This window comes from Rhodovulum sp. MB263, assembly GCF_002073975.1.
Lineage (GTDB): Bacteria > Pseudomonadota > Alphaproteobacteria > Rhodobacterales > Rhodobacteraceae > Rhodovulum.
The window spans coordinates 3,738,670-3,792,647 of the sequence record NZ_CP020384.1 but is presented as its reverse complement, the minus strand read 5'-3'; the positions used below and the strand labels follow the sequence as shown (position 1 = coordinate 3,792,647).

Sequence of the window (53,978 nt, the reverse complement as noted above, 5' to 3'; positions counted from 1 at the left end):
TGTTCGAGCCGAAGGTGAAGCGGACCTCGGCCGAGGTTTCGGAAATGCCGACCATGGCGATCAGGATGCCGAAGGCGGCGCCGATCAGCCCTTTCAGGAAGTCGCGGGTGCTGAGCGCCGCGATCAGCGACAGGCCGAAGATCGCCAGCCAGAAATACTCGACCGGGCCGAAGGCCAGCGCCGCCTCGGCCAGCGGCGGGGCCAGCAGCAAGAGCGCGGCGGCCCCGACGATGCCGCCCACCAGCGAGGACAGGCAGGCGATGGTCACCGCCAGATCGCCATCGCCGCGCTTGGCCATCGGGTAGCCGTCGAAGGTGGTGCCGATGGCCGAGGGCGTGCCGGGGGTGTTCAGCAGGATGGCGGCATAGGCGCCGCCATAGATCGCGCCCGTGTAGATCGCGCCCAGCAGGATCAGCGCGCTTTCGGGCGGCATGCCGAAGGTCAGCGGCACCAGCACGGCGACGGCCATGGTCGCGGTCAGGCCCGGAACCGAGCCGATGATGGTGCCCGCCGCGACGCCCGCAAGCGCCAGCAGAAGGTTGAGCGGCGTCAGGGCCGCAAGGAAGAAGTCCAGCATGATCGGGGTCCGTGAGCGGAGGGGAGGAGCGCGGGAGCGGGGCCCGCGCAATCAGCGGCAGAGCGGGACGGGATGCCCGCGACGGGCGCCGGCCCCGCTCTGCCGGACGATCAGTCGATCACGCCGGCGGCTCTGGCGGCGGGAATGTATTCCTCGGCCCGCGCCTTCATCCAGGCATCCATCTCGGGGCCGTAGGGCACGTCGATCAGGGCGAACCCGCCATCGATCATCTTCTGCCGGAATTCGGGATCGGCATTGATCGCGGCGATGGCGTCCGAGACCGCCTGCCGGGTTTCCTCGGGCGTGTCCTTCGGCACGGCGACGCCGCGATAGGCGCCCGAGACGATGTCATAGCCAAGCTCGCGGAAGGTCGGCACGTCGGGGAAGGCGGGGTGGCGTTCCTCCATCGCGACCGCCAGCATCCGCACCTTGTCGCCCTGGCCGCCGCCCACGGTGGTATAGCCCCATTCGGCGCTGACCTGCCCGCCCAGCATGGCGGTGACGGCCGCGCCGGTGCCCTTGAACGAGACATAGGTGGTCTCGATCCCGGCCAGCTCGTCGAAACGAACCGAGACCAGATGGTTCGCCGTGCCCTTGCCCGAGCCCGAGAAGGTGATCTTCCGGGGGTTTTCCTTCGCTGCCGCGATCAGGTCGTCGAGGCTCTGATAAGGGCTGTCGGCCCGCACCACGATGGCGTCTGGCGTGTAGTGGAACATGTAGGCATTGACGATGTCGTCGGTCTCGAAGCCGACATTGCCCTGCAGCGGCTTGACGATGGTATGGGGCAGGTTCACCCCCATGATGACCGAGCCGTCCGCCGCCATGCCGTTGAGCTGCGACCAGCCCACCGCGCCGCCGCCGCCGGGCTTGTAGGAGACGATCATCTGTTCGCCGTAGAGCTTCTCGAAATAGGGCTGCTGCATCCGTGCGGTGATGTCGGATTCTCCGCCCGGCCCGAAGGGGATGATGTATTCCACCTGGCCCGGCGGGAAGTCCCCGGCGCTGGCGGGTGCGGCGAACAGCGCGGCGGCGATGGCGGTCGCGACGGCGTGAAGCGTGAATTTGGTCATGTCGTTCTCCTCCCAAAGAAACTCCGCACCCGGCAGGCGGGACGCGGTCGATATGGCCGGCCGGGGTTCTGGCCCCCGTGCTCTGTTGGTCTTGGGTGTCGGGGAAGGCCCGCCGTCAGGACGGCAGGGCCGAAAGCTCCTCCATGATATGGCCCGGGACACGGACGCGCCCGGCGCTGTCGGCGCGGCCCCTCAGCCGTTTTTGCCCCGGCAGCCGCGTGCCCTCCTGCGCCAGCATCGCGCCCAGAAGCCCCTCGAGCCGCTCGCCGAAGCCCGGCACCCGCGCGACGTCGAAGGCCAGGATGGTCTGGCCGACGCCGGGCGGCGCGCCCTCGGCCTCGAAGAACGAGCTGGCCTCGTCCGAGCGGTTGGCCCCGGTCAGGGTCGCGGCCAGGATCTCGACCACCAGCGCCAGCGCGGCGCCCTTGGTATCGCCCGCGGGCACCATCGTGCCGCCCAGCGCGGCCTCGGGATCGGTCGTCGGCCGTCCTTCGGCATCGAGCGCCCAGCCCTCGGGGATCGGCTGGCCGGATTTCGAGGCCGCCATCACCTTGCCACGCGCCACCTTCGACAGCGACAGGTCGATCACCAGCGGCGGGTGGCCCGGGCGCGGGGCGGCGAAGGCGATGGGATTGGTGCCGAACAGCGCCGCGCGGCCGCCCCAGGGCGCCATCGCCTTCGGCGTGTTGGCGACCATCAGCGCCGCGACCCCGGCCTCGGCCAGCCGTTCGACATGGGCGCCGAGCTGCCCGCAATGATGCGAACGGCTGATCGCGGCCATGGCGATGCCGTATTCGGGCGCCATTTCGGTCAGCTCGGCGATGGCGAGGTCGATGGCCGGATAGGCAAAGCCGTTCCGCGCGTCGATATCGACCCGGGCCCCGGCACGCACGGCCACGGGGCAGGCCGCCCCGGTGACCTTGCCCGACCCGGCCTGCGCCGCATAGGAGGCGACACGGGAAAAGCCGTGCCCGGCCTGGCCGTCGATCTCGGCGGCGACAAGGGCGCGCGCCACGCTGCGGGCATTGCGCGCCGAGGTGCCGCTGGCCTCGAGGATGCGGGCGATCAGCGCCTCGGCCTCGGCGCGGGGCATCTCTGCATCAGGCCGGGGCATGGGCAAGCGCCTCTTTCACGTTGCGGACGGTGACGGTGCTGACCCGCACATTGCCCTCACCGGTGACGCCCGCGATATGCGGGGTCAGTATAAGGTTCTGAACTCCCTGGAAAACCCGTCCGGCCTCTGCCGTCAAGGGTTCTGTCGCGAAGACATCGAGCGCGGCGCCCCCAAGCCGGCCTTCGCTCAGCGCCCGGGCCAGCGCCGCCTCGTCGATCACGCCGCCGCGGGCGGTGTTGATGACAATCGCGCCCGGTTTCATCGCCGAGATCGCCTCGGGGCCGATCAGGTTGCGGGTGCCCTCGGTCAGCGGAACATGCAGCGACAGCACATCGGCCCGGGCCAGAAGCTCGGGCAGGCTGCAGCGCTCGACCCCCTGCCAGGCCGGGTCCGCGGCGTCGAGAAAGGGGTCATGGGCCGCGATCCGCATTCCCAGCGCGCGGGCACGTTCGGCCACCGCGCGGGCGATGCCGCCATAGCCCACAAGCCCCATCACCCGGCCCGAGGCCTCGCCGCCGATCAACGCATTGCGCGGCCACTCGCCCGCGATCATCGCCGCATTCGAGGCATAGGCGCCGCGCAAGAGCGACAGCGCGGTCGAGATGACATATTCCGCAACCGACCGGGTATTGGCGCCGGTCGCCGGGCAGACGGTGACGCCGCGCGCCTTGCAGGAAGCGAGGTCGATATTGTCGAGCCCGACGCCAAGCCGGCCGACGACGCGCAGCTCGGGCGCCGCTTCCAGCAAGGCGGCATCGACCTGCGTCCGGTTGCGCACGATCAGGCCATGGGTGCCGGGGAGCGCCGCGATGAGCGCCCCCCGGTCGTCCACAAGGCCCGGGTCATAGACCACCTCGACATCCTCGCCGAACCCGGCGAGCGCCTCGGTGTCCATGAACTCGGAGACGACAACGCGCATCAGGCCGACCGGTACAGCTTGGTCAGCGAGAATTCGCGATGCCCGAGCGCCTCGGCCGCGGTGTTGCGGCCATTGGCGGTGCGAATGATCATCTCGATCAGGGCGTCGCCGGCCTGGTCGATGGTCTGCTCGCGGGTCAGCACGCCGGTCACGTCGACGTCGATATGCTCGGACATGGTGCGCAGGGTGCGCGGGTTGCCCGAGATCTTGATCACCGGCACGATCGGGTTGCCGATGACATTGCCCTGGCCGGTGGGGAAGGTGTGGATCACATAGCCCGCCGCCGCCATCAGCGTGACACATTCCGCCGCCGCCGATGAGGTGTCCATGAAGTAGAGCCCCGGCCCCTTTTCGGGCGCGACCGCAGGCCCCATGGCGTCGATATAGGTCGAGCTCCGGCCGATCTTCTCGAGATTGCCAAGCGCCTTTTCCTCGATCGTGGTCAGCCCGCCGAGGATGTTGCCCTTGGTCGGCTGGCTGTCCGACAGGTCCGAGGTCTTGTGGGCCTCGATCACCTCGTCCTGATAGGCATCGAAGATCTTGCGGAAGGCGGTGGCGGCCTCCGGGGTCGCGGCGCGTTTCTCGCAGATATGCTCGGCCCCGGTGATCTCGGAGGTCTCGCCGAAGCAGCCATAGATCCCTTCGGGCAGCAGCTTGTCATACATGTTGCCGACGGTCGGACAGGAAGACAGGCCGGTGGTGGTGTCGCTTTCGCCGCATTTGGTCGAGATCCAGAGATCCGAGACCGGGCAGGCCTCCTTCTGCAGCTCGGTCGCCCATTGCACGTATTCCTTGGCCTTCCAGCTGGCCGCACGGATGGTCTCGAAATCGCCCTTCTGCTCGATCGAGAAGCCCGCGACCGGTTTGCCGGTTTTGGCGATGCCGTCGACGATGACCTGGGTCCATTCCGGCTCGATGCCGATCACCACCACGGCGGCGACGTTCGGGTTGGCGCCGGTGCCGATGATGGTGCGGAAATGCAGCTCGAGGTCTTCGCCGAATTGCAGACGGCCATAGGCATGCGGGATCGCCAGCGTGCCCTTGACGTTATTGGCGACGGCCTCGCAGGCCGCGTTGGAGATGTCGTCCACCGGCAGGATCAGGACATGGTTGCGCACGCCGACGCGGCCGTTCTCGCGGCGCCAGGCGTTGACGGTCATGGACTTGAAATCAAAGGGCATGGGTCACCACCGTTTGGTCTTGCAGTTATGGACATGGACGTGCTCGCCGACACTGGCGGCCCCGACCATCCGGCCGATGTCCTCGCCGTATTTCATCACCGTGTCGCCTTCCTTCAGATCGCTCAGCGCGACCTTGTGGCCGATCGGGATGTCGGCCTTTGCGATCACGGTGAAATCCGAATTGTCGGCGGTCACGACGCAGAGCATCTCGGTGCCCGCGGTCAGCCCCTCGACGACCACGACGCCGACATTGTCGGAATGATCGTGTTTCAGAAGATGTGGTTTGCCCACTGTCTGGTCCTCCTCACTGCCCAGATTGCAAGTCTTGGGCTGGTTAACATGTACATCTAATCTTATACAAGACTTATTGTAATGGACTTGTCCGCCTTTGCGAAGAAATGCTATCTCACGGGAAGTTCAGGAGGCTGACCCATGGCGACACCGCTCTATCAGACCGTGATCGACACCATCGTCGCGCGAATCGCGTCGGGCGAGCTGCCTTCGGGCGCGCTGTTGCCAAGCGAGACCCAGCTGGGGGCCGAGCTTGGGGTCAGCCAGGGTACGGCGCGCAAGGCGTTGAGCGAGCTGGAAGCGCGCGGGCTGGTGCAGCGCGCGCAGGGGCGCGGCACCTTCGTCACCCTGCGCACGCCCGAGATGTCGCTGTTCAACTTCTTCCGCCTGCGCAGCCCCGACGGCACCCTCACCGCGCCCGAGCTGGTGTCGGAAACCGTGATCCGGCGGAAAGCGACGGCCGGAGAGCGCGCGGCGCTGTTCGGGCGGCCCGAGGAGGTGATCGAGATCACCCGGGTCCGCTCGGTCGGCGGCAAGAAGGCGACCCATGAGAGATCCTGCCTGCCGCCCGCGCTTTATCCGGGCATCACCGACCGGGCGCCGCTGCCGAACGCGCTTTATGTGCTGTATCAGCGGGCCTATTCGATCATCATCGTACGCGCCGATGAAAAGCTGCGTGCGGTGGGCGCCCCGGCCGATGTGGCGGCGGCGCTGGGGCTCGAGACGGGCGCGCCGGTCCTGCTGATGCGGCGCGCGGCGGTCGATGTGCTGGACCGGGTGGTCGAGCTGCGGGTCTGCCATCTGGTGAACGAGGAACTCGACTATTTCGTCACCCTGTCCTGAGCGCGTCCCGGCGCGGGAGAGAGGACGGGCGGAAAACCGGCGCCCCCGTCACACGGGCGCAGGCTCCGTCGGGGCAATCGCAGGCCAAGGCGGCGACACCCCGCGGAGGGGCTTGCACCGGGGGGATCTGATCAGGAGGCCCATGGCCGGTCCGCGTCGTCGCCCTGTGCGACGGTTTTTCCCGACCGTTTCGCGGCCGGTCGCGGCGCCGGGCCGACCGCCCCGAGGTCCGGCGGACCGATGCTCTTCAGGGGGTTGATCGGGCCGGTCCCGGGGATCGGCGCGGTCGTGATCGCGAGTTGGCCGGGGTCCCGGGACGAGGCCCCAGGGGCCCTCGGGCCCATGGCTGGTGCTGAGGGTCATACGCGCGCGCGCAGCGCCCCGGCCTCTTCCTCGCTGAGGGGACGGATCCGGTGCCCCTGCAGCATCAGGAACAGCCGGGCGGTCTCTTCCAGCTCTTCGGTCGCGTATTGCGCCTCTTCGAGGCTGCCGCCCGCCACCACCGGCCCGTGATTGGCCAGCAGCACGGCGTGGTGATCGCCCGCCCGTTCCTCGACCGCGCGGGCCAGTTTCTCGTCGCCCGGCGCGAAATACGGGATCAGGGGCAGGCGGCCCACCCGCATCACGTAATAGGCGGTCAGGGGCGGCAGCACGTCCTGTTCATCGACACCCGCAAGGATGCTGACAGCGACCGAATGGGTCGAATGCAGATGCACGACCGCGTTCGAATGCGGGCGCTTGCAATACATGCACATGTGCAGGAAGGATTCCTTGGTCGGCCGGTCGCCGTCGAGGAACTGTCCGTCGGCGGAGAACCGCGACAGCCGCGCCGGGTCGAGCGCGCCGAGGCAGGCATTGGTGGGCGTCATCAGCATCGAGCCGTCCGACAGCCGGACGCTGATATTGCCGGTCGACCCGAAGGTGAGGCCGCGATCGAAGATCGACTTGCCCGCGGCGCAGATCCGGTCGCGCGCGGTGGTGGCTTCGGACAGGATCGCGGTCATGCCAGCAGCTCCCAGGCTTTGAGAAAGAAGTCTTCGGCTCCGAAATTGCCCGATTTCAGCGCAAGGCAGAGCGGGCGGTTGCCATCCAGCGTCATCACCCAGGGCACGCCCGGGTCGATCTCGGGCCCGATCCGGAGCGCCGAGGCGCCAAGCGCGCCTGCGACCGCGCCCGATGTCTCGCCCCCGGCCGAGATGATCCGGGTAAAGCCGCGCGCGGCGAGGAGGGCGGCGACCTCGCCCAGAAGGGTCTCGACCATCTCGCCCGCCCGCATCCGTCCCAGCGCCTTCTGGGCGCGGGCCACGGTCTCGGGATCGGCGCTGGAATAGACGACGGGCGGCAGCGGGGTTTCCGCCGCGGCCTTCTCGACGAAATCGACCACGCCCGCAGCGGTGATCCGGCCCCCGGCGATGCCCTCGGCATCGATCTTCAGCATCGGCAGCCCGGCCCGCCGGGCCGCAGCGATCTGTTTGCGGGTCATCTCGGAACAGGAGCCGGCAAGGATCACGCCCTTGCCCGGGGGCGCCTCGAACGGGGCCTGGGCGGCGGCCTCGGTCAGCCAGCCCCGGGCGCGGTAGATCTCGGGCAGCCCCATCGCGACGGCTGAGCCGCCGGTGATGAGCGGCAGATCGGCCAGATCTCGGGCGATGGCGCGCAGGTCGCCGTCGTCGATGGCGTCGAGGATGAAGATGCCGGGGGTCTCGGTGACCTGCGCGGCGATGCTGCCGGGCGCGCCGCGCATGGTGGCCAGCGGCACCAGATGCACCGGCCGCTCGGTCTGCCGCGACAGCACCCGGACCAGATCGGGGTCGCGCATCGGCGTCAGCGGGTGGTCCTTCATCGGGCTTTCCGAGATCAGCCTGTCATGGACGAAGAGATGGCCCTGATAGACGGTGCGGCCGTTTTCGGGGAAGGACGGACAGGCGACACTGCATTCCATGTCGAAATGCGCCATCAGCGCCGAGGTCACGGGGCCGATATTGCCCTCATCGGTGGAATCGAATGTCGAGCAATACTTGAAGAAGAAGCGTCGCGCCCCCGCCGCCTGCAGCGCGCGTGCGGCATCGAGCGACATCGCGACCGCCTCGTCGGCCGGGATGGTGCGGGATTTCAGCGCGACCACCACGGCATCGGCCTCGGCCGCGACGGCGCCAAGATCGTCCGGCAGTCCGATGGTCTGGACGACGCGCATGCCGCTGCGCGCAAGGATCAGCGACAGGTCGGTCGCGCCTGTCAGGTCGTCGGCGATGGCACCCAGGATCATGGCAGCCTCCTCGGGAAGCGATGAGAGAAACGCCGGGAACGGGCCTAGTACAGCCAGCGCCCCGGCAGGATGACGATTTGCGGAAACAGCACCAGCACCAGCAGCAGCAGGACCTGGACAAGGATGAAGGGCGCGACCCCCCGGACCACATCGGCATATTGCTGGCGGGCCACGGCGCAGACCACGTTCAGCACAGCGCCGACCGGCGGGGTCAGAAGCCCGATGGCGGCCGACATCATGAAGATCACGCCGAAATAGACAGGATCGATGCCCGCCTGCTTGGCGATGGGCAGCAGGACCGGCGTCAGCACAAGCAGGGTCGGGATGAAGTCGAGCGCGGTGCCGACCAGGATCACGATGACGACGATGGCCAGCATCAACAGGGTCTGGTGCTGGGCCAGCGGCCCGAGCAGCCCGGCCAGTTGCTGCGGCACCCCGGCGATGGTGATGGCATAGGCGGTGATCCCGGCGGCGGCGATCAGCAGCATCACCGCGGCGGTGGTGCGCACCGCGTTCAGCATGCATTCGTAAAGCACCCCGAGAGTGATCTCGCGATAGATGACGGTGCCGGCCAGAAGGGCGTAGATGCAGGCCACCACGCCGGCCTCGGTCGGGGTGAAGATGCCGAATTTGAGCCCGCCGACGATGATCACCGGCAGCATCATCGCCACCACCGCATCGACCAGGGCCGAGCGGATCTCGGGGCCCGAGCGGCGCGGCAGGGTGGCCATGTTCTCGCGGCGGCACATAAGCCACCAGGTCGCGGTCAGCGCCAGCGCCATGGCGACGCCGGGCACGATGCCCGACAGGAACAGCCGGGTGATCGAGACATTGCCCGCGACCCCGAAGACGATATAGCCGATCGAGGGCGGAATGACCGGGGCGATGATCCCGCCCGAGGCGATCAGCCCCGAGGCCCGGCCCATCGGATAACCCGATTGGCGCATGATCGGCACCAGCATGCCCGCCAGCACGGCGGTATCGGCGATGGCCGAGCCCGAGAGGCTGGCCAGCAGAACGGCCGTCACGATGGCCACATAGCCAAGCCCGCCGCGCAGATGTCCGACCAGCGCGAGCCCGAGATTGACCAGCCGCCGTGACAGGCCGCCCGCGTTCATCGCCTCGCCCGCCAGCAGGAAGAACGGAATGGCCAGCAGCGGGAAGCTGTCGGCGCTGTTGGTCATCTGCAGCGCGATCGACTGCCAGTCGAGCATGCCGAGCTGCCACAGCATCGCGATGCCCGCCAGCATCAGCCCGAAGGCGATGGGAATGCCCGCGACGGCGGTGACGAGAAGGACGCCCACGAAGATCAGGATGGTGGTCACGCGCCGGGATCCTCCTTGCCGGAGGCCATGATGCCGGCGGTCAGGCCGAAGGCTGCGCCAAGCGCATTGGCCAGCGCGACACAGCCGATGCCGATGGCCGCGAACCAGGGCGCGGCATAGGTGATCGCGGTCGGCAGACCAGATACGGGCGCGGTATTGGTCCAGTTCAGCTGCATCTGGGTCCAGGCGCCCGTAGCCAGCACGAGGCAGCAGGCCAGAACCGCCAGATTGCCCACCACATGGGCGATCCGGCGCAGCAGCGGCGGCAGGGCCGCGACCAGCACGTCGATGCCCAGCTGCTGCTGGCGCCGCGAGACCGCGATGCCGCCCGCGAAGGCGATCCAGACGAACATCATGCGCGAGACCTCGTCGGTGATGGTGATGCCGGTATCGAAGCCGTAGCGCAGTACGACGTTGAAGAAGACGAGAAGCGTCATCGCAGCCAGCACCAGCACCAAAAGCGCCTCGACGGCCGCCAGCACCCGATCGGCGGCGCGGACCGCCTGTGCCGCGATGCGGGCTGGGCGCATCAGGCCATGTCCTCGATGGCGAAGATCCGCGCCGGGGCGCCATCGGCATTGCGGATCTTCAGGGGGGCCGCACAAAGGAAGGTCCGCGGGCCCTTCAGCGCCGCGGTGTTGACGACATATTCGATCAACGTCACGCCCGCGCGCAGCAGCACGTCATGGGTCACATGCTCGGCATCGGGCACCGTGATGCCGTCAAGCAGAAGCCGGATCGGGTAATCCTGCGGAAAGTCGACGGCGACCGCGCTGGGCTTTTGCGCCAGCAGGTAGTCCGAGGCCTCCCGGTTCAGCCAGGGCGCTTCGGTCCAGAATTCGCGGGTGCCGGCATCGCGTTTGAGGTCCCATTGCACGGCCAGCAGCAGGATCTCGCCCTCTGCGCCGCCGGGATCGGCCGCGGCCAGCGTCTCGGGGCCGATTTCCTCATCGGGCGCGACGGCCGAGAGATCGAAGATGCGGCAGGGCCCCACCACGCGCTCGAGCGGGGTCGCCTCGATGGTGGGGCCGTTCTCGATGAAATGGGCCTGGGCGTCGACATGGGAAAAGCCATGACAGGTGGTCGACAGGCGCGTCACGCGGAACTGGTCGCCCGCGCCCTTGTCTCCCGTCACCGAAATCTCGGGTGCCCAGCGGAAATGCGGGCCCACGGTCATGCTGAGATCGACGATCGTCATGGCTTTCCCTTCTGTTCGGGCGCCTCCGCCCGGTCGTGCGGCGTGCTCAGGCGGCGTTGATCTGCGCGACCAGATCCGGGCCGAACTCCTCGCCGAAAGTGGCCTGCACCGGCTCGGCCACGATGGCGCGGAAGGCCTCGCGATCGGGGGTCTCGACCACCTCCATGCCTTCCTGCCGCAGTGTGGCCAGGCTGGTCACCTCGCGCTCGACATTCATCGCACGCTGGCGTTTGGCGCCTTCCCGCGCGGTCTCGATCAGCAGGGTGCGCATGTCCTCGTCCATGGCCTCGAGCTTCGCGGCATTGGTCACCAGCGGCGCCGCGGTGAAGGCGTGCCGGGTCAGGGAAAGATACTTCTGCGCCTCGTAGAATCGCGAGTTGAGAATCAGCGTGGTCGGGTTTTCCTGTCCGTCGACCGCCCCCATCTCGAGCGCGGTGAACAGCTCGGTGAAGGCCATCGGGGTCGGCACCGCGCCCAGCAGGCGGAAGGCCTCGATATGGGCCGGGTTCGGCGTGGTGCGGATCTTGAGCCCCTTGATGTCGGCGGGGGTCTCGACCGGGCGGCGGCTGTTGGTGACATGGCGCCAGCCGGTTTCCCACAGCGCCAGCGCATAAAGCCCGGTGCCGTCGAAATCCCTTCTCAGCCGGTCGCCGATCTCGCCATCCAGCACCCGGGCGACATGGTCGCGGTCGCGGAACAGATAGGGCAGGTCGAGCACGTTCAGCTCGGGCGCGAGGCTGGTGAAGAACGGGTTGCCGGTGACCATGATGTCGAGCGCGCCGGCCCGGACCGAGTTGATCATCGTCGGGTCGTTGCCCAGGAGCCCGTTGGGGAAGACCTGCAGGCCGATCCTGCCGCCGGATTTCTCGGCCAGGGTCTCGCCCATCCAAAGCGCGGTGTCCTGCCAGCTGTCGGTCTCGGGATGCGGATGCCCCATGCGCAGGGTGATCCTGCCTGCGGCGCCAAGGATCGAGGGCGCGGCCAGAAGGGCGCCGGCGGCGCCGGCGGTGGCGATGAAGCTGCGTCGGTTCAGGGTCATGACGGTTTCCTCCCGTGTCGTGATCTGGGGCCGGTCAGGCGGTCTGGCCGGATGGTGCGAAATGGCTGTCCTGCACGTCACGCAGCGCGGCCAGCGGACTGTTCTCGGGGATCTCGATATCCCGCATCCGGATCGGCTGGCCCGCGGCCACGTCGCGCGAGAGTCGGCAGTCGGAGGCCAGGTAGAATGGCGCGGGGCTGTCCTCGGAGAGCGGTCCGCCGGGCAGGATCCGGGCCGAGACGCCGTCGATCGAATGATGATGGCCGCCCATCTTCAGCACATGGCCCGCAGCGAGGTCGCGGTCGGCATGGGCGACCAGATCGGCATGATGGGCAGGCATGGGCGCGCCGCTCGACACGCCCCGGAGGCCGACCTCGAGGATCGAGGTTGCGGCCTCGAGCCCCAGCAGGTGGCGCGGCAGGAAGACCATCGCGGTGCGGCCGTTGCGGCTGACGACATGGCCCTTCTCGCGCAACATCTCCCAGGTGTCGGCATGATCGCAGCGGATCACCACGAAGACGCCGCCGGCAAAGCTGATCTCGCCCGGCTCGCGCAGGCAGTGGAAGACGTCGAGAACGCCGCCGCGGCTCAGAATGCCGCCATCCGCGACCGGGCAGAGGATCGAGGGCACCTCGTCGATCCGGGCGATCGGGCAATGCAGCTCGGGGCGGTCGACGCCCATGGCGCAGGCATTGGCGACCACGGTCATCTCGCAGAGATCGGGCACCGCGCGCTGCGGCAGGGCCCGGGCGGCCTCGGCGCGGGCGGCGACCAGCGCGGCCGGCTCCATGTCTCCCATCCGGGCATAGGGGGCGAATTCTGCCGCCGGATAGGTGGCGCCGTTGCACAGGATGGTGCCGGTCTCGCGGTCGAAGACGAAATCATATTCGCTCGACTTGCCCGCCGCGACGATCTCGAGCCCCAGCGTCTCGGCCCAGGTGATCAGCCCGATCAGCAGGCTTGGCTGGTCGCCATCGACCGGCGTCACGATCAGCCCCTTCTCGGCCGCCATGGCGGCCAGCCCGGGGCCGACCACGCTGTCGACCTCTTTCGAGACCATCGCGACATGCTTGCCGGCCTCGATCGCCAGTCGGGCATGGCGGGCGCCGTGAACAGGATTGCCGGTGGCCTCGACCGCGACTGCAAAGGGCAGCGCGGCGACATGGGCGAAATCGCCCGCTGCCACATGGGCGCCCGCCTCGAAGGCGGCCAGCGCCTCGGCGGCGCCGGTCACGATGCGGATCCGGTCCTCGGGAATGCCCACATCGCGCATCGCGGCGGCCGCGGCCTCGGCGCTGACATCGACGCCGATCCGGACCGACAGCGCCGGAACCTTGCGGCCCTGGGCCAGGAAGCTGCGCCCGAAGCCGCCGGTGCCGATCACGCAGGCCTCGACCTTGCGGTCCCCGGCGCCGAAATAGGTGTGGTAATTCATTCTCGTCCTCGGATTGGCTGACGGGGCGCGGCGCCCCAGAACGCGCATATCGCACGCAATTCCCTGGGCAGGGCCCTCTTTCACCGCCTGAATCGGCATTTCGAGCATGAGTTGCATGCAAAATACGATACGTCAACAGTCTTGCCTAGGCTGCCGAGGTTTTTTAGGGTGATTGCATGCAATAAGGGGAGGGGGCATGGCCGAGGACAAGTGGCAGGCGATGTCGGAGGAAGTTGCGGCCTGGCCGCGGGGGCAGCGCTCGATTCTGGTGACGCAATTCGTCCGCGATCTCATCGTCAGCGGCGAGATCGCGCCCGGCGAGCGGATCAACGAGCGCGTCCTGACCGAGCGGCTGGGAATTTCGCGCACGCCGCTGCGCGAGGCGTTCAAGATCCTCGATGGCGAGGGCCTGGTCTCGATCCGGCCCAATGCCGGGGCCACCGTGGTGCGGCTGTCGCCCGAGGATGTCGAGGATTCGCTGGAAATCCTGATCGGGCTGGAAAGCATCGGGGCCGAGCGTGCGGTCGAGCATGCAACGCCCGAAATGATCGAGGAAATCGCCGAGCTTGACGCAAGGATGGGCGAGGCCTTCAAACGCCGCGCGCTGATGGATTATTTCCACATCAACCAGGCGATCCACCAGAAGATCATCGATGCCGCGCAGAACGAGGCGCTGTCGCGGGTCTATGCCAGCGAAAGCGCGCGGATCCGCCGGTTCCGCTTTGCGGGCAACCGCGATCACGGCCGCTGGGCGCGGGCGGTTCAGGAACATGCCCAGATCCTCGACGCGCTGCAGCGGCGCGAAGGTCCCCTTCTGAGGGAGTTGCTGCGCGCGCACCATCGCGCCGGTTGGAAAGTCGCGCGCCGCGCCCTCGAAACGGCTGTCGCAAACTGCTGATCTGCATTCAAAAATTAAGAAATATTGCGGTTTTCGTGAAATTTCTTTGACATTATTTCCGTATTGCATGCAAATCTCCTTCCGAGACGTGCCGAGGGAGGAGCCATGACACGCCGCGCCGGAGCCGAGACGGTTCAGATCGTCGATGCCCATTGCCACATGTGGGACCTGTCGCTGGGCAGGCATCCTTGGCTGGCCGAGGGCGTGCTGCACCCGCATCGCTATGGCGATTATTCCGAGGTCAAGCGCGACTACCTGCCCGCCGATTACCGGGCCGCGACCCGGCCGTGGACCATCGCCGCCGCCGTCCACATGGAGGCCGAATGGACCCCCGAGGACCCGCTGGGCGAGGCCCGCTGGATCGCCGATCTGCATGCAAAAACCGGTTTTCCCGCGGCGATGACCGCGCAGGTCTGGCTGGACCGGCCGGGCGCGCATGAACTGATCGCGGCGCAGGCCGCCTTTCCGCTGGTCCGCTCGCTGCGCCACAAGCCGAAGGCCTTCGCCCGCGCCGCCGACTGGCACGAGGCCCATGCGCTTGCGGGCTCGATGCGTTGCCCCGACTTCCGCCGCGGCTATGCCGGGCTGGCCGCCCATGGCCTGCATTTCGAGTTGCAGACGCCGTTCTGGCATCTGCCCGACGCGGCCGAGCTGGCCCGCGATTTTCCCGAGACGATGATCGTGATCAACCATGCCGGCGTGCCCGGCAGCCGCGATCCGGCGGTGCTGGCCGACTGGCGCCGCGCGCTTTCGGTCGCTGCGGCCCGGCCCAATATCCGGATAAAGATCAGCGGGCTTGGCGTGCCGGGCGAGGCCTGGACCACCGAGGCGCAGCGCGAGGTGATCCTGACCTGTATCGAGATCTTCGGCGCCGGCCGGGCGATGTTTGCCAGCAACATGCCGGTCGACGGGATGTTCCGCAGTTTCCCCGACCTGATCGCGGATTTCATGGCCGTCACCTCGGATCTGCCCGAGGCCGACCGCCGGGCCTTCTTTGCCGGAACGGCCGCCCACACCTACGGGCTCGACCTGCCCGGACTGAATTGAAACGAGGGAGGACAACGAAATGACCAGGACAACGGCACTGATCGCGGGGCTTTCGCTGACATTGACGGCGGGGGCGGCCTGGGCCGAGTTTCCCGACCGGCCGGTGCAGCTGATCGTGCCCTATCCGGCGGGGGGCGGCACCGATATCGTGGCGCGGACGCTGGCGGTCGAGCTGGAAAAGGAACTGGGCCAGCCCGTGAATGTGGTCAACCGCGCGGGCGGCGGCGGCATTCCGGGGCAGACCGCCATCGCCCATGCCCGGCCCGACGGCTACACCATCGGGCTGATCGCCTCGGACATCTCGCTGTACAAGCCGCAGGGCCTGACCGAGCTGACCCATGCCGACATGACCGCGCTTGGCCAGACCAACGAGCTGCCGGGCAGCGTCACCGTCGCGGCCGATGCGCCCTACCGGACGATGGACGATCTGGTCGCCGCGATCCGCGAAAATCCCGCCACCATCAAGGGCACCGGCGCTGCTCCGGGGGCCAGCTGGCATGCGGGCTTCCTCGGGCTAATGTTCGCGCTGGACCTGGCGCCCGATCAGGTGATCTGGGTCCCGACCCAGGGCGGCACCAAGGGCCATCTCGACGTGGCTGCGGGCAACAGCGATTTCTCGACCGCCTCGCTGGTCGAGGCCCGCGCGCTGATCGAGGCCGGCAAGTTGCGGCCGCTTGCGACCATGGCCGCCGAGCGGGTGGCGATCTTCCCCGAGGTGCCGACGCTGAAGGAGCAGGGGATCGACTATACCTATGGCCTCTGGCACGGCGTGACCGGGCCGAAGGGCATGGACCCGGCCGCGCTGAAGATGCTGAGCGCCGCCGTCGAGAAGGCCGCCAACAGCGACAGTTTCGTGGCCACCCTCGAAGAGCGCGGCTTCAAGCATGTCTGGCGGCCCGGTCCCGAATTCGAGGCCTTCATGGCCGAGGATCTGGCCAAGATGCAGGCCATCTTCGACCGGCTGAACGACTGAGCCGGGACGGGCAGGGCGATGCGGATCCATGATGCACTGGCCGGGGCGCTGCTGGCGGCGCTGGGCGGCGCGGTGATCTGGTATGTGGCGGGCTTCCCGCAGGTCGCGGGCCAGATCTATGGCCCCGACCTGTTCCCCCGGCTCGTCGGGATCGGGCTGGTGCTGTTCGGTACCGGCCTCGTCCTGCGCGGGGTGCGGGCGGCAGGCGGGCTGCCCGCCCTGCTGGAGCTGCCCAGCCATGGCGAGATCCGCCGCGCGCTGCTGGCGACGGTCTATATAGTAAGCTCGGTGCTGGCCGTGGTGTTTCTGGCCGAGCGGCTGGGCAGCCAGATCCTTGTCTTCGCCATCCTGATCTCGGGGCTGCTGGCGGTCTATCGCCGCCCGGTCCTGTCGCTGACGCTGGCCCTCGGGCTGACCGTCGCCTTCGATCTGATCTTCCGGGTGCTGCTGCGGGTGCCGCTGCCCTCGGGGCTGCTGACGGGGGTGCTGTGATGCTGGGCGATCTGATCGGAGCGATGGCGCTGATCGCCACCCCCGACACGATCCTGTCGATCGTGGTCGCCTCGTTCTTCGGCTTCGTGGTGGGCGCGCTGCCGGGGCTGACCGCGACCATGGCGGTGGCACTGCTGATCCCGATCACCTTCCTGTTGTCGCCGGTCGCGGCCATTGCCTCGATCGTCTCGGCAGCGGCGATGTCGATCTTCGCGGGCGACATTCCGGGCGCACTGCTGCGCATCCCCGGCACGCCGGCCTCGGCCGCCTACATGACCGATGCCAATGCGCTGGTCCGCAAGGGCGAGGCAAGCTTCGTCATCGGCGCCTCGGCGGTTTTCGGCATGATCGGCGGCGTGATCGGCACCGTGATCCTGATTGCCGCGGCCCCGCTCCTCGCCGATTTCGCGCTGAGCTTTTCCAGCTTCGAATTCTTCTGGCTGGGCTGTCTGGGGCTCAGCTGTGCCGTGCTGGTGGCGGGCGACGATCTGCTCAAGGGCATGGGCGCGCTGATGATCGGCCTTCTGATCGCCTGCGTCGGCATGGATTACACCACCGGCTATCCGCGCTTCACCTTCGGCTCCTGGGCCTTGCTGGAAGGGATTTCCTTCATCCCGGCCCTGATCGGCATGTTCGCCCTGCCCGAGATCCTACGGCTGCTGTCCGACCGCAGCCCGCGTCTCCGGCTGCCCGAGGCCGAGCCCGGCTCGGCGCTGAAGAAGATCGGGCGGGCCGGGCGGCGCTACTGGTGGCCCGGGCTGCGCGGGTCGGTCATGGGCACGGCCATCGGCTCGCTGCCGGGGGCGGGGGCCGATATCGCGGCCTGGATCTCGGTTGCCGTCACCCGCCGGGTGACGCGCGAGCCCGAGAAATGGGGCAAGGGCCATATCGAGCCCATCGTGGCCGGTGGCTCGGCCAATAACGCGGCGCTTGCGGGGGCCTGGATCCCGGCGCTGGTCTTCGCCATTCCGGGCGACACCATCACCGCCATCGCCATCGGGGTGCTGTATCTCAAGGGCGTCAATCCCGGACCGATGGTCTTCGTCGAGAACGGCCAGATCGTCTATGCGGTGTTTCTGGTCTTCTTCCTCGCCAACCTGATGCTGCTGCCCTTCGGCTGGATCGCGATCCGGATGGCGGGGCTGGTGCTGAGGGTCCCGACGGCGGTGATCGCGCCCACCCTGCTGGTGTTGGCCTGCCTCGGGGCCTTCGCCATCAACAACGACATGTCGGGGCTTCTGGTCATGCTGGGGCTCGGCGGGCTGGCGGTGGGCATGAACGCGGCCGGTCTGCCGCTGGCGCCCGCGGTCCTCGGAATCGTCATGGGCCGGATCGTCGAGCAGAACCTGATGCAGTCGCTGATCAGCACCCAGGGTGCGCTGGCGGGCTTCTTCGAGCGTCCGGCCTCGGCGGTGCTGGGCGTGCTGACCATCGGCCTCTGGAGCATGGCGATCCTGCGCCAGCTTGTCCGGGCGTTGCGCGGGGCGCGCCGCACCGGGTGATCCCGACGGCCCGGGCGCGTCCCGGGCCCGCCATGCGCGACTTCATGGGCTTCCTTCCCGATCGCGGCCGCCCTCGGCAGGTCAGGGGTTTCTCGACGCGGCCTTGCATGCGAGGCTTGGCGGGAAAGGAGAATTCGCATGACAGGGAATACCATCGCCGACCGGACCGGGCTTTCCGACAGCGACCTGCTGCGCGACAGGTCCTATATCGACGGGGACTGGGTCGGGGCCGACACCCGGTTCGAGGTCCGCGACCCCGCCGACGGCGCGGTGCTGGGCCGTGTCGCCGCCATGAGCGTCGAGCGTTCCCGCGCCGCCATAGACAGCGCGCAGGCCGCCTTTCCCGGCTGGGCCCATACCCTGCCCCAGGATCGCAGCGCGATCCTGCGCCGCTGGTTCGAACTGGTCACCGAGGCGCGCGAGGATCTGGCCCGGATCATGACCGTCGAGCAGGGCAAGCCGCTGTCCGAGGCCCGCGGCGAGATCGACTATGCCGCCTCCTTCATCGAATTCTATGCCGAGGAGGCCAAGCGCCCCAATATCGAGGGCGTCACCTCGCATCTGCCCGATGCCGAGGTCGAGCTCTGGCTGGAACCCGTGGGCGTGGTCGCCCTGATCACGCCTTGGAATTTCCCGGCGGCGATGCTGACCCGCAAGGCCGCGGCGGCGCTGGCGGCGGGCTGTTCGGTACTGGCGCATCCGTCGGCCGAGACGCCGCATTCGGCCCTGGCGCTGGCCGAACTGGCCGCGCGCGCGGGCGTGCCGCCCGGGGTCTTCAATGTCGTGACCGGCGATGCGGCCACCATCGTCGGCCCCTGGACCGAGGATGCGCGCGTGCGGGCGTTGTCCTTCACCGGCTCGACCGAGGTGGGACGTCTGCTGTATCGCCAGTCGGCCGCCACCGTGAAACGGCTGGTGCTCGAGCTGGGCGGCCATGCCCCGGTGATCGTCTTCTCGGGCGCCGAGCTCGACCATGCCGTGTCCGAGACCATCAAGGCCAAGTTCGCGACCTCGGGGCAGGACTGCCTGGGCGCCAACCGGATCTATGTCGAGCGTCCTGTCTATGACGAATTCTGCCGCCGCTTCACCGCCGCCACCGAGGCCCTGACCGTGGGCCGCGGCATGGACGATCCCGATATCGGTCCGCTGATGAACGAAGGCGCGCTCGCCAAGCAGGAGGATCATGTGGCCGACGCCCTTGCAAAGGGGGCGAAACTTGCCTGCGGCGGCCAGCGGTTGCCTTTGGGGCCGCTGTTCTACGCGCCGACGGTTCTGACCGACGTGCCCGACGCTGCGAAGATCATGCGCGAGGAGACCTTCGGCCCGGTCGCCGCGCTGACCCCCTTCGAGACCGAGGAGGAGGTGATCGCCCGCGCCAATGACAGCGAGTTCGGGCTGGTGGCCTATGTCCACAGCCTGAATCCGCGCCGGATCTACCGGGTCTCGCGGGCGCTGCAATACGGCATGGTCGCGGTGAACCGGACCAAGGTCACCGGCGCGCCGATCCCGTTCGGCGGCATGAAGCAATCGGGCATCGGCCGCGAGGGCGCCCGGCGCGGCATGGAGGCCTTCATGGAAATCAAATACGTCTGCCGCGACTGGCATTGAGGCCACTGGCCGCCGGGACGGAACCCGGGGACTTGCGGGAAGGAGATCGGTGCCCGCCGAGAGCGCGAAAAGCCGAGTTCCCGCGGCCCGGGTGATCACGCCTGCTTTCGGATCTGCTCGCCGATCTCTCCGGCCCGAGCGCGGCCCGGAAGACGCGCCCGGTCCGGAAGGGCCCGCTGGCCGGTGAGAGGCGCCCCTCCCGCCCCGTTGCCAGACAACATCTCTCGCCGGCGACGCATGCCGGGGATGTCTGGCATCTGGCCTGGAGACGGCCGGGCCGAGGAATTCGGAACTCCGCCCGGAGGTCAGCTTCCGTTGGTCTTGCCCCCCCCCCTGAAGTGGTCCAGCCCCCGGGATTATTTGTCCCGTATCACGGAGGACTGCGACAATGGCCGGCAATCGAGAGAAGCCCGGGGGCATCCTGATGAATCTGCGGCAGGTCGATGTTTTGCGAGATCGGGGAGCGAAGATAGCGGACGCGGTTCGGCGGATCGGCGTCACCCGGCAGAGCCACGACCGCTGGCGGCGTGAGCATGGCGATCAGCTCAGGCGGTTGAAGGCGCTCGGGCAGGAGAACGCCCGGCTCAGACGAGCTGTCTCGGATCTGACGCTCGACAAGCTCATTCGTTGCCGCGCATCGCCATCGACACCGAAATCGAGCTGACCCCCGACGACCTGAGCCAGATCACCGCCGACGTGACACAGCCGCGCTACGCTCCGGGCGGCCATCGCTTCTGCTAGCAGCCTCGGCAGGGGCTTCTGACGGGGCCACAGCGTGCTGAAGTCGGGCACTGTCCCGTCGAGGCCGACCAGTTGCCACGGGTTTTCGAGACCCCCGGTTCTCTGCCGGAGTGCTATGTCGGCCATGCCCGTAGCTCGCCATGCTGCGGGTTCGCATGGTGTTCGAAGGTCGGGTCCGGATCAAAGCCGTGTGTTCGAAGGCGCTCTGTTGCGCTCTGGCTTGCTGCACCAGACCATCCGCGTGAACGTGATCGAGCCCGAGGAGGGCCGCTTTCTGCGGCTGCCCATCGGCCCGGTGCGGGAACGGCCGACCGTTCGCCTGGACGGCTCCGGCTTCACCGATTTCGGTTTCGTGCCCGGTGTCCGGTCGCTGATCTGCTGGGGCAACGCCTTCCACGCGCGGCGGCCGGATCATGTCGAGATCGAGTATCGCGCGGGCTTCGGCGGCACCATGGCCCACGTCCCCCACGACCTCGCACAAGCTGTCATGGATCAGGCCGGGCTGCTCTATCAGATGCGGTCGGCCTGGACGGAAAAGCCCTGGCGTCACACGTCCCCCCATTTGTCCCGCATCGCGGCCCGGTATCGCGGGGTGGCGGTATGAGGCCGTCGGACGTGGATTTCCTGTTCTATGCCATGACCCGCGTGGTCCGTCTGGGGCGGATCAAGGCGGATCGCGCCTTCGCCAAGACGATGGCGGATGCGGCGCGGGACCGCCGTTTCAAGCCTTCGCGCCAGCAAGTCGAACGCATGCCCGGATCAGCGCGCAACCGAAAGCCAAAGTGAGGGTCCATTTCCTATGAGTGTTCGCCGCGATCACCACCGCTTTTCCAAGAAGGTCACGCGCACCAAGCGCTGGCAGGCGCTGCGGGCCGAGATCCTGGAACGCGACCGCTACCGCTGCCGGTCCTGCGGCTGCGGCGGGCGGCTGGAGGTGGACCACATCAAGCCGGTCAGGACGCATCCCGAACTGTCCTATGGATGCCGTGCAGCTCGGGCCTTGGAACATCAAAGGCGACCGAATCGAATACCGCCGCCAGAAGACCAAGCGTTCCGGCGGCATCCTGATCAGCGTTCCCCTGCATGACGATCTGCGGCGCGTCCTTAAGGAACTGGCCGCAGACAGACCGTTTCTTGCGACCGCGTCGGGTAAGCAACGCTCGGCCGAAGGGCTCGGGAACGCGATGCGGAAATGGTGCGATGAGGCGGGGCTGGACGTCTGCACCTCGCACGGCCTCCGCAAGGCCTGCGCCCGCCGCCTGGCCGAAGCCGGGGCTACGCCCCACGAAATCGCCGCTGTCACTGGCCACAAGACCCTGGCTCTGGTGCAACTCTATACCGAAGCGGCTGGCCGCGAGGGGCTGGCCGATGCCGCGTTCGAGAAACTGATCGCGCGACCGAATGGGGAACAGAACGTGGTGAACCTTTACGAGCGGTTCGCCAAAAGTGTCACCAACCCCTTGAAGGGAAATGATAAATTTTGACAAGTGGTGAGCCGTACAGGATTCGAACCTGTGACCCACTGATTAAAAGTCAGTTGCTCTACCAACTGAGCTAACGGCCCACTTGAGGCCTGCTACCTAGAAAAACCAGCGAGGGCGGTCAAGGGCAAAATCGAGGATTTTTTTCAGAACGCTGGAAAGCGTCCCGGGGCGGGTGTATAGCACCGCCGCATGGCACGGATGGATGACACCGAACGCCTGCCCTTCATGAAGATGCACGGGCTGGGCAACGACTTCGTCGTGATCGACCGGCGGCAGGGCGGCACGCCCCTGTCCGCCAGCCTTGTTGCGGCCATCGCCGACCGGCACCGGGGCGTCGGATTCGACCAGCTGGCGGTGATCGAGCCTGCTGAGGATGCCGATGCGCGGCTGGTCTTCTACAATGCGGATGGGTCGCTGTCGGCCACCTGCGGCAATGCGACCCGCTGTATCGCGCGCCATCTGATCGACCGGACCGGACGGCGCGAGCTGACGCTTGTCACCGAACGCGGGCGGCTTTCGGCGCGCGATGCGGGCGGTGGGCTGACCTCGGTCAATATGGGGCCGCCGATTCTCGACTGGCAGGGCGTGCCGCTGGCGCGCGAGGTCGATCTCGACCGCCTGCCGATCGCGGGCGCGCCGGTGGCGACCGGGATGGGCAATCCGCATTGCACCTTCTTCGTCGAGGATGCCGAGGCGGTCGATCTGGCCGCCTTCGGTCCCGAGCACGAACATCACCCGCTGTTTCCCGAGCGCACCAATGTGCAGGTCGCGCATCTGGCCGGGCCGGACCGGATCCGGATGCGGGTCTGGGAGCGTGGCACAGGGCTGACGCTGGCCTCGGGTTCGTCCTCCTGCGCGGTTGCGGTCGCGGCCGCGCGGCGCGGGCTGACCGGGCGCTCGGTGACCATCCTGCTCGATGGCGGCGAATTGCAGATCGACTGGCGCGAGGACGGGGTCTGGATGACCGGGCCGACCGCGCATGTGTTCGACGGGGTCTTCACCGGCCCGTTCCTGGCGGGGGCCGAGTGATGGACGGCGCGGCCCCCCGCTTCACCACGCTTGGCTGCCGGCTCAACGCCTACGAGACCGAGGCGATGAAGGAGCTTGCCGCCGAGGCGGGGCTGGAAAACGCACTGATCGTGAATACCTGCGCCGTCACCTCCGAGGCGGTGCGCAAGGCCCGGCAGGAGATCCGGCGCCTGCGCCGTGAAAACCCGGAGGCGCGGATCGTCGTCACCGGCTGCGCCGCCCAGACCGAGCCCGAGCGCTTTGCCGGGATGGAAGAGGTCGATCTGGTCATCGGCAATGCCGAGAAGATGCGGCCCGAGACCTGGGCCGGGATCGCCAAGGGCCCTGATTTCATCGGTGAGACCGAGAAGGTCATGGTCGATGACATCATGTCGGTGCGCGAGACCGCCGGTCACCTGATCGACGGCTTCGGTTCGCGAAGCCGCGCCTTCGTGCAGGTCCAGAACGGCTGCGACCACCGCTGCACCTTCTGCATCATTCCCTTCGGGCGGGGCAATTCGCGCTCGGTCCCGGCGGGGGTGCTGGTCGAGCAGATCCGGCGGCTGGTCGTCGCGGGCTATAACGAGGTGGTGCTGACCGGGGTCGACCTGACCAGCTGGGGGGCCGATCTTCCGGCGACGCCGAGGCTGGGCGATCTGGTGGCGCGCATCCTGAAACTGGTGCCCGAACTGCCGCGCCTTCGGATCTCGTCGATCGATTCCATCGAGGCCGACGATGCCCTGATGCGCGCCATCGCCGAGGAAGAGCGGCTGATGCCGCATCTGCATCTCTCGCTGCAGGCGGGCGACGACATGATCCTCAAGCGGATGAAGCGGCGGCATTCGCGTGCCGATGCGATCCGCTTCTGCGAGGAGGCCCGGCGCCTGCGGCCGGACATGACCTTCGGGGCCGACATCATCGCGGGCTTCCCGACCGAGACCGAGGAGATGTTCGCCAATTCGCTCGCGCTGGTTGGGGAATGCGACCTGACCTGGCTGCATGTCTTTCCCTATTCGCCCCGGCCCGGCACGCCCGCGGCGCGGATGCCTCAGGTCGGGGGCAGCGCGATCCGCGACCGGGCCGCGCGCCTCAGGGCCGCGGGCGAGGCGCAGGTTGCGCGGCATCTCGCGGCCCAGACCGGGCGGGCCCACCGCATCCTGATGGAGAGCCCGCGCATGGGCCGGACCGAGCAGTTCACCGAGGTCGATTTCGGGTCGGACCGACAGGAAGGGCAGATCGTGATCGCCACCATCACCGGGCGGAGCGACACGCGCCTCATGGTGGATTAGAGCCTTTCGCGACGTTTTAGTGTCTGCGCCGGCCGGGGCCCTGGCTGCCCTGACAGGCAATGCCCTTCGCACGGCAAGGCCGTCCTCTCACGGACAGCTTCTGTCGAGGAAGTCCCGCAGATGTCGGGCGAATTCCACTGGCGCATCGATATGCACGGAATGACCGGCCCCGAGCTGGATGAAGCTCGTGTTCGCCCGACATTCTGCCATGGCCCGCAGCTCTGCGGCATCGCAGATACGGCTTTCGCTGCCCGACACCACCAGAGCCGGGTAGCGGCTTTGCCGCCAGACATCCCGGTGATCGCCATTTGTCGCCTGTTCCGACAGCAGAAACTCGGCGGGCTCGAACGCGAGCGTCCAGCCATCGGCAATCCGCCGGATCGAGTTCTGCAGATAGGGGGAAAGACGCGGGCCCAGCCGGTCCTCCAGGTCTTCGCGCAAGCGGAATATGCCGCCCCAGTTCTCCACAAGGGCGCTGGAATCGTCGTCGATCGTCACGCCGATATCTTCGATGATGAGGGCCGAAACGCGCTCTGGCCGCGCTGCCGCAAGGTGATAGGCCACGATGCCGCCGAAGGAATGGCCCAGTACCGGCACCGGCCGGTCGATGGACAGATGATCCAGCAGGGCGATCACGTCGGAAATATAAGTCGGGATGTTGTGGGGCGCGTTGTGGTCGGTTTCGCCGAAGCCGCGTTGATCCAGCGCGATCAGGCGCCATTCCGGGCCGAGATCCGCCGCCAGCCCGGTGAAATCCGAGCCGCCCATCCAATGGCCGTGAAGCGCCAGCACCGGCCGCCCGTCACCGCCCGCGTCAAGGAAGGAAAAAACAAGACCATCATGTTCGAAGCTGTGTCGGCGCATGTATTCTCCTTTTGTTCCGTCTTCGGGTAGCATGCCGAATATCGAACGACAACGGTGGGGTCCGGGATTCGCACTATGCGCATGCACACGGGTCCGGGCCCCGCTCCGGGCCAGCCCGACCGGGGTTTTCCAAGGCGATGGACAGGAATCGTCCCGGGCTCTATCATCCATGCCGTCAGACGAGGAGTGCGCCCGAGATGCCCTTGCCCCTTGCCCCGATCGCGACCGTCGCGCTGCGCTATGGCCTTCGCTATGGCGCGGTGGCCCTTGCCGCCTATGCGCTGTCGAAAAGCCGCGACGGGCTGCGCCGCGATCAGCGCAGCGAGGATGCCATGGACGAGCTCGGCGAGGGTCTGGCCTTCCGCCGCGATCGGGAACAACTGAACGGAGGCGCCCGGATGCGGCGCACCTTCCGTCTGGGCGGTAGCGGTCCGGGTGTCGAGATCGACGCCTCGGCGCTGGGCCGGCTGCGTGTCCGCCGGGTCTAGGCCGCAGCGCCCGACAGAGGCCGAAACGACCGCAAATAGGGCTGGAAACAGTGCCTGCGGATGCGGTTGAACTTCTCAGAATGGGTCTAAGAACCCGATTTCCTCTGGCTGGATTGGCCGGTGCGGGGTATATGGCCTCGACCGGAATCCGTCTGTGCCTCCGCCGTCGCTGCGCGGCTATGTCCGCTGGACGCAATTTTCCTGCCGGGGCTAGGTAAGTCTGGTAAACGGCCCAGGATTCCCTTGGCCTGTTTTTCGAATCGACCGGGGCGACCGACCCGGTCCTGGAAAGGAGATATTCTCGTGTCGCACGCAGAAGATCATGACGGCACCCGCCGAGACTTCCTTTACTATGCCACGGCGGGCGCCGGTGCCGTGACCGCGGGGGCCGCGATATGGCCGCTCGTCAATCAGATGAACCCTTCTGCCGACGTGCAGGCGCTGAGCTCGATCCGGGTCGATGTCTCGTCGGTGTCCGAAGGCCAGCAGATTACTGTCAAGTTTCTCGGCAAGCCGGTGTTCATCCGCCTGCGCACTCCCGAAGATATCGAACTGGCGCGCTCGATTCCGCTGTCCGACCTGCGCGACAACAATTCGCGCAACCCGAACAAGCCGGGTGAGGCCACGGACGCGAACCGGACGATGGACGAAGAGGGCAAGTGGCTGGTGATGATCGGCGTCTGCACCCATCTCGGCTGCGTTCCGATCGGCAACCAGTCCGGTGATTTCGGCGGGTGGTTCTGCCCCTGCCACGGCTCGCATTACGATTCCGCGGGCCGGATCCGCAAGGGCCCCGCGCCCGAGAACATGTACATCCCGGTTGCGTCCTTCCTGGACGAGACGACCATCCAACTCGGTTAAGGGAGCCCCCTGAATGTCCCGCATTCCTCACGACCACTACGAGCCGGGGTCGGCCCCCGAGAAATGGCTGGAGCGGCGCCTGCCGGTCATCGGCCTGCTCTACGATACCCTGATGATTCCCACCCCCAAGAACCTCAACTGGATGTGGATCTGGGGCGTGGTGCTGTTCTTCACCCTGGTGCTTCAGATCGTCACCGGGATCGTTCTGGCGATGCATTACGCGCCGCATGTCGACATCGCCTTCGCGTCGGTCGAACATATCATGCGCAACGTGAATGGTGGCCATTTCCTGCGCTACCTGCACTCGAACGGCGCGTCGCTGTTCTTCGTCGCGGTCTATCTGCACATCTTCCGCGGCCTTTATTACGGCTCGTACAAGTCGCCCCGCGAGGTGACCTGGATCATCGGCATCCTGATCTATCTGGCGATGATGGCGACCGCGTTCATGGGCTATGTGCTGCCCTGGGGTCAGATGTCCTTCTGGGGCGCGACCGTGATCACCGGTCTGTTCGGCGCCATCCCGTGGATCGGCCACGACATCCAGCAATGGCTGCTGGGCGGGCCGGCCGTGGGCAATGCCACGCTGAACCGGTTCTTCTCGCTGCACTACCTGATCCCCTTCGTGATCCTCGGGCTGTCGATCGTCCACGTCTGGGCGTTCCACACCACCGGCAACTCGAACCCCACGGGTGTTGAGGTCCGCCGCGGCTCGAAGGAAGAGGCCGACAAGGACACGCTGCCCTTCTGGCCCTATTTCGTGATGAAGGACCTGTTCGCGCTGGGCGTCGTCCTGCTGGTCTTCTTCGCCATCGTCGGCTTCATGCCGAACTACCTGGGTCACCCCGACAACTACATCGAGGCGAACCCGCTGCAGACGCCGACGCATATCGTGCCGGAATGGTACTTCCTGCCCTTCTACGCGATCCTGCGGGCCTTCACCGCCGATGTCTGGGTGGTGATGATCGCCGATTGGCTGACCTTCGGTGTCGTCAATGCCAAGTTCTTCGGCGTGCTGGCGATGTTCGGCTCGATCCTGGTCATGGCGCTGGTGCCCTGGCTTGACACCTCGAATGTGCGTTCGGGCCGCTTCCGTCCGCAGTTCCGCATCGCCTTCTGGCTGTTCGTGGCCGACTTCGTGGTGCTGACCTGGGCGGGCGGCATGCCGGCCGAGGCGGTCTATGCCAATATCTCTCTGCTGGGGGCTGCCTACTGGTTCGCCTATTTCCTGGTGATCCTGCCGGTTCTGGGCGTCATCGAGAAGCCGGAGGCACTGCCGGAAACCATCGAGGAAGACTTCAACGCCCATTATGGCGACGGCGCCGCGGCCGGCAAAGCCACCCCGGCCGAGTGAGAGAAGGGATCGGATAAGATGTTCAAGAAACTGACGATCACTGCCCTGACCGCCCTGACGCTGGGGGCGGGTGGCGCCTGGGCAGCCGAAGGCGGCCACGTGAAGGACTACAAGTTCTCGTTCGAGGGGCCGCTTGGCAAATACGACCAGGCCCAGCTGCAACGCGGCCTGCAGATCTACACCCAGATCTGCTCGGTCTGCCACGGGCTGAAATTCGTGCCCCTGCGCTCGCTCTCCGAGCCGGGCGGGCCGTCTCTCAGCGACGAGGCGATGCGGGCCTATGCCGAGACCTTCGAGGTCTTCGATCCCGAGCTTGACGATTACCGTCCGGCCAAGCCCACGGATCACTTCCCCGAGGGCACCTATCCGGGTGCGCCCGATCTCAGCCTGATGGCGAAGGGCCGGGCCGGCTTCCACGGGCCTCTCGGCACCGGGATCTCGCAGTTCTTCAAGGGCATGGGCGGACCGGAATACATCACCTCCTACCTGCTCGCCTTCACGGACGAGACCAAGGAAGAGGCCGGCACGCTCTACTACCAGAACCCGGTCTTCTCGACCGGCTGGAGCGCGATGCCGCCGCAGCTGTTCGGCGACGATGTCGAGTATGCGGACGGCACCGAGGCGACCATGGAACAGGAAGCCAAGGACATCGCGGCCTTCCTGATGTGGACCGCCGAGCCCAAGCTGATGGCGCGGAAGGAAGCGGGCGTGATCTCTGTCCTGTTCCTGGGCGTGCTGACGGTTCTGCTCTACCTCACCAACAAGCGTCTCTGGGCCCCCTACAAGCCCAAGAAACGCGTCTGATCGCCGGATCTCCGGTTGACGGAAACGCGCCCTTCGGGGCGCGTTTTTCGTTTGCGCCCCGGCCCGGCGGAGCCGCCCGCATCCGGCCGGGGCGGGGGTATTTTCGCCAAGAAGAAGATGAGTGCCGCTCAGCCCAGATAGGCGCGGAGCGCTGGCGGCGGATCGGCCAGAAGCGTTCCTGTCGGCCGGGGCGGATGGGCCCGGCCCTCGGCCACCAGGACTGTCTCGTCGGCGATGGCGCGGGCATCGGCCGGGTCATGCGTCACGAACAGCAGGGTGGCCCCGGTCTCGCGGGCAAGCTCGGCCACCAGATCGAGCATCCCGGCCTTGAGCGCCGGGCCGAGCGCAGCGAAGGGTTCGTCGAGCAGCATCAGGGGCCGGCCGCGCAGCAGCATCCGCGCCAGCGCCACCCGTCCGCGTTGCCCGCCCGAGAGCGCGGCCGGTTTCCGGGCGCCGAGCCCGCCGAGCCCGACCCGGTCGAGCGCGGCCTCGACCGCGCGGTTCTGGGCCGGGCCAAGGCGCAGATCGGGCCGGAGGCCGAGCCCGACATTCTGGGCCGCGGTCAGGTGCGGAAAGAGGTTGTTGTCCTGAAACAGCACCGAAAGCGGTCTGTCGCCGGGGCCGAGCGGGCCGAGATCGCTGCCTTGCCAGAGCACCCGGCCGCGGTCGGGCGCGAGAAAGCCCGCGATGGTGTCGAGCAGTGTCGACTTGCCTGCGCCCGAGGGCCCGAGCAGGGCCACGATCCGGCCCGGCGCTATGGTCAGCTCTGCCGCGAGGGCGAAGCTGCCCTGCCGGATCGAGAGGTCTTCAAGGCTCAGCACGGGCGCGTCCTCCGCGGTCGAAGATCCAGAACAGCCCGAGGCTGAGCGCCAGCAGCAAAAGGGCGGCGGCGGCGGCGCTCTCCATCCGGTAGGCCGTCATCAGCCCGTAAAGCTGCAAGGGCAGGGTGGCATGGCCCGGGTCTGAAAACAGCGCGATCACCCCCAGATCGCCCATCGACAGCGCCGCCGCCAGTCCGAGCGTGAAGCCGATGGGCCGACGGAGGCGCGGCAGCAGCATCAGCCGGAGCCGCGCGCGCCCGGTCATGCCGAGGCTGTCGGCGAGGCGGCCATGGCCGCGTTCGGCCTCGGCCACGGCCGGCACCAGCGCACGCAGCGCGAAGGGCAGGCTCATCGCGGCATTGACGGTCGCGGTGACCGGCAGTGCCAGAAGCCTCGGATCGGCCAGCGGGAAGAGCAGGATGAACAGCCCGGTTCCCATCACCAGAGGCGAGGCGGCGATGGTGAGCGTTCCCGCCGCCTGGATCGTCCGGCCGGTGAGACCGCCGAGCCGGTCGATGGCGATGGCCATCGGCAGCGCCAGCGCCAGTGTCAGCGCGGCCGAGCCGAGCGCCACGGCCAGCGAGCGCAGTGCCGCGGCATAGACAGAGGCGGGCAGGCCGGGCAGGCCCGGCAGGCCGCGCAGCGCCACCATGGCAAGCGGCAGGATCAGGAACAGCGCGGCCAGCGCGAGGCAGGCCATGTCCTGCAGCCGCAGCCAGCGTCCGTCCGGCCCGATCTGCGGCACGGGTCTGTCGAGCCCCGGGCCGAAGGCGCCCGGCACCGCGATGGCGAAGGCAACAAGTGCGGCCGCGACCGAGATCCCGACCTGGATCAGCGCCAGCCAGGCGGCACGGCCCAGGTCGAATTCGAAGCGGAAGGCCTGATAGATCGCCAGCTCGACCGTGGTTGCGCGGGGGCCGCCGCCCAGCGTCAGGGCGACCGCGAAGCTGGTCAGGCAGATCAGGAAGACGACGAGGAATGTGCCGGGCAGGACTTCGCGCAGCATCGGACGCTCGAGATGACGAAAGCGGTCGGCGGGGCCGAAGCCGAGGGCGGCCGCCAGCCGGAACCGTTCGGCCGGGATCGCGAGCCAGCCCTGCAGGACCAGCCGCGTGGCAAGCGGCAGGTTGAAGAAGACATGAGCCAGCACGACGCCCCCGGGTCCGTAGATGTCGACGGGGCCCAGTCCGAGCGGCGCGAGCGCGGTCGACAGAAGGCCGCTGCGGCCGAAGACGGCCAGAAGTCCCATCACCGCGACGATGACCGGCAGGATGAAGGGCGCGCCCAGAAGGGTGATCAGCACGCCCCGGCCCGGAAAGCGGCGCCGGGCCAGCGCCCGGGCCACCGGTACCGCCAGCAGACTGCTGAGCGCGGCCGAGGCGAGCGCCTGGAGAAGCGTGAAGCGCACCGCCGCCAGATCGGCGGCGCCAAGCCCGGCCCCGCCCGGCTCGGCGCGCCAGGCCACGGCCAGGATGGTGCCGAGCGCGAGCGTCAGCGCCAGTGCGGCGGTGCCGATCCCGATCCCGGTTGCAGTGCCTAGCGGCTGAGCGCGTCGCGCCATTCGGCGAGGGCCTCGTTCCGGATCCGCGCGGCCTCGTCCGGGGGGAAGAGCAGCGCGGTATCGGGCTGGATCAGGGTCTCGAAGCCCGCCGGCAGCCCGGCTTCAGGCGTGGCTGCGGGATACATCCAGTTGGTGGTGGGGATCGCTGCCTGGAACGGCTCGCTCAGCATGAAGTCGAGGAATTGCCGCGCCAGCTCGGGTTGGTCGGACGAGGCCAGGATGCCGGCCACCTCGATCTGCAGGTAATGGCCCTCGTCGAAGCGCGCGGCGGCCTTGGTATCGTCATCTTCGGCGATCAGGTGATAGGCGGGCGAGGTGGTGTAGGACAGCGCCATGTCGGCCTCGCCGTCGATGAACAGGCCATAGGATTCTGTCCAGCCCTTGGTGACGGTCAGGATATGCGGCGCAAGCCCTTCCCAGATCCCGGGTGCGCGGTCGCCATAGGCGGCCTTGATCCAGAACAGGAGCCCCAGCCCCGGGGTCGAGCTGCGCGGGTCCTGGATCACGATCTTCAGATCCCCTGGCGCGGCGATCAGCGCCTCGAAGCTCGTCGGCGGCTCGGCCAGCCGGGTCCTGTCATAGACGAAGGCGAAATAGCTCCAGTCATAGGGCAGGAACAGCGGGTCGTCCCAGGCGACCGGCAGGTCGAGCCGGTCGGGGTCCTGGCTATGGGGCGCGAACAGCCCGGTTTCGGCGGCGGCTGCGGTGAGGTTGGTGTCGAGGCCCAGCACCAGATCGGCCCGGCTGCGCGTGCCTTCGAGCCGGAGCCGGGCCAGGAGCGCCGCGCCATCGCCTGCGGCCACGAAATTCAGCTCGCAGCCGCATGTCGCCTCGAAAGCGGCCTCGACGATCGGGCCGGGGCCCCATTCGGCCACGAAGCTTTCATAGGTGTAGATCGTCAGCACGGGCCGGTCTTCCGCGGATGCGGGCAGGGCGGCTGCGGCGAGAGCCGCTGCAATGAATGGGATACGCATGGTCCTCCTCCAAAGATGGGGGCGGACGGGCAAGGGTGGAAATCTGTCCAGGGGCCTTCCCTCCGCCGGTTCTAACCGGGTCAGGTTCAACGGGTTTGCGGGTTGCGCATCTCAGCCCCTGTGGGCACCCCGAGGTGAGCGCAACGCTAGCGCCCCGGTCCCGGCTTCGCAAGCCAAACCCCCAGCCAAACACCAAGCCAAACCCCTTGAGAGGCGGACCTCCGGCGGGTATGCCCATGGGCCAAAGGAGATCGCCCCATGAGCCTGAACACCTTCGGCCATCTGTTCCGCGTCACCACCTGGGGCGAAAGCCACGGACCCGCGCTTGGCGCGACGGTCGACGGCTGTCCGCCCGGCATCGCGGTCGATGTGGCGATGCTGCAGCACTGGCTCGACCGGCGGCGGCCCGGCCAGAGCCGCTTTACCACCCAGCGCCAGGAGCCCGATGCCGTCGAGATCCTGTCGGGCGTGTTCGAGGGACAAAGCACCGGCACGCCGATCCAGCTCATGATCCGCAATACCGACCAGCGCTCGAAGGATTACGGCGAGATTGCCCGGAGCTTCCGGCCCGGCCATGCCGACATCACCTACTGGCAGAAATACGGTATCCGCGACTATCGCGGCGGCGGCCGCTCCTCGGCGCGCGAGACCGCGGCCCGGGTCGCGGCGGGCGGCGTGGCGCGGGCCGCGCTGGCGGCGCTGGTGCCGAACCTGAAGATCACCGGCTACATGGTGCAGATCGGTCCCCATGCCATCGACCGCGCCCGCTTCGACACCGACGAGATCGAGCGCAATCCGTTCTGGGCGCCCGACAGGCTGGCGGCCTCGGAATGGGAAGGCTATATCGACGCGCTGCGCAAGGCCGGCAATTCGGTCGGCGCGGTGGTCGAGGTCGTGGCCTCGGGCGTGCCCGCGGGGCTCGGCGCACCGATCTATGGCAAGCTCGACACCGATCTGGCGGCCGCGATGATGAGCATCAATGCGGTGAAGGGCGTCGAGATCGGCGATGGCATGGCGGTGGCCGCGCTGAGCGGGGTCGAGAATGCCGACGAGATCACCATGGGCCCTGACGGGCCGGTCTATGCCTCGAACCATGCCGGCGGCGTTCTCGGGGGCATCTCGACCGGGCAGGACGTGGTGGTCCGTTTCGCGGTCAAGCCGACCTCGTCGATCCTGACACCCCGGCGGAGCGTCACTGTCGCGGGCGAGTCGACCGAGGTGGTGACCAAGGGGCGCCACGACCCCTGTGTCGGCATTCGGGCGGTGCCGGTGGGCGAGGCGATGATGGCCTGCGTCCTGCTCGATCATCTGCTGCTGCATCGCGGCCAGATCGGCGAAAGCCGGGGCCGGATCGGCTGACCTGATCGCGGCCTCGGGTGGCGGTTTCCTTTGCAACGGGCGCCCTCCGGGGCCGCCCGTTTTCTGTTCTCTCGCGTCGCAGGGCCCGGCCTAGCCGCGGCCGCGCCAGAAGAACTCGCGTCCGAAGGAATACAGCACGCCCGAGCTGAACAGCACGCAGAGCAAGCCGACGATCTCGAGCACGCCGCCGATCCAGGACAGCAGCGGCCATTCGGGCAGGAGGCGGCCGACGGCCACCATCACGAGGCCCGCCAGCCCGAGCAGGGCGAAATCGCGCGCCATCGCGGCAGGGCTTTTCCAGCCCAGCGTCTCCAGCATCGAGAGTTTCGAGGCGCCTTCCGTCTGTTCATCGGCGGGGTCGGGCTCGCGCAGCGCCGGAAGCTGGATCGGCTTGTCCGAAATCTCGGCCCCGGTCGAGGCCGCAGCCGCCATGCCGGGCTGCGGGCCGGGGGTGGGCTGTTCGGCAGGGCGGCCGCGGCGTGGCAGGGCGGGTAGCCAGCGCTTCATCTTCTCGGGATAGCGCATATAAAGGATGCAGGCCGCCGCGACGGCCACCAGAACCAGCGCCAGGATGCTGAACCAGGGGCCGATCAGGACCCCGAGCAGCGCAAGAAGATAAAGCACCAGCAACAGGAGCGCGATACGGCCTCCCTGGCCGAGAAGCTTCCGTAGAGACGGCATGGGGCACCTCACTGGCTGATTGCTGCAGTTTCTGACCGCATATGGGAGGATTCAATGGCAAATGTCAGTGGCAGTTTGCCGCGCAGGCAGGATGGCGGGGCCCTGCGACTGGCGCGGTCCGGTCCTTCGCCCGCCTGTCCGGGACGGTTGCGGCTGGACGTCCGTCCCGCAAGGCGCCGCGCTGACGGAGGCGACGCTAGTCCTGCACCTTCTTCACGAATTGCGATTTGAGGCCCATCTTGCCGAAGCCCGGGATGGTGCAGTCGATATCGTGATCGCCCGCGACCAGACGGATGCCACGCACCTTGGTGCCGACCTTGAGCGGCGCCGAGGCGCCCTTGACCTTGAGGCTCTTGATCACGGTCACGGTATCGCCATCCTGCAGCAGGTTGCCGACGCTATCGCGGATGCCGGACCCGGCCTCCGCGGAGGGTTCATTTGCATCCGGCGCCCATTCATGGCCGCATTCCGGACAGCTCAGCAGCGCATCGAGCTGATAGGTGAAGCTCGAGGCGCATTCGGGGCAGGGGGGCAGGGTATCTGTCATGTCTCGGCTATAGCCACAGGCCCGTCCGAAAGCCAGATCCAGATCCGCGCAGCGGGGCAGGATATGGCCTGCAATGCCGCGACGGGAAAGCGCAGCGCCTCGCGGCCCGCCTACATATGCCCGCCCTCAAAGACCCGTCAGAGGCCCGTTTGCAAAGCCCCGTTCCCATAGGCCTGCAGGATCAATTGCCTAGACATGCCGGGCGCGATACCCTAGCGATGCAATCTTTGGCCCGCCATGCCGGTGCGCCTGCCCCACGGATGGTCCCCACATGATCCCGTCTCTTTCCGAAGCCCTCGCCGAACGCGGGTTCGACACGCTGACCGACGTGCAGAAGGCCGTCACCGCCCCCGAGCTTGCCGGGGCCGATCTCCTGGTCTCGGCCCAGACCGGCTCGGGCAAGACGGTGGGCTTCGGCCTTGCCATCGCGCCGACGCTGATGGGCGAGGAGGACCGGATGGGGCCGCCCGCGGCACCGCTGGCCCTTGTCATCGCGCCGACCCGCGAACTGGCCCTGCAGGTCCAGCGAGAACTGATCTGGCTTTATGCCCGGGCGGGAGGGAAGGTCGTGTCCTGCGTGGGCGGCATGGATGCCCGCGACGAGCGCCGGGCGCTCGACCGGGGCGCGCATATCGTCGTCGGCACGCCCGGGCGGCTGCGCGACCATATCACCCGCGGCGCGCTCGATCTGTCCGACATCCGTGCGGTGGTGCTGGACGAGGCCGACGAGATGCTCGATCTCGGCTTCCGCGAGGATCTCGAATTCATGCTGGGCGCGGCCCCGGCCGGGAGGCGCACGCTGTTGTTCTCGGCGACGGTGCCGCCCGCGATCGCCGAGCTTGCCAAGCTTTACCAGCGCGACGCGGTCCGGGTGACGACGCTGTCGCGGGGCAGCCAGCATGCCGATATCGCCTACAAGGCGGTGCAGGTGACGGCGGCCGATGCCGAACATGCCATCATCAACCTGTTGCGCTTCCACGATGCGCCCACCGCCATCGTCTTTGCCAATACCCGGGCCGCAGTCAGCCGTCTGGCGGCGCGCTTTGCCAACCGGGGCCTGTCGGCGGTGAGCCTCTCGGGCGAGCTCAGCCAGGACGAGCGCAGCCATGCGCTCCAGGCGATGCGCGACGGCCGGGCGCGGGTCTGCGTGGCGACCGATGTGGCCGCGCGCGGCATCGACCTGCCCAATCTCGATCTGGTGATCCATGCCGATCTGCCCAGCAATACCGAGGCGCTGCTGCACCGTTCGGGCCGCACCGGCCGGGCCGGGCGCAAGGGGATCTCGGCGCTGATCGTGCCCGACAAGCTGGCCAAGAAGGCGGGGCGGCTGTTGAAATGGGCCAAGATCGAGGCCGAATGGATCCTGGCGCCGACGCCCGAGGAAATCCTCGCGCTCGACGAGACCCGTCTGCTGGCCGATCCGATCTGGGAGGCCGAACCGACCGAGGCCGAGGCTGCCTTTGCCGTCCGTCTTCTGGCCGAGCGCAGCCCCGAGACGATCGCGGCCGCCTGCCTGAGGCTCTACCGCGCCGGGCTTTCCGCGCCCGAGGAGCTGAACGCCCCCGCCGCGCCCGGTGCGCGCCCCGAGCGTCCGCCTTTCGGGCCCTCGGTCTGGTTCGAGCTGTCGGTCGGGCGCGACCGCCGGGCCGAGCCGCGCTGGCTGTTGCCGCTGGTCTGCCGGGCCGGAAATCTCGAACGGTCGCAGATCGGCCGCATTCAGCTCCAGGCAAGGACCTCGCTGGTCGAGATCGCCGAGGCCGCGGTGCCGGGTTTTGTCGCGCGGATCGGTCCGGACGGGCTGCTCGAGGACGATGTCACCGCCAAACGCTTCGACGGCCCGGTCGAGGATACCCGCGGGTCCCGCCCGAAATCGGATCGTCCGAAATCCGACCGCCCGAAATCTGACCGTCCGCGTTCCGAGCGGCCCCGGCCGGAAGTCCGGTCCGAGCGCGCGCCGCGCCCGCAGCCTGCCGAATCAGCCGTGCCCGAAGCTTCGGCGCCCCGCCCCGAGGCTGCCGGGGCGCCCCGGGTCAAACCCGATTTCGAGGCCCGGCCGACGCCCCGCCCAGAGCGGCGCGAGGACCGTTCCGCCAAAGCGGATGCGCCGAAGCCCAAGGCGCCCCGGCGCGAAGCCGATGCCGCACCGGTCGAGCGGCCGCGCAAGCCGCGCCATGACGCCGAACGTTCCGCCCCACGCAGCGAGGCCAGCGGCCCGCGTGCGAAAGAGGGTCGGAAGGATGGCTGGAAGGATGCCCGCAAGGACGAGCGCAAGGATAATCGCAAGGACAGCCGCAAGGACGGACGGAAAGACGGCTGGAAGGACGGACCCGCGCGCGGCCCGAAAACCGGTCCGAAAACCGGCCCGAAAGGCGCCTCGAGGGACTGGCCGAAGGACAAGCGTCCTGCAGCGGGCGATGCGGCTCCGGCCGAGCGGCGCCGGCCCGATGCCTCCGACCCCTCGAAGCGGGTCGAGCGTCCTGGCGCGCCGAAGGGCAAGGGGGCGAGGCCCGCTGGCGGGGCCAAGCGCGGTGCTCCGAAGCCCGGTCGCGGCGGCAACGTGCCGCCCCGGCGTCCGCGCTGAGCCGATTGCGCTGAAAAACTCCGGCAGCGGCCGAGAGGTCGCCTGGGTTTGGAATGGCGTTCCTCACAGGGGCAAAACGGATCTGCTCATGAGGCAGGGGCGCGAAAAATCGGAACCATGCCCTGTGACCTGGTGCGCGGTGGCCCCGCAGGCGCGTTTTTCAACAGAAACAGCCGGGCCCGGTCTCAGGGCACGATAAGACGGCTGCCAGGTCGGATCCGGGCCGCGATCCAGTGCAGATCGCGGCGGCGGAAGGCGATGCAGCCCGCTGTCGGATAGCGTGGCCGTCGCCATTGATGCAGGAAGATGGCCGAGCCCTTGCCGGGCCGGGCATCGGGCCAGTTCCAGTCGGTCAGCAGCACCAGATCGTAGAGCGGATCGGCCCGGCGCAGCCGCTCATGGCTGAAGCCATGCGGGGCGCGGACGAGCCCGTTATAGGCCGGATCGTCCGGATCGTCCGACCACAGATCGGCGGGCCCGATGGCGCGGGCCCAGGGCGCGGGCGGCAACAGCCGGTCGGGCCGGTAGAGCATGCCCACGATCCGGTGCAGGCCGCGCGGCGTCGCGCCATCGCCCTCGCGCTTGTCGGAGGTGAGCCCGCCCCGGCCGATGCTGCAGGCAAAGCGGCGCCCGGCAAAGCGCAGATGGGTCGGGGTCAGGACAAGATCGTCGGTATGGGGCATCGGCCCAGACTGCCCCGGGCCGGGGCGCGGCAAAAGCCCTCTGACGCGGCGTCGCGCGATTCCGGCCGGAATGTGCTAGTCTGGCGACAGGCGCCCGCGACCCGGACGGCGTCGGTTGTAACGGAGGAGCAACAGATGGAAACGGCCAAGGTGATGGACTATGCCCGTTCGCTGCTTGCGGCACGCGGCGACAAGGCCCAGGCGGAGGCGGCGCAGAAGGCCGCCGCCCTCGAGAAGGATGGCAGGGCCGAGGATGCGCGGACCTGGCGCGCCATCGAATCCGCGCTGCGCGAAATGCGGGCACCGCATCAGGGCTGAGCCCTTCCTGCCTTACAGAAGATGCCCGGATTTCTGCGCCTTGACGGCCAGATAGCGGGCATTCTCGGGCGTGTGCCCCACCTTGAGGGGCACGCGCTCGGTGACCTCGACGCCCCGGGCGCGCATCATCTCGATCTTGGCCGGGTTGTTGGTCATCAGCCGCACCGCCGAGAAGCCCATCTCGCGCAGGATCGCCGCGCCGATGCGGAAATCGCGCTCGTCATCCTCGAAGCCCAGCCGGTGATTGGCCTCGACCGTGTCGAAGCCCTGATCCTGCAGCGAATAGGCCCGCATCTTGTTGGCCAGCCCGATGCCGCGCCCCTCCTGGTTGAGATAGAGCAGCACGCCTGCGCCCTCGGCCCCCATCTGTGCCAGCGCGGCCCGCAGCTGCGCGCCGCAATCGCATTTCAGGCTGCCGATCAGATCGCCGGTGAAACAGGCCGAATGCAGCCGGGCCAGAACCGGTTCGCCACGGGGCGGGCTGCCGATCTCGACGGCGTAATGCTCTTCGTTGCCATCGGCCGGGCGGAAGACATGCAGCCGCCCCGCCTTCGAGACCTCGAGCGGCACCCGTGCCGAGACCACCTCGGCCAGCGTCGTGCCCTCGGCCCGGGCCAGCGCTGCCTCCTCGAGGGTGACGCGGGTCAGCCCCTCGGCCCCGGCCAGCGCCTCGGGCGCGTCCGGCGCGAGGGTCAGGACCGCGGGCAGCAGCCGCGCCGACTTGGCCAGAGCGATGGCCGCGCGATGGGCCTCGGCCGCGCCGCCCCGGGCCGAGGTGAAGGGGCCGAGCAGCGGCTTGTCGAGATCGTCGGCCGGGTCGGCCACAGCGCGCACCCAGTCGGTGCCGACCTCGCCGGGCAGCAGAAGCCGCGCGATATCGCCGTCATAGGGCCGTGCCTTCAGGGTTTCGGCCCGCCTTGCGGTGATCGCCAGCACCGGCGTGCCCCCCAGCGCGCGCAGCGCCGCCAGCCGTTCGGGCGTCAGGGTCTCGGCCGCGACGACGACCAGCGGCCCCACCACCACGGGAACCCCCATCCTGAGATCGCCGCGGGCGCGGGCCAGTCTTTCGGTGCTGCCGGGGCCAAGACGCATGAGCCAATCCTCTTTCTCCGAGGGGGGTTAAGCCACAATTCCCGGATATTTGAAACAATTCCCTGTTCCGGCACACGCTTGCGTGAAGACCATGTCGCAAATCTTGAGTGCACCCTGCGGGGCGACATCTGAGCGGCAGAGATAAAGGAGGACGCCATGAGCACCCTGAAGAAGATCCTTCTGGTGGACGACGATACCGACCTGCGCGAAGCCCTGAGCGAGCAGCTGGTGATGACAGAGGATTTCGACGTGTTCGAGGCCGGAAGCGGCGTCGAGGCGATGGAGAAGGCGCGCTCGGCGATCTACGAGCTGGTGATTCTCGATGTGGGCCTGCCCGATACCGACGGGCGCGAGCTGTGCCGGCTGATGCGCAAGCAGGGGGTCAAATGCCCGATCCTGATGCTGACCGGGCATGACAGCGATGCCGATACCATCCTCGGGCTCGATTCGGGGGCCAATGACTATGTGGTGAAACCGTTCAAGTTTCCGGTGCTTCTGGCCCGGATCCGCGCCCAGCTGCGTCAGCATGAACAATCCGAGGATGCGGTGTTCCAGCTCGGACCCTACACCTTCAAGCCCGCGATGAAGATGCTGATCACCGAAGACGACCGCAAGATCCGGCTGACCGAGAAGGAAACCAACATCCTGAAGTTCCTCTATCGCGCCTCGGAAGGGGTGGTGGCGCGCGACGTGCTGCTGCACGAGGTCTGGGGCTATAATGCCGGGGTGACGACGCATACGCTCGAAACCCATATCTACCGGCTGCGCCAGAAGATCGAGCCCGATCCGTCCAATGCCCGGCTTCTGGTCACCGAATCCGGCGGCTACCGTCTGGTCGCCTGAGAGCGTCGGCGCAGGCGCGGCGTGTTGCATCCATGACGGTTGCTTTTGGCCTTGTAGCCGCGCTCCGGTTGCGCAATTCTTGCGTCATGTCGGGACGATGGACCTGTTTTTTAGGCATTTTATGTGCCCTCTGCCAGATCGGTGCGGCCGCAAGGGCCGCGACCGACATTCCCGGCTATTGGTCGGTTCTTCCCGGCTGGCAGTCTTGGCAGATGACCAGCGCCTATCAGGTCGGGTTCGAGGGCTCTGCCGAACTGGCGGTGGCCTGCGGCCCTGACGGTCAGCCTGTGATGGGGGTTCTGACCGACGGGGCCGAGCCGCCCGATGGCGCTTTCGAACGTCCCGCCAAGATCGGCGCGCGGCATTTCCTGATTGCCTGGACGGGGCGCTCGGGCGTTGCGCTGGCCCGGCCGGATGCCGAGTTCCTGACCGCGATGCGCAGAGAGACGACACTTGTCCTTTACGACTATCTGGGCGCGCCGGTCGATTTCCGGCTGAGCGGCGCGGCCGAGGCGCTCGATACCGCGCTGTCCGGATGCCCGCCGCCGCTGGCAGTGCGGCCCGACCCGGCCGAGATGCGACGCGCCTTCGACGAGACGCTGAAGGCGCGCACCGACCGCGAATGCCGGGCGCTGGGCCGCTCGGGGGCCGAGATCGGCGCGGGAGCGGTACGCGAACGTCTGCTGCCCGGCTCGGCCTATCCCGAGATCACGGTCGATTTCAGCCATGTTTCCTGCCGCACGGGGCCGCGGCTGCATCGCGATTTCTGTACCGGGGCGGGCTGCGCCCATCAGCGCTATCTGCCCGGTGCCTCGGCCTATGTCCTGATCGAGGATGGCGACCCGGAATAGGCGCAGGCTTCGGCTTGAGCCCTGGGGCGTCGCCGTCTAGGGTCGCGCGCAGCCGCCCGCCGGCGGCCCGGACAAGGAGACCCCGATGCCCTTCACCCTTGCCACCTGGAACATCAATTCGGTCCGCCTGCGTGCCCCGCTGGTCGCCCGTCTGATGGAGGAGGAGGCGCCCGACATCCTCTGTTTGCAGGAATGCAAATGCCCGGTCGACAAGCTGCCGCTCGAGGCCTTCGCGCCGCTCGGCTATACCCATGTCGTGGCGCGCGGACAAAAGGGCTATAACGGCGTCGCGATCCTGTCGAAGCTGCCGCTCGAGGATGCCGGTTCGGTCGATTTCGCCGGGCTCGACCAGGCCCGGCATGTGGCCGCTCGGCTGGAAAACGGCGTGCTGCTGCATAATTTCTACGTTCCCGCGGGCGGCGATGTGCCGGACCGCGAGGTGAACGTCAAATTCGGCCAGAAGCTCGATTTTCTCTCAGAGATGCGCGATTTCTTCCGCGACAGCCGCCCCGAGCGCGCGATCCTGGTCGGCGATCTCAACATCGCGCCCGGCGAGGAGGATGTCTGGTCGCACAAGCAGCTTCTCAAGATCGTGAGCCATACGCCCGTCGAGGTCGATCACCTCGGCGCGGCGCAGGAGGCGGGCGGCTGGGTCGACGTGACCCGGGCGCATATTCCCGAAGGCAAGCTCTATTCCTGGTGGTCCTATCGCGCGCGCGACTGGGATGCCGCCGACAAGGGGCGCAGGCTCGACCATCTCTGGGCGACGCCCGACATTGCCGGGGCGGCTGCTGACAGCCGGATCCTGAGGCCGGTGCGCGGCTGGGACAAGCCCTCTGACCATGTGCCGGTTTTCGCGCGCTTCGACCTGTAGGACTCTATGGGCCTTCGCCCTTGGGTTTTGCCGCGAACGCCTCATATATTGCACAACTCCCTGACGGACGGAGATGGAGAACATGCTGGAACTGGGTGGCAAGACCACGGAGACGGGCGGGGCCGGGGAGGCCCTGATCAAGGAGGTCACCGAAGCGAGCTTCATGGCCGATGTGATCGAGGCCTCGCAGGAGGTGCCGGTGATCGTCGATTTCTGGGCGACCTGGTGCGGCCCCTGCAAGACGCTGGGCCCGATGCTGGAACAGGCGGTGACCGCGGCGGGCGGCAAGGTGCGGATGGCCAAGGTCGATGTCGACCGCAACCAGACCATCGCGGCGCAGCTCAGGATCCAGTCGATCCCGACGGTCTATGCCTTCTATCAGGGCCAGCCGGTCGACGGCTTCCAGGGCGCGCTGCCCGCCTCCGAGGTCCAGGCCTTTGTCGAGCGCGTGGCGGCGATGGGCGGCGATGGCGGGCTTGCCGAGGCGGTGGCCGCCGCCGAGGAGCTTCTGGCCGAGGGCGCCGCGGTCGAGGCCGCGCAGACCTTCGCCGCGATCCTCGGCGAGGATCCGAAGAATGCCGCCGCCTATGGCGGGCTCGCGCGCGCGCATCTGGCGCTGGGCGAAGTCGATCAGGCCGAACAGTTCCTGGCGGCGGTGCTGCCCGAGATCGCCGGGGCACCCGAGGTCGAGGCGGCCCGGGCCCAGGTCGCGCTGGCGCGCCAGGCCGCCGAGGCCGGGCCCGTGGCCGAGCTGCGCGCCGCGGTCGATCAAGATCCCGACGATCACGCGGCGCGCTTCGAGCTTGCCAAGGCGCTCCATGCCGGGGGCGAGGTCGAGGCCGCGGTCGACGAATTGCTGGAGCTGTTCCGCCGCGACCGCGAGTGGAATGACGGGGCCGCGAAAGCCCAGCTCTTCACCATTTTCGAGGCGCTCCGGCCGCAGGATCCCATCGTGCTGAAAGGCCGCCGGAAACTGTCCTCGATGATATTTGCCTGACGGATGGTCCGGCCTAGCTTCTCGGGCATGTTCTCAGCGGTCGACCTGCCCGATACCCTCCCCCTGTTCCCGCTGCCCGGGGCACTGTTGCTGCCCCGTGCGCGGTTGCCCCTGCACATCTTCGAGCCGCGCTATCTGGCGATGCTCGACGACACCCTGAAGACCCCGCACCGGCTGATCGGCATGGTGCAGCCGCGCGAAGTGCCCGGCTCGGACGAGCAGAAGCTGCATGCGATCGGCTGTGCCGGCCGCGTGACGGCGTTTTCGGAAACCGAGGACGGGCGCTACATGCTGACGCTCTCGGGGATCTCGCGCTTCCGCATCACCCGCGATCAGGCCGGGTTCATGCCCTATATCCGGGCCGATGTCGTCTGGGACGGCTTCGACCGCGACCTCGGTCCGGGTGAGGACGATCATGGTTTCGACCGCGACGCCTTTCTCAGGCTGCTCGGGCGGTTCTTTGCAAGCCGGGGCCTGTCGACCGACTGGGACAGCCTGCGCGAGGCCGAGGATGAGCTTCTGATCAACTCGCTGTCGATGCTCTGCCCCTTTGCTCCCGAGGACAAACAGGCGCTTCTCGAGGCGCCCTCGCTGTCGACGCGGCGCGAAACGCTTGTGACCCTCATCGAATTTGCCCTACGAAGCGGCGATGATGAGGAGAAGATGCAATGACCGATGCTGTTCAGGCCGACCGCAAGATGCTCGAATCGCTGGTTTGTCCGATGACCCAGGGGCCCCTCGCCTATGATGCCGACCGCCAGGAGCTGGTCTCGAAGGCGGCCGGGCTGGCCTTCCCGATCCGCGGCGGCATTCCGATCATGCTGGTCGACGAGGCGCGGCGGCTCGATTGAGCGGCCGCGCCGGTCGCGGTCCCCGATTTTTCGTCGAAAAATCGTGCCCGGCCCCTAGGTCGGAAATCTCCATCCTGGCTTGCGCGGAACCTTGACCGCCAGCATTGGCTTGATCAGCGGACTGGCGAAGCGGTCAAGGTCGAGCGCTTCATGCACGCCCACGACCTCTTCGCCGAATATCCTGGTGCGGACCGCCGAGCGGCAGTAGAAGGGCGCATCCAGCATGTCATGCACCTGCCGTGGCCTGTAGCCGGGATCGGCCCGCGTTTCGCGCCGGACCAGCCATTTCGACCGGGAGAAACGCGTCCGCGGCGGAGCCTCCACCACCTCGGCCCGGCCGTCCGCGTCGAAATGCACGCCCACTGCCAGCTCCGAGCCGTCCCTCACCGAGGCATCGTAGAAGCACCAGGCGCCGTTCGCCTTGGTCGGGAAGCGCCCCCAGGTCCAGTAGCTGAAATCGTCCTCGAGCGCGGCGGTGCCGAAATTGGCGTCGAAATAGCCGTGGCCCTTCCATTGCCAGCCGGGCTGGTTCAGGTCGACCTCGATCTCCGAGGACGGTGCGAAGGGGCGCCAGACATGGCTGCCATCGGCCTTGAGCGGCAGTTCGACCCCGGTCACGGCCGAGGGAGTGACCGTCACCCGGCCCTTCAACCGGCTCATATGCGGCCAGCTCATCTCGTCGATATCGAAAACCAGCTTGCCACCGGCCCAGGTCAGCTTGGAGGGCCCGACCTCGAACGTGTCCCGGCTCTGGCGCAGCGCGCCGCGGCCGCGATCGGTCATCGTCCAGCGCCCGCCCGGCCCGTAGGTCGCGACATTGATGCAGCAGTGGTTTTCCGGGCTTTTCCGGCCCGACCAGCGATACCAGGGCGAGAACACCGAGCCGATGAAGGAGATGATCGAGATCGACCGCTCGCCGTCATGGCTTATGCCGTCGATATACCACCAGGCATAGCCGTTCGCGGGGACATCGAGAGCGAAGCACGGTCCGTCAAGATCGCCTCGGCCGCGTGCCGTCCGGAGAGGGTTGCCATCGGGATGCCCGCGCCGGGATGCGTCCCGCCCCCCGCCAGATAGAGCCCCGCGACTTTCGTCCGTGCCGTCGGCCGCTTCAGCGCCGCCGTCAGCCCGTGCGGGCTCCGCCCGTAAAGGGATCCGTCCGAGGCCGGAAACAGTTTCGCGAACTGGCGTGGCGTCGTCAGCGCCTGACTCCCTGGCCGCGGATCGAAGGTCAGCCCGAACCGGGCCAGCGTCTGGAAGGTGCGTGTCCGGCACGTCTCTTGCTCCTCGTCCGTCGGGTCTGCCCCGTCATCGACGGGCGGCCCGTTCATGATGATCTCGAACCGTTCCAGCCCTTCGGGGCTGCGGCCCGTGCCGCGGTCCTGAGCGCAGATGTAAAGCGTCGGATCCTCGGGCATCTGCCCGGCCGCGATGGGGTCGAATTCCGTGTGAGCGTCCTCGCAGAAGAAGACATTGTGATGAACCATCTCGGGGCCGTGCGGCACTGCGGCATAGGACCACACATAGGCCGAGAGGCTGCGCGGGCGGATCGCCTCGGGGGCCACCGTCTCGCGCAGGCCCTCGCCCAGCAGCCCGGCCGCCAGAGCAGCCGGGTCGCCGTTGAACACCACCGCATCGGCTGCCAGCCGGGCGCCGCTGTCGAGATGCACCGCTGCCGTCGCACCGCGCTGGATCTCGATCCGGGTGGCGCGGCTCCCGAAGGTGAAGCGCACGCCCTTGTCATGGGCCAGCTGTTCCAGCGCGCGGGCCAGCCGGTGCATGCCGCCCTCGACCCGCCAGACGCCCTGTTCCTCGGCGTGCCAGATCAGCGACAGCAGCGCGGGCGAGCGGAAGGGCGAGCCGCCGACATAGGTCGCGTAGCGCCCGAAGAGCTGGGCCAGCCGCCGGTCGGAAAAGTCCTTGCCCAGGGCCTTTGCCAGGCTCCGGTGCGGCGCCATGTCAAGCGCCAGCCAGGGATGGGTCATAACATGCCGGGTCAGGGCTCCCTGCGAGGGTTCGGCCGCGCGCATCATCGGCGCGTCGAAGGCGCGGTAGAGCCGCTCGGCCCGGCGGCAGAAGGCGCGGAACTCCTTCTCTGCCCGCGCGCCCGCGAAGCGGCCCACCGCATCGGCGCTTTGCTCGCGCGAGGCGAAGAGATCGAGCGTCGAGCCGTCCGGCCACCAGTGTCGTGCCAGGATCTCCTCGCGGTGCAGGGTGACATAGTCGGACAGCCTGGCGCCGACGCTGTCGAACAGCTCCTCGAAGACCGGGCGCAGGGTCATCACCGTGGGGCCTGCATCGACCGGGCCTGCATCGCTGGCAAAGGTGCGCATCTTGCCGCCGGGTACCGGTGCGCGGTCGACGACCTCGACCTCGAACCCGCCATGGGCCAGCCGGATCGCGGCTGAAAGCCCGCCCATCCCGGCCCCGATCACGACGACTTTTCCCGCCGATCCGGCCATTTTTGATCCACCTCAAGGAATGTTGACTCGGGACCATAGACTGTCCACCCTGATTTACAATCTTGAATGTCTCGCCGTCCTGACAGCTGCGTGGAGGGGCGGCGGGCCGAGCATTGGGGAGCCGTTCATGGACATTTCGGCGCGAATCGAGGCCGCGATGCGGCAGGCGATTGCCGAGGGGCAGGCAGGGGCCGCGCCCGGCAAACTGGCATCGGCCTTCGAATATGCCCTGACGCCCGGCGGCGCCCGGATCCGGCCGACGATCTGCCTCAATGTCGCGCGCGCCTGCGGCGACGACCGCCCGGCGCTGGCCGATGCCGCCGCGATCTCGATCGAGCTGATCCATTGCGCCAGCCTCGTGCATGACGACATGCCCTGTTTCGACGATGCCGATATCCGCCGCGGCAAGCCCGCCCTGCACAAGGCCTATGGCCAGCCGCTGGCGCTTCTGACCGGCGACAGCCTGATCGTCGCGGGCTTCGAGGTGATCGCGCGGGCCGCGCATCACGACTGTGCCCGCGCGGTCGAGCTGATCCGCATCCTGGGCCAGCGCACAGGCATGCCCTATGGCATCTGCGCGGGGCAGGGCTGGGAAAGCGAGGAAAAGATCGATCTCTCGGCCTATCACCGGGCCAAGACCGGCGCGCTGTTCATCGCCGCGACCAGCATGGGCGCGGTGGCGGCCGGCCAGCCGGCCGAGCCCTGGGAAGAGCTGGGCGACCGCATCGGCGAAGCCTTCCAGGTGGCCGACGATCTGAAGGACGCGCTGCTCGATGCCGAGGCGATGGGCAAGCCCGCGGGTCAGGACGCGGCCCATGGCCGCCCGAGTGCCGTGACCGCGCTGGGCGTCGAGGGCGCGGTGCAGCGTTTCCGCGATATCCTGTCGGGCGCCATCGCTTCGATTCCCTCTTGTCCGGGCGAGGCCGATCTGGCGCGGATGGTGCGCCACATGGCCGAGCGGCTGATCCCCGAACCCGCGCGTCAGCCCGCCGAATGACCGAGATCCTCTCCGGCCCCGGACCTGAGCCAAGGCGCGGGTCCGGCTGGCGCCGCTGGCGCAACCGCAAGATCGCAAGCCCGGGCTTTCAAAGCTGGGCCAGCCGGTTCTTCCTGACCCGCGGCCATGTCCGACGCGAGGGCGAGCGGATGTTCGACCTGGTCTCGGGCTTTGTCTACAGTCAGGTGCTGCGCGCCGTGGTCGAGCTGGACCTTCTGGAGGCCACCTGCGATGCGCCGCAAAGCCTCGCGGCGCTGGCCCATCGCGCGTCCCTTCCGGTCGACCGGATGGAGGTGCTGATGCAGGCCGGCACCGCGCTCGGCCTGTTCGAGCGCGTGGGCGGCGGCTATCAGCTTTCCGCGCTGGGCGCGGCGCTGATGGGGGCGCCGGGCGTGGTCGGCATGATCCGCCATCACGATGTCTTCTATCGCGATCTCGAGGACCCGGTGGCGCTTTTGCGCGGCGAGACCGACACGGAGCTGGCGCGGTTCTGGCCCTATGTCTTCGGCGCCGGCGCGGCCGAGGATCCCGAGACCGCAAGGCGCTATTCGGCGCTGATGGCCGACAGTCAGGCGCTGGTCGCCGAAGAGACCCTGCGCAGCGGCGCGCTGGACGGAATCGCGCGGCTGATGGATGTGGGCGGCGGTACCGGTGCCTTTCTCGCCGCGGCGGGCGCGGCCTGTCCCGGGCTGAAGATGATGCTGTTCGACCTGCCCGCTGTCGTCCCCGCCGCCGAAGATCGGTTCCGGGCGCTGGGCCTGTCGGAGCGGGTGACGGTGACGGGCGGCAGCTTCCGCGACGATCCCCTGCCCGAAGGGGCCGATGCGGTCTCGCTGGTTCGGGTCTGCTACGATCACTCGGACGAGACCGTGCGGGCGCTGATGGGGAAGATCTTCGGCACCCTGCCGCCGGGCGGGCGGTTGATCGTTTCCGAGCCGATGGCGGGCGGCGCCCGGCCCAACCGGGCGGGAGACGCTTATTTCGCTTTCTACTGCATGGCGATGCAAACCGGGCGGGCGCGGTCCCCCGAGCGTTTGGCCGAAATGATGAAAGAGGCGGGTTTCCAAGGGGTTGAGATGCCCCCGACGCGTCGTCCCTTCATCGCCTCGGTGGTCGTGGGGCACAAGCCCGGGGCGACATAATGGTCGGTGCGATCTGTCTAAAAAAGTTGACACTCGCACCTGTCCATTTAAACTGACAAAAGCCAATCACCAATGAGTGAGTCCCGTTCAAGCGGGCAAGCGTCAGGAAGGGAGATGTCCATGGAGACGACCGCTGTCATCCTCCGGGGGCCTCGGGAAATCGGTCTCGGCAAACTCGGCCTGTCGGAGCCCGGACCCAGGGATCTTGTGGTCGAGATTTCCCATTCCGGCATTTCCACCGGCACCGAGAAGCTTTTCTATACCGGCGAGATGCCGCCCTTTCCGGGGATGGGCTATCCGCTGGTGCCGGGCTACGAATCCGCGGGTGAGGTGATCGAGGCCGGGTCCGAGACCAATTTCAAGGTCGGCGAGCATATCTTCGTCCCCGGCGCCAATTGCTACGAGGGCGCGCGTGGCCTGTTCGGCGGCTCGGCCCGGCGGCTGGTCACCGATGCCAGCCGCGTGACCCGGATCGACCCGGGGCTCGGGCCGGAAGGCGCGCTGCTGGCGCTGGCCGCGACCGCGCGCCATGCACTGGCCGGTGTCGACAAGAAGATGCCCGAACTGATCGTCGGCCATGGTGTCCTTGGCCGCCTGTTGGCCCGCCTGACCATCGCCGCCGGCGCCCCCGCGCCCACCGTCTGGGAAATCAATCCCGACCGGCAGGGCGGCGCCATGGGCTATGATGTGCTGCATCCCGACGACGATCCGTGCCGCGACTACCGCACGATCTACGACGCCTCGGGCGTGGGCTCGCTGCTCGATACGCTGATCACCCGCATCGCCAAGGGCGGCGAGGTGGTTCTGGCCGGGTTCTATACCGACCCGATTTCCTTCGCCTTCCCGGCCGCCTTCATGAAGGAGGCCCGGCTGCGCATCGCCGCCGAATGGGAACGCGAGGACCTGATTGCAACGCGCCAGCTCGTCGAGTCGGGTGCGCTGTCGCTGGGGGGGCTGATCACCCACAGCGTTCCGGCGGAAAAGGCCGCAGAAGCCTATGACACCGCCTTCAACGATCCTGCCTGTCTGAAAATGATCCTGAACTGGGGAGCCGTTCATGACGCTTGACGTCCCGAATATCAAAGACATCGACCAGCGCCTTCGCGATGAGGCGAACGCGCCGCTGGACGACGAAATCCCCGTGTCCGAACCCACCAAGAAGACGCAGATCATCGCGATCTACGGCAAGGGCGGCATCGGCAAGTCCTTCACGCTGGCGAATCTGTCGAACATGATGGCCGAAATGGGCAAGCGCGTCCTGTTGATCGGCTGCGACCCGAAATCGGATACCACGTCTCTTCTGTTCGGCGGCAAGGCCTGTCCGACCATCATCGAGACCTCGACCAAGAAGAAGCTCGCGGGCGAAGAGGTCGCCATCGGCGATGTCTGCTTCAAGCGCAACGGCGTCTTCGCGATGGAGCTGGGCGGGCCCGAGGTCGGCCGCGGCTGCGGCGGGCGCGGCATCATCCACGGCTTCGAGTTGCTGGAGAAACTCGGCTTCCACGACTGGGATTTCGACTATGTGCTGCTCGATTTCCTCGGCGACGTGGTCTGCGGCGGCTTCGGCCTGCCGATCGCCCGCGATATGGCGCAGAAGGTGATCCTGGTCGGCTCGAACGACCTGCAATCGCTTTACGTGGCCAACAATGTCTGCTCGGCGGTCGAGTATTTCCGCAAACTCGGCGGCAATGTCGGCGTCGCGGGGCTGGTCATCAACAAGGATGACGGCACCGGCGAGGCCCAGGCCTTCGCCAAGGCGGTGGATATCCCCGTGCTGGCGGCGATCCCGCAGGACGAGGATCTGCGCCGGAAATCGGCCAATTACCAGATCGTCGGCACCCATGAAGGCCCCTGGGGCGATCTCTTTGCCGGGCTCGCCTCGGCCGTGGCCGACGCGCCGCCGATCCGTCCGGCGCCGCTGACCAATGACGGTCTGCTGGGGCTGTTCGCGCCCGAGGATGTGGGCGCCGATTTCGAACTGACCCCGGCGACCGATGCCGACATGCGCGGCAAGAACGCCAAGCCGAAGAAATCTCTCGAAGTGGTCTATGACGATGTTTGATCTCAATCAGATGTCCCGCTGGGACAATGTGCTTGAGGCCCTCTCGTGTCACGACGAGGACCGCGACCCCGCTGAAAACGCAGAACTCCAAGAGGCGCCGGCCGCGGAGGCCGCCGCGCCTGCGCGCGAACTGGAGGACGCATGACCGAAGAGGTCAAATATGACGAGGCCCACACCGCTGAGGTGATCGAGGGCACGCCCCGGGAGGCCGGAAACCCTCCCGAAGGCGCCGATCCTCGTCTGGGCGACGGCATGGGCTGCCATGCCGGAGCGGCCGAGATGGAGAAGGCGGCCCGCGCGGCGGGCGCCTCGGATATTCTCGACCAATATGCAAAGGACTACCCGCAGGGCCCGCATGACCGGCCGCAAAGCATGTGCCCGGCCTTCGGCAGCCTCCGGGTGGGGCTTCGGATGCGCCGTGTGGCGACCGTGCTGTCGGGCTCGGCCTGCTGCGTCTACGGGCTGTCCTTCGTGTCCCATTTCTACGGGGCGCGGCGGTCCATCGGCTATGTGCCGTTCAGCTCGGAGACGCTCGTCACCGGCAAGCTCTTCGAGGATATCCGCGACGCGGTGCATGAGCTGGCCGATCCCGACCGCTATGACGCGGTGGTGGTGACCAACCTCTGCGTGCCGACCGCCTCGGGCGTGCCGCTCCGGCTTCTGCCCGACGAGATCAACGGCGTACGAATCGTCGGTATCGACGTGCCGGGATTCGGCGTGCCGACCCATGCCGAGGCCAAGGACGTGCTGGCGGGCGCGATGCTCAACTACGCCCGAAAGGAAATCGAGGCCGGCCCCGTCGCGGCGCCCGAGGGCGGCGTGTCGGACCGCCCGACCGTGACCCTTCTGGGCGAGATGTTCCCGGCCGATCCCATCGTGATCGGGCAGATGCTCGACCCGCTGGGGCTGGCTTGCGGCCCGGTCGTCCCCGCCCGCGAATGGCGCGAGCTTTACGCCGCGCTCGATTGCGGCGCGGTGGCGGCGATCCATCCGTTCTACACTGCCGCCATGCGTGAATTCGACGCGGCAGGTCGCCCGATAGTTGGGTCGGCCCCGGTGGGACATGATGGCACAGCCGCCTGGCTGGCCGGAATCGGCGACGCCTTCGGGCTGTCGGCCGACAAGGTCGCCAAGGCCCAGAACATGTTCCTGCCCGCCATCAAGGGCGCGCTGGCCGGTGCCCCGGTGAATGGCACGATCACGCTGTCGGGCTATGAGGGCTCGGAGCTGCTGGTGGCCCGTCTTCTGATCGAGTCCGGCGCGAATATTCCTTATGTAGGAACGGCTTGCCCGAGAACCAAGCAGGCCGAGGCCGACCGTGACTGGCTGGAAGCCAAGGGCGTCAAGGTCGTCTTCCGGGCCTCGCTCGAGGATGACAAGGCCGCGGTCGACGCGATCCGGCCCGATCTGGCCGTCGGCACCACGCCCGTGGTGCAGCATGCCAAGGAGCTGGGCATCCCGTCGCTCTACTTCACGAATCTCATCTCGGCCCGTCCGCTGATGGGTCCGGCAGGCGCTGGCAGCCTTGCGCAAGTGGTAAACGCGGCCGTTGCGAACAAGGGACGCATGGCGTCGATGAAGGAATTCTTCGAAGGTGTCGGCGAGGGAGACACTGCGGGGGTGTGGGAAGGAGAACCGAATCTCCATCCCGAGTTCCGCGCTCTCCAGCAGAAGAAACTGGACAAGAAACGTCGCGCCGAGAAGGCGCAGGAGATGATCTGATGCTGGTCTTGGATCACGACAGGGCAGGGGGGTACTGGGGCGCAGTCTATGCGTTCTGTGCCGTCAAGGGCCTGCAGGTGGTGATCGACGGGCCGGTCGGCTGCGAGAACCTGCCGGTCACCTCCGTTCTTCACTATACCGACGCGCTGCCCCCGCATGAGCTGCCCATCGTCGTCACCGGTCTCGGTGAGGAAGAGCTGGGCCGCGAGGGCACCGAGGGCGCGATGAAACGCGCCTGGAAGACGCTCGATCCCGTGCTTCCCGCGGTGGTTGTCACCGGCTCCATCGCCGAGATGATCGGCGGCGGCGTCACGCCCCAGGGCACCAATATCCAGCGCTTCCTGCCGCGCACCATCGACGAGGATCAATGGGAAGCGGCAGACCGGGCGATGACCTGGATCTTCACCGAATTCGGCATGACCAAGGGCCGGATGCCGCCCGAGAAACCGCGCGAAGAAGGGGCGAAGCCCCGCGTGAACATCCTCGGGCCGATGTATGGCGTCTTCAACATGCCCTCGGACCTGGCCGAGATCCGGCGGCTGGTCGAGGGCATCGGGGCCGAGGTCAACATGGTGATGCCGCTGGGCGCCCATGTGGCCGAGATGCGGAACCTGGTGAATGCCGATGTGAACGTCGTGATGTATCGCGAATTCGGCCGGGGTCTCGCCGAGGTTCTCGGCAAGCCCTATCTGCAGGCGCCGATCGGCATCGATTCGACGACGAAGTTCCTGCGCAAGCTGGGCGAGATGCTGGGACTCGATCCCGAGCCCTTCATCGCGCGCGAAAAGCACTCGACGATCAAGCCGGTCTGGGACCTGTGGCGTTCGGTCACGCAGGACTTCTTTGCCACGGCAAGCTTCGCCATCGTCGCCAACGAGACCTATGCCCGCGGCGTGCGGCACTTCCTCGAGGCCGATCTGGGGCTGCCCTGCGCCTTTGCAGTGGCCCGCCAACGCGGCGCAAAGACCAACAATGCCGAGGTTCGCGCGCTGATGGGGCAGAAACGGCCGCTGGTCGTCTTCGGCTCGATCAACGAGAAGATCTACCTCGCCGAGCTGTCGGCCGGTCATGGCCCCAAACCCGCCTTCATCCCCGCGGGTTTCCCGGGTGCGGCGATCCGGCGCGCGACGGGCACCCCCTTTATGGGGTACGCCGGTGCCACGTATCTGGTTCAGGAAGTGTGCAATTCCTTGTTCGACGCGCTCTTCCATATCCTGCCGCTCGGGACCGAGATGGATTCGGCTTCTGCAACGCCGACCCGACTGCGGCGCGATTTTCCCTGGGATGAGGACGCCCAGGCACTGCTCGACAGGATCGTGGCCGAACACCCCGTCCTGACACGCATCTCTGCCGCGAAATCCCTGCGCGACGCCGCCGAGAAGGCCGCGCTCGAGCAAGGGGCAGAACGAGTGGTGCTTGAAACCATCGAGGCCCTGGCACCTTCAGGCTTCGCCCGCCCTTCTTCGAAAGGAGAGACGAAATGACTGACCAGACTTCCGACGTTCACCTGGTACGTGGCCACCGTCCGCCGAAGGCGGAGTTCATGGTCTATTTCACGATTATCTTCATCGCCGCGCTGCCGCTGGCCTTCATCGCCTCCTTCCTGGCGATGGTCCGGCAGGGCGACCTGAAGACCAAGGGGCCGATCGCCCGCGCCTGGAGCCAGGCACGGATCATCACCCCCATGATTTTCTCCGCCTGAGAAGGTGGAGTTCCGAAATTCGCCCACCCCCCGGTTGGGCGAATAGCCGGCAGGGATAAAACCTTGTCGGGACCCGGCCGCCGGGGTGCGCGGCATCAGTCTGACGATCCGGAGGAAAGTTAATGGCTGAATCTGACGTGTCGTTCACCGGTCTGACCGACGAGCAGGCGCAAGAAATTCACGCTGTCTA

The 53,978-nt window shown here is 67.8% G+C and carries 58 protein-coding genes, 1 tRNA gene, 1 pseudogene and 1 riboswitch (2 of these 61 only partly in view); of the genes and pseudogenes, 35 read left to right on the top strand and 25 right to left on the bottom strand.

The annotated features are described in order from the left end of the window. The 6 genes from B5V46_RS17750 to B5V46_RS17725 form a co-directional block, all read right to left on the bottom strand. On the bottom strand, positions 1-577 hold the 5' portion of the coding sequence (locus B5V46_RS17750; protein WP_080617821.1) for a tripartite tricarboxylate transporter permease. It extends 1,406 nt beyond the left edge of the window; only the first 577 of its 1,983 coding nucleotides appear in the window; its start codon is at positions 575-577; the stop codon falls past the left edge of the window. Between the two features lie 110 nt (positions 578-687). Further along, complete coding sequence (locus B5V46_RS17745) at positions 688-1,647, bottom strand: tripartite tricarboxylate transporter substrate binding protein (RefSeq protein WP_080617820.1); 960 nt, start codon at positions 1,645-1,647, stop codon at positions 688-690. 115 nt (positions 1,648-1,762) lie between these two features. After that, positions 1,763-2,761, bottom strand: a complete 999-nt coding sequence (locus B5V46_RS17740; protein ID WP_231119172.1) for an Ldh family oxidoreductase — start codon at positions 2,759-2,761, stop codon at positions 1,763-1,765. Next, positions 2,748-3,680 (bottom strand): hydroxyacid dehydrogenase, encoded by a 933-nt coding sequence (locus tag B5V46_RS17735; protein ID WP_080617819.1) that lies wholly within the window; start codon positions 3,678-3,680, stop codon positions 2,748-2,750. The genes B5V46_RS17740 and B5V46_RS17735 overlap by 14 nt, the downstream gene beginning before the upstream one ends. Beyond that, entirely contained in the window at positions 3,680-4,861 is a 1,182-nt protein-coding gene (locus tag B5V46_RS17730) for a UxaA family hydrolase (RefSeq protein WP_080617818.1), read from the bottom strand. The genes B5V46_RS17735 and B5V46_RS17730 overlap by 1 nt, the downstream gene beginning before the upstream one ends. Before the next feature lie 3 nt (positions 4,862-4,864). Further along, positions 4,865-5,152: a UxaA family hydrolase gene (locus B5V46_RS17725; RefSeq protein ID WP_080617817.1), complete on the bottom strand. Its 288-nt coding sequence runs from the start codon at positions 5,150-5,152 to the stop codon at positions 4,865-4,867. A 141-nt stretch (positions 5,153-5,293) separates the two neighbouring features. Here B5V46_RS17725 and B5V46_RS17720 point away from each other — a divergent pair, with 141 nt between their 5' ends. After that, the gene (locus B5V46_RS17720) at positions 5,294-5,995 is read left to right on the top strand and encodes a GntR family transcriptional regulator (protein WP_080617816.1); all 702 of its coding nucleotides are present in this window, start codon (positions 5,294-5,296) and stop codon (positions 5,993-5,995) included. 359 nt (positions 5,996-6,354) lie between these two features. Here the strand turns inward: B5V46_RS17720 and otnC are convergent, their stop codons facing one another. Genes otnC through B5V46_RS17685 form a run of 7 tightly spaced genes read right to left on the bottom strand, consistent with a single transcriptional unit; the run spans position 6,355 to position 13,258 of the window. After that, the gene (gene otnC / locus B5V46_RS17715) at positions 6,355-6,999 is read right to left on the bottom strand and encodes a 3-oxo-tetronate 4-phosphate decarboxylase (protein ID WP_080617815.1); all 645 of its coding nucleotides are present in this window, start codon (positions 6,997-6,999) and stop codon (positions 6,355-6,357) included. Beyond that, the gene (gene otnK / locus B5V46_RS17710; protein WP_080617814.1) at positions 6,996-8,261 is read right to left on the bottom strand and encodes a 3-oxo-tetronate kinase; all 1,266 of its coding nucleotides are present in this window, start codon (positions 8,259-8,261) and stop codon (positions 6,996-6,998) included. The genes otnC and otnK overlap by 4 nt, the downstream gene beginning before the upstream one ends. Before the next feature lie 44 nt (positions 8,262-8,305). Then, entirely contained in the window at positions 8,306-9,586 is a 1,281-nt protein-coding gene (locus B5V46_RS17705) for a TRAP transporter large permease (RefSeq protein WP_080617813.1), read from the bottom strand. Further along, positions 9,583-10,116, bottom strand: a complete 534-nt coding sequence (locus tag B5V46_RS17700; RefSeq protein ID WP_080617812.1) for a TRAP transporter small permease — start codon at positions 10,114-10,116, stop codon at positions 9,583-9,585. The genes B5V46_RS17705 and B5V46_RS17700 overlap by 4 nt, the downstream gene beginning before the upstream one ends. Then, positions 10,116-10,784: a cyclase family protein gene (locus B5V46_RS17695; protein ID WP_080617811.1), complete on the bottom strand. Its 669-nt coding sequence runs from the start codon at positions 10,782-10,784 to the stop codon at positions 10,116-10,118. The genes B5V46_RS17700 and B5V46_RS17695 overlap by 1 nt, the downstream gene beginning before the upstream one ends. 46 nt (positions 10,785-10,830) lie before the next feature. Then, positions 10,831-11,823, bottom strand: a complete 993-nt coding sequence (locus B5V46_RS17690) for a TRAP transporter substrate-binding protein (RefSeq protein ID WP_080617810.1) — start codon at positions 11,821-11,823, stop codon at positions 10,831-10,833. Between the two features lie 34 nt (positions 11,824-11,857). Continuing rightward, the gene (locus tag B5V46_RS17685; protein WP_080617809.1) at positions 11,858-13,258 is read right to left on the bottom strand and encodes an NAD(P)H-dependent oxidoreductase; all 1,401 of its coding nucleotides are present in this window, start codon (positions 13,256-13,258) and stop codon (positions 11,858-11,860) included. A 196-nt stretch (positions 13,259-13,454) separates the two neighbouring features. Between B5V46_RS17685 and B5V46_RS17680 the strand changes: the two genes are divergently transcribed. The 7 genes from B5V46_RS17680 (at position 13,455) to B5V46_RS17650 (ending at position 20,442) form a co-directional block, all read left to right on the top strand. Further along, the gene (locus B5V46_RS17680; protein ID WP_080617808.1) at positions 13,455-14,156 is read left to right on the top strand and encodes a GntR family transcriptional regulator; all 702 of its coding nucleotides are present in this window, start codon (positions 13,455-13,457) and stop codon (positions 14,154-14,156) included. Between the two features lie 105 nt (positions 14,157-14,261). Beyond that, entirely contained in the window at positions 14,262-15,203 is a 942-nt protein-coding gene (locus B5V46_RS17675) for an amidohydrolase (protein WP_080617807.1), read from the top strand. A 19-nt stretch (positions 15,204-15,222) separates the two neighbouring features. Then, positions 15,223-16,176 (top strand): tripartite tricarboxylate transporter substrate binding protein, encoded by a 954-nt coding sequence (locus tag B5V46_RS17670; protein WP_080617806.1) that lies wholly within the window; start codon positions 15,223-15,225, stop codon positions 16,174-16,176. An 18-nt stretch (positions 16,177-16,194) separates the two neighbouring features. After that, complete coding sequence (locus tag B5V46_RS17665; RefSeq protein ID WP_080617805.1) at positions 16,195-16,668, top strand: tripartite tricarboxylate transporter TctB family protein; 474 nt, start codon at positions 16,195-16,197, stop codon at positions 16,666-16,668. Then, positions 16,668-18,170 carry a tripartite tricarboxylate transporter permease gene (locus tag B5V46_RS17660; RefSeq protein ID WP_080617804.1) on the top strand — a complete coding sequence of 501 codons (1,503 nt, stop codon included), beginning with the start codon at positions 16,668-16,670 and terminating at the stop codon, positions 18,168-18,170. The genes B5V46_RS17665 and B5V46_RS17660 overlap by 1 nt, the downstream gene beginning before the upstream one ends. Before the next feature lie 138 nt (positions 18,171-18,308). Next, positions 18,309-19,778, top strand: a complete 1,470-nt coding sequence (locus tag B5V46_RS17655; RefSeq protein ID WP_080617803.1) for an NAD-dependent succinate-semialdehyde dehydrogenase — start codon at positions 18,309-18,311, stop codon at positions 19,776-19,778. A 388-nt stretch (positions 19,779-20,166) separates the two neighbouring features. Beyond that, positions 20,167-20,442 carry a hypothetical protein gene (locus tag B5V46_RS17650; protein ID WP_155774123.1) on the top strand — a complete coding sequence of 92 codons (276 nt, stop codon included), beginning with the start codon at positions 20,167-20,169 and terminating at the stop codon, positions 20,440-20,442. A gap of 86 nt (positions 20,443-20,528) precedes the next feature. Here the strand turns inward: B5V46_RS17650 and B5V46_RS20600 are convergent. After that, positions 20,529-20,636: pseudogene (locus tag B5V46_RS20600) on the bottom strand (IS5/IS1182 family transposase); the annotation flags it as partial. 103 nt (positions 20,637-20,739) lie between these two features. On the opposite strand from B5V46_RS20600, the gene B5V46_RS17645 reads away from it, so the two are divergent. The 3 genes from B5V46_RS17645 to B5V46_RS17635 all read left to right on the top strand — a co-directional run bounded on the left by B5V46_RS17645 (position 20,740) and on the right by B5V46_RS17635 (position 22,003). Beyond that, entirely contained in the window at positions 20,740-21,123 is a 384-nt protein-coding gene (locus tag B5V46_RS17645; RefSeq protein WP_155774122.1) for a hypothetical protein, read from the top strand. An 11-nt stretch (positions 21,124-21,134) separates the two neighbouring features. Beyond that, positions 21,135-21,305 (top strand): hypothetical protein, encoded by a 171-nt coding sequence (locus B5V46_RS20030; protein WP_155774121.1) that lies wholly within the window; start codon positions 21,135-21,137, stop codon positions 21,303-21,305. 191 nt (positions 21,306-21,496) lie between these two features. After that, the gene (locus B5V46_RS17635; protein ID WP_080617800.1) at positions 21,497-22,003 is read left to right on the top strand and encodes a tyrosine-type recombinase/integrase; all 507 of its coding nucleotides are present in this window, start codon (positions 21,497-21,499) and stop codon (positions 22,001-22,003) included. A 4-nt stretch (positions 22,004-22,007) separates the two neighbouring features. On the opposite strand, the gene B5V46_RS17630 is transcribed toward B5V46_RS17635, so the two are convergent. Further along, positions 22,008-22,083: transfer RNA gene (locus tag B5V46_RS17630), tRNA-Lys, on the bottom strand. 109 nt (positions 22,084-22,192) lie between these two features. On the opposite strand from B5V46_RS17630, the gene dapF reads away from it, so the two are divergent. Next, positions 22,193-23,032 carry a diaminopimelate epimerase gene (dapF, locus tag B5V46_RS17625; protein ID WP_155774120.1) on the top strand — a complete coding sequence of 280 codons (840 nt, stop codon included), beginning with the start codon at positions 22,193-22,195 and terminating at the stop codon, positions 23,030-23,032. Then, complete coding sequence (gene mtaB / locus B5V46_RS17620) at positions 23,032-24,300, top strand: tRNA (N(6)-L-threonylcarbamoyladenosine(37)-C(2))-methylthiotransferase MtaB (protein ID WP_080617799.1); 1,269 nt, start codon at positions 23,032-23,034, stop codon at positions 24,298-24,300. The genes dapF and mtaB overlap by 1 nt, the downstream gene beginning before the upstream one ends. 87 nt (positions 24,301-24,387) lie before the next feature. Here mtaB and B5V46_RS17615 read toward each other — a convergent pair whose 3' ends face one another. Continuing rightward, positions 24,388-25,197: an alpha/beta fold hydrolase gene (locus B5V46_RS17615; RefSeq protein WP_231119171.1), complete on the bottom strand. Its 810-nt coding sequence runs from the start codon at positions 25,195-25,197 to the stop codon at positions 24,388-24,390. A gap of 164 nt (positions 25,198-25,361) precedes the next feature. Here B5V46_RS17615 and B5V46_RS17610 point away from each other — a divergent pair, with 164 nt between their 5' ends. From B5V46_RS17610 to B5V46_RS17595, 4 genes are all read left to right on the top strand, one after another. Continuing rightward, on the top strand, positions 25,362-25,652 hold the full coding sequence (locus tag B5V46_RS17610; protein WP_080617797.1) for a hypothetical protein: 291 nt from the start codon (positions 25,362-25,364) through the stop codon (positions 25,650-25,652). Between the two features lie 303 nt (positions 25,653-25,955). Continuing rightward, a complete protein-coding gene (gene petA, locus B5V46_RS17605) occupies positions 25,956-26,513 on the top strand; it encodes a ubiquinol-cytochrome c reductase iron-sulfur subunit (RefSeq protein WP_080617796.1) in 558 nt (185 codons plus the stop codon). 13 nt (positions 26,514-26,526) lie between these two features. Beyond that, the gene (locus tag B5V46_RS17600) at positions 26,527-27,864 is read left to right on the top strand and encodes a cytochrome b N-terminal domain-containing protein (RefSeq protein ID WP_080617795.1); all 1,338 of its coding nucleotides are present in this window, start codon (positions 26,527-26,529) and stop codon (positions 27,862-27,864) included. An 18-nt stretch (positions 27,865-27,882) separates the two neighbouring features. Further along, entirely contained in the window at positions 27,883-28,668 is a 786-nt protein-coding gene (locus B5V46_RS17595; RefSeq protein WP_080617794.1) for a cytochrome c1, read from the top strand. A gap of 128 nt (positions 28,669-28,796) precedes the next feature. Here B5V46_RS17595 and B5V46_RS17590 read toward each other — a convergent pair whose 3' ends face one another. From B5V46_RS17590 to thiB, 3 genes are read right to left on the bottom strand one after another with little or no spacing between them, the layout of a single operon-like run. Further along, complete coding sequence (locus B5V46_RS17590; RefSeq protein WP_080617793.1) at positions 28,797-29,489, bottom strand: ATP-binding cassette domain-containing protein; 693 nt, start codon at positions 29,487-29,489, stop codon at positions 28,797-28,799. Beyond that, the gene (locus B5V46_RS17585) at positions 29,476-31,050 is read right to left on the bottom strand and encodes an ABC transporter permease subunit (RefSeq protein ID WP_080617792.1); all 1,575 of its coding nucleotides are present in this window, start codon (positions 31,048-31,050) and stop codon (positions 29,476-29,478) included. Before B5V46_RS17585 ends, B5V46_RS17590 begins: the two co-directional genes overlap by 14 nt. Continuing rightward, a complete protein-coding gene (gene thiB / locus B5V46_RS17580) occupies positions 31,026-32,024 on the bottom strand; it encodes a thiamine ABC transporter substrate binding subunit (protein ID WP_080617791.1) in 999 nt (332 codons plus the stop codon). Before thiB ends, B5V46_RS17585 begins: the two co-directional genes overlap by 25 nt. Before the next feature lie 40 nt (positions 32,025-32,064). After that, a riboswitch (TPP riboswitch) is annotated at positions 32,065-32,166 on the bottom strand. A gap of 116 nt (positions 32,167-32,282) precedes the next feature. Between thiB and aroC the strand changes: the two genes are divergently transcribed. Further along, positions 32,283-33,383 carry a chorismate synthase gene (aroC, locus tag B5V46_RS17575; protein WP_080617790.1) on the top strand — a complete coding sequence of 367 codons (1,101 nt, stop codon included), beginning with the start codon at positions 32,283-32,285 and terminating at the stop codon, positions 33,381-33,383. A gap of 90 nt (positions 33,384-33,473) precedes the next feature. Here aroC and B5V46_RS17570 read toward each other — a convergent pair whose 3' ends face one another. Together B5V46_RS17570 and B5V46_RS17565 are read right to left on the bottom strand one after the other, a co-directional pair. Further along, the gene (locus B5V46_RS17570; RefSeq protein WP_155774119.1) at positions 33,474-34,064 is read right to left on the bottom strand and encodes a hypothetical protein; all 591 of its coding nucleotides are present in this window, start codon (positions 34,062-34,064) and stop codon (positions 33,474-33,476) included. A 196-nt stretch (positions 34,065-34,260) separates the two neighbouring features. Continuing rightward, positions 34,261-34,611, bottom strand: coding sequence for a zinc ribbon domain-containing protein YjdM (locus B5V46_RS17565; RefSeq protein WP_080617788.1), 351 nt, complete (start codon positions 34,609-34,611; stop codon positions 34,261-34,263). 271 nt (positions 34,612-34,882) lie between these two features. On the opposite strand from B5V46_RS17565, the gene B5V46_RS17560 reads away from it, so the two are divergent. Then, complete coding sequence (locus B5V46_RS17560) at positions 34,883-37,192, top strand: DEAD/DEAH box helicase (protein ID WP_080617787.1); 2,310 nt, start codon at positions 34,883-34,885, stop codon at positions 37,190-37,192. Between the two features lie 185 nt (positions 37,193-37,377). Here the strand turns inward: B5V46_RS17560 and B5V46_RS17555 are convergent, their stop codons facing one another. Next, a complete protein-coding gene (locus tag B5V46_RS17555) occupies positions 37,378-37,875 on the bottom strand; it encodes a L,D-transpeptidase (RefSeq protein ID WP_080617786.1) in 498 nt (165 codons plus the stop codon). Positions 37,876-38,010: 135 nt separating this feature from the next. Here B5V46_RS17555 and B5V46_RS17550 point away from each other — a divergent pair, with 135 nt between their 5' ends. Further along, positions 38,011-38,193 carry a hypothetical protein gene (locus B5V46_RS17550; protein WP_042458346.1) on the top strand — a complete coding sequence of 61 codons (183 nt, stop codon included), beginning with the start codon at positions 38,011-38,013 and terminating at the stop codon, positions 38,191-38,193. A gap of 12 nt (positions 38,194-38,205) precedes the next feature. Here the strand turns inward: B5V46_RS17550 and ribA are convergent, their stop codons facing one another. Beyond that, entirely contained in the window at positions 38,206-39,285 is a 1,080-nt protein-coding gene (ribA, locus tag B5V46_RS17545) for a GTP cyclohydrolase II (RefSeq protein WP_080617785.1), read from the bottom strand. A gap of 156 nt (positions 39,286-39,441) precedes the next feature. Here ribA and B5V46_RS17540 point away from each other — a divergent pair, with 156 nt between their 5' ends. From B5V46_RS17540 to B5V46_RS17515, 6 genes are all read left to right on the top strand, one after another. Then, on the top strand, positions 39,442-40,128 hold the full coding sequence (locus B5V46_RS17540; protein ID WP_080617784.1) for a response regulator transcription factor: 687 nt from the start codon (positions 39,442-39,444) through the stop codon (positions 40,126-40,128). A 212-nt stretch (positions 40,129-40,340) separates the two neighbouring features. Further along, positions 40,341-40,979, top strand: coding sequence for a hypothetical protein (locus B5V46_RS17535; protein ID WP_080617783.1), 639 nt, complete (start codon positions 40,341-40,343; stop codon positions 40,977-40,979). Positions 40,980-41,064: 85 nt separating this feature from the next. Continuing rightward, positions 41,065-41,853: an exodeoxyribonuclease III gene (locus B5V46_RS17530; RefSeq protein ID WP_080617782.1), complete on the top strand. Its 789-nt coding sequence runs from the start codon at positions 41,065-41,067 to the stop codon at positions 41,851-41,853. Positions 41,854-41,935: 82 nt separating this feature from the next. Continuing rightward, the gene (trxA, locus tag B5V46_RS17525) at positions 41,936-42,850 is read left to right on the top strand and encodes a thioredoxin (RefSeq protein ID WP_080618101.1); all 915 of its coding nucleotides are present in this window, start codon (positions 41,936-41,938) and stop codon (positions 42,848-42,850) included. 27 nt (positions 42,851-42,877) lie between these two features. Beyond that, on the top strand, positions 42,878-43,522 hold the full coding sequence (locus tag B5V46_RS17520) for an LON peptidase substrate-binding domain-containing protein (RefSeq protein ID WP_080617781.1): 645 nt from the start codon (positions 42,878-42,880) through the stop codon (positions 43,520-43,522). After that, complete coding sequence (locus B5V46_RS17515; protein ID WP_080617780.1) at positions 43,519-43,701, top strand: Trm112 family protein; 183 nt, start codon at positions 43,519-43,521, stop codon at positions 43,699-43,701. Before B5V46_RS17520 ends, B5V46_RS17515 begins: the two co-directional genes overlap by 4 nt. A 54-nt stretch (positions 43,702-43,755) precedes the next feature. Here B5V46_RS17515 and crtC read toward each other — a convergent pair whose 3' ends face one another. Then, complete coding sequence (gene crtC, locus B5V46_RS17510; RefSeq protein WP_080618100.1) at positions 43,756-44,631, bottom strand: carotenoid 1,2-hydratase; 876 nt, start codon at positions 44,629-44,631, stop codon at positions 43,756-43,758. Next, a complete protein-coding gene (crtD, locus tag B5V46_RS17505) occupies positions 44,628-46,163 on the bottom strand; it encodes a 1-hydroxycarotenoid 3,4-desaturase CrtD (RefSeq protein WP_080617779.1) in 1,536 nt (511 codons plus the stop codon). The genes crtC and crtD overlap by 4 nt, the downstream gene beginning before the upstream one ends. A gap of 127 nt (positions 46,164-46,290) precedes the next feature. On the opposite strand from crtD, the gene B5V46_RS17500 reads away from it, so the two are divergent. From B5V46_RS17500 to pufB, 9 genes are all read left to right on the top strand, one after another. Next, positions 46,291-47,160 carry a polyprenyl synthetase family protein gene (locus tag B5V46_RS17500; RefSeq protein WP_080617778.1) on the top strand — a complete coding sequence of 290 codons (870 nt, stop codon included), beginning with the start codon at positions 46,291-46,293 and terminating at the stop codon, positions 47,158-47,160. Beyond that, positions 47,157-48,302, top strand: coding sequence for a methyltransferase (locus tag B5V46_RS17495; RefSeq protein WP_080617777.1), 1,146 nt, complete (start codon positions 47,157-47,159; stop codon positions 48,300-48,302). The genes B5V46_RS17500 and B5V46_RS17495 overlap by 4 nt, the downstream gene beginning before the upstream one ends. A gap of 120 nt (positions 48,303-48,422) precedes the next feature. After that, on the top strand, positions 48,423-49,370 hold the full coding sequence (gene bchC / locus B5V46_RS17490; protein WP_080617776.1) for a chlorophyll synthesis pathway protein BchC: 948 nt from the start codon (positions 48,423-48,425) through the stop codon (positions 49,368-49,370). Then, the gene (locus B5V46_RS17485) at positions 49,360-50,364 is read left to right on the top strand and encodes a chlorophyllide a reductase iron protein subunit X (RefSeq protein WP_080617775.1); all 1,005 of its coding nucleotides are present in this window, start codon (positions 49,360-49,362) and stop codon (positions 50,362-50,364) included. The genes bchC and B5V46_RS17485 overlap by 11 nt, the downstream gene beginning before the upstream one ends. After that, the gene (locus B5V46_RS20025) at positions 50,351-50,509 is read left to right on the top strand and encodes a hypothetical protein (protein ID WP_196774289.1); all 159 of its coding nucleotides are present in this window, start codon (positions 50,351-50,353) and stop codon (positions 50,507-50,509) included. Before B5V46_RS17485 ends, B5V46_RS20025 begins: the two co-directional genes overlap by 14 nt. After that, positions 50,506-52,086 carry a chlorophyllide a reductase subunit Y gene (gene bchY, locus B5V46_RS17480; protein WP_080617774.1) on the top strand — a complete coding sequence of 527 codons (1,581 nt, stop codon included), beginning with the start codon at positions 50,506-50,508 and terminating at the stop codon, positions 52,084-52,086. Before B5V46_RS20025 ends, bchY begins: the two co-directional genes overlap by 4 nt. After that, positions 52,086-53,570 carry a chlorophyllide a reductase subunit Z gene (gene bchZ / locus B5V46_RS17475; protein ID WP_080617773.1) on the top strand — a complete coding sequence of 495 codons (1,485 nt, stop codon included), beginning with the start codon at positions 52,086-52,088 and terminating at the stop codon, positions 53,568-53,570. Before bchY ends, bchZ begins: the two co-directional genes overlap by 1 nt. Beyond that, positions 53,567-53,788, top strand: coding sequence for a cytochrome PufQ (gene pufQ / locus B5V46_RS17470; protein ID WP_080617772.1), 222 nt, complete (start codon positions 53,567-53,569; stop codon positions 53,786-53,788). Before bchZ ends, pufQ begins: the two co-directional genes overlap by 4 nt. Before the next feature lie 122 nt (positions 53,789-53,910). Then, positions 53,911-53,978 carry the 5' portion of a light-harvesting antenna LH1, beta subunit gene (gene pufB / locus B5V46_RS17465; protein ID WP_042458389.1) on the top strand. It continues 79 nt past the right edge of the window, so 68 of the gene's 147 nt are visible here — the first part of the coding sequence; its start codon is at positions 53,911-53,913; its stop codon lies off the right edge, out of view.

What these genes read in the sequence shown, in the direction of transcription:
- B5V46_RS20025 (WP_196774289.1), top strand. Translation starts at nt 50,351, where the DNA reads ATGACGATGTTTGATCTCAATCAGATGTCCCGCTGGGACAATGTGCTT.
- bchC (WP_080617776.1), top strand. Translation starts at nt 48,423, where the DNA reads ATGGAGACGACCGCTGTCATCCTCCGGGGGCCTCGGGAAATCGGTCTC.
- B5V46_RS17660 (WP_080617804.1), top strand. Translation starts at nt 16,668, where the DNA reads ATGCTGGGCGATCTGATCGGAGCGATGGCGCTGATCGCCACCCCCGAC.
- aroC (WP_080617790.1), top strand. Translation starts at nt 32,283, where the DNA reads ATGAGCCTGAACACCTTCGGCCATCTGTTCCGCGTCACCACCTGGGGC.
- B5V46_RS17500 (WP_080617778.1), top strand. Translation starts at nt 46,291, where the DNA reads ATGGACATTTCGGCGCGAATCGAGGCCGCGATGCGGCAGGCGATTGCC.
- B5V46_RS17540 (WP_080617784.1), top strand. Translation starts at nt 39,442, where the DNA reads ATGAGCACCCTGAAGAAGATCCTTCTGGTGGACGACGATACCGACCTG.
- B5V46_RS17635 (WP_080617800.1), top strand. Translation starts at nt 21,497, where the DNA reads ATGGATGCCGTGCAGCTCGGGCCTTGGAACATCAAAGGCGACCGAATC.
- ribA (WP_080617785.1), bottom strand. Translation starts at nt 39,285, where the DNA reads ATGCGTCTTGGCCCCGGCAGCACCGAAAGACTGGCCCGCGCCCGCGGC.
- B5V46_RS17570 (WP_155774119.1), bottom strand. Translation starts at nt 34,064, where the DNA reads ATGCCGTCTCTACGGAAGCTTCTCGGCCAGGGAGGCCGTATCGCGCTC.
- B5V46_RS17665 (WP_080617805.1), top strand. Translation starts at nt 16,195, where the DNA reads ATGCGGATCCATGATGCACTGGCCGGGGCGCTGCTGGCGGCGCTGGGC.
- B5V46_RS17650 (WP_155774123.1), top strand. Translation starts at nt 20,167, where the DNA reads ATGGCCGGCAATCGAGAGAAGCCCGGGGGCATCCTGATGAATCTGCGG.
- trxA (WP_080618101.1), top strand. Translation starts at nt 41,936, where the DNA reads ATGCTGGAACTGGGTGGCAAGACCACGGAGACGGGCGGGGCCGGGGAG.
- B5V46_RS17670 (WP_080617806.1), top strand. Translation starts at nt 15,223, where the DNA reads ATGACCAGGACAACGGCACTGATCGCGGGGCTTTCGCTGACATTGACG.
- bchY (WP_080617774.1), top strand. Translation starts at nt 50,506, where the DNA reads ATGACCGAAGAGGTCAAATATGACGAGGCCCACACCGCTGAGGTGATC.
- B5V46_RS17600 (WP_080617795.1), top strand. Translation starts at nt 26,527, where the DNA reads ATGTCCCGCATTCCTCACGACCACTACGAGCCGGGGTCGGCCCCCGAG.
- B5V46_RS17740 (WP_231119172.1), bottom strand. Translation starts at nt 2,761, where the DNA reads ATGCCCCGGCCTGATGCAGAGATGCCCCGCGCCGAGGCCGAGGCGCTG.
- B5V46_RS17610 (WP_080617797.1), top strand. Translation starts at nt 25,362, where the DNA reads ATGCCCTTGCCCCTTGCCCCGATCGCGACCGTCGCGCTGCGCTATGGC.
- mtaB (WP_080617799.1), top strand. Translation starts at nt 23,032, where the DNA reads ATGGACGGCGCGGCCCCCCGCTTCACCACGCTTGGCTGCCGGCTCAAC.
- B5V46_RS17700 (WP_080617812.1), bottom strand. Translation starts at nt 10,116, where the DNA reads ATGCGCCCAGCCCGCATCGCGGCACAGGCGGTCCGCGCCGCCGATCGG.
- B5V46_RS17535 (WP_080617783.1), top strand. Translation starts at nt 40,341, where the DNA reads ATGACCAGCGCCTATCAGGTCGGGTTCGAGGGCTCTGCCGAACTGGCG.
- bchZ (WP_080617773.1), top strand. Translation starts at nt 52,086, where the DNA reads ATGCTGGTCTTGGATCACGACAGGGCAGGGGGGTACTGGGGCGCAGTC.
- B5V46_RS17685 (WP_080617809.1), bottom strand. Translation starts at nt 13,258, where the DNA reads ATGAATTACCACACCTATTTCGGCGCCGGGGACCGCAAGGTCGAGGCC.
- B5V46_RS17485 (WP_080617775.1), top strand. Translation starts at nt 49,360, where the DNA reads ATGACGCTTGACGTCCCGAATATCAAAGACATCGACCAGCGCCTTCGC.
- B5V46_RS17555 (WP_080617786.1), bottom strand. Translation starts at nt 37,875, where the DNA reads ATGCCCCATACCGACGATCTTGTCCTGACCCCGACCCATCTGCGCTTT.
- dapF (WP_155774120.1), top strand. Translation starts at nt 22,193, where the DNA reads ATGGCACGGATGGATGACACCGAACGCCTGCCCTTCATGAAGATGCAC.
- B5V46_RS17680 (WP_080617808.1), top strand. Translation starts at nt 13,455, where the DNA reads ATGGCCGAGGACAAGTGGCAGGCGATGTCGGAGGAAGTTGCGGCCTGG.
- B5V46_RS17675 (WP_080617807.1), top strand. Translation starts at nt 14,262, where the DNA reads ATGACACGCCGCGCCGGAGCCGAGACGGTTCAGATCGTCGATGCCCAT.
- B5V46_RS17495 (WP_080617777.1), top strand. Translation starts at nt 47,157, where the DNA reads ATGACCGAGATCCTCTCCGGCCCCGGACCTGAGCCAAGGCGCGGGTCC.
- B5V46_RS17720 (WP_080617816.1), top strand. Translation starts at nt 5,294, where the DNA reads ATGGCGACACCGCTCTATCAGACCGTGATCGACACCATCGTCGCGCGA.
- B5V46_RS17595 (WP_080617794.1), top strand. Translation starts at nt 27,883, where the DNA reads ATGTTCAAGAAACTGACGATCACTGCCCTGACCGCCCTGACGCTGGGG.
- B5V46_RS17585 (WP_080617792.1), bottom strand. Translation starts at nt 31,050, where the DNA reads ATGGCGCGACGCGCTCAGCCGCTAGGCACTGCAACCGGGATCGGGATC.
- B5V46_RS17550 (WP_042458346.1), top strand. Translation starts at nt 38,011, where the DNA reads ATGGAAACGGCCAAGGTGATGGACTATGCCCGTTCGCTGCTTGCGGCA.
- B5V46_RS17690 (WP_080617810.1), bottom strand. Translation starts at nt 11,823, where the DNA reads ATGACCCTGAACCGACGCAGCTTCATCGCCACCGCCGGCGCCGCCGGC.
- B5V46_RS17560 (WP_080617787.1), top strand. Translation starts at nt 34,883, where the DNA reads ATGATCCCGTCTCTTTCCGAAGCCCTCGCCGAACGCGGGTTCGACACG.
- otnC (WP_080617815.1), bottom strand. Translation starts at nt 6,999, where the DNA reads ATGACCGCGATCCTGTCCGAAGCCACCACCGCGCGCGACCGGATCTGC.
- crtD (WP_080617779.1), bottom strand. Translation starts at nt 46,163, where the DNA reads ATGGCCGGATCGGCGGGAAAAGTCGTCGTGATCGGGGCCGGGATGGGC.
- pufQ (WP_080617772.1), top strand. Translation starts at nt 53,567, where the DNA reads ATGACTGACCAGACTTCCGACGTTCACCTGGTACGTGGCCACCGTCCG.
- B5V46_RS17515 (WP_080617780.1), top strand. Translation starts at nt 43,519, where the DNA reads ATGACCGATGCTGTTCAGGCCGACCGCAAGATGCTCGAATCGCTGGTT.
- otnK (WP_080617814.1), bottom strand. Translation starts at nt 8,261, where the DNA reads ATGATCCTGGGTGCCATCGCCGACGACCTGACAGGCGCGACCGACCTG.
- B5V46_RS17735 (WP_080617819.1), bottom strand. Translation starts at nt 3,680, where the DNA reads ATGCGCGTTGTCGTCTCCGAGTTCATGGACACCGAGGCGCTCGCCGGG.
- B5V46_RS17615 (WP_231119171.1), bottom strand. Translation starts at nt 25,197, where the DNA reads ATGCTACCCGAAGACGGAACAAAAGGAGAATACATGCGCCGACACAGC.
- B5V46_RS17530 (WP_080617782.1), top strand. Translation starts at nt 41,065, where the DNA reads ATGCCCTTCACCCTTGCCACCTGGAACATCAATTCGGTCCGCCTGCGT.
- B5V46_RS17565 (WP_080617788.1), bottom strand. Translation starts at nt 34,611, where the DNA reads ATGACAGATACCCTGCCCCCCTGCCCCGAATGCGCCTCGAGCTTCACC.
- B5V46_RS17730 (WP_080617818.1), bottom strand. Translation starts at nt 4,861, where the DNA reads ATGCCCTTTGATTTCAAGTCCATGACCGTCAACGCCTGGCGCCGCGAG.
- thiB (WP_080617791.1), bottom strand. Translation starts at nt 32,024, where the DNA reads ATGCGTATCCCATTCATTGCAGCGGCTCTCGCCGCAGCCGCCCTGCCC.
- B5V46_RS17655 (WP_080617803.1), top strand. Translation starts at nt 18,309, where the DNA reads ATGACAGGGAATACCATCGCCGACCGGACCGGGCTTTCCGACAGCGAC.
- B5V46_RS17520 (WP_080617781.1), top strand. Translation starts at nt 42,878, where the DNA reads ATGTTCTCAGCGGTCGACCTGCCCGATACCCTCCCCCTGTTCCCGCTG.
- B5V46_RS17745 (WP_080617820.1), bottom strand. Translation starts at nt 1,647, where the DNA reads ATGACCAAATTCACGCTTCACGCCGTCGCGACCGCCATCGCCGCCGCG.
- B5V46_RS17695 (WP_080617811.1), bottom strand. Translation starts at nt 10,784, where the DNA reads ATGACGATCGTCGATCTCAGCATGACCGTGGGCCCGCATTTCCGCTGG.